Source organism: Streptomyces sp. NPDC053750 (assembly GCF_044544295.1).
In the GTDB taxonomy this organism is placed as follows: domain Bacteria; phylum Actinomycetota; class Actinomycetes; order Streptomycetales; family Streptomycetaceae; genus Streptomyces.
This window is the reverse complement of record NZ_JBITXB010000001.1, coordinates 281,028-338,191: the sequence shown is the minus strand read 5'-3', so window position 1 is coordinate 338,191 and position 57,164 is coordinate 281,028. Positions and strand designations below refer to the sequence as shown.

The 57,164-nt window shown below is 71.6% G+C and carries 47 protein-coding genes and 1 pseudogene (2 of these 48 cut by a window edge); 28 read left to right on the top strand and 20 right to left on the bottom strand.

Going from position 1 to position 57,164, the window contains the following annotated elements:
- The 3 genes in view from ACIGO6_RS01500 to rbsD are tightly spaced (at most 44 nt apart) and all read left to right on the top strand, a layout consistent with a single transcriptional unit that may run on beyond the window.
- Positions 1-943 carry the 3' end of a substrate-binding domain-containing protein gene (locus ACIGO6_RS01500; RefSeq protein ID WP_399869852.1) on the top strand. It extends 1,013 nt beyond the left edge of the window, so only the last 943 of its 1,956 coding nucleotides appear in the window; the start codon falls outside the window, past its left edge; it ends in the stop codon at positions 941-943.
- Between the two features lie 44 nt (positions 944-987).
- Complete coding sequence (locus tag ACIGO6_RS01495; protein WP_399869850.1) at positions 988-1,977, top strand: ribokinase; 990 nt, start codon at positions 988-990, stop codon at positions 1,975-1,977.
- Entirely contained in the window at positions 1,974-2,372 is a 399-nt protein-coding gene (rbsD, locus tag ACIGO6_RS01490; protein ID WP_399869848.1) for a D-ribose pyranase, read from the top strand. The genes ACIGO6_RS01495 and rbsD overlap by 4 nt, the downstream gene beginning before the upstream one ends.
- Positions 2,373-2,562: 190 nt before the next feature.
- On the opposite strand, the gene ACIGO6_RS01485 is transcribed toward rbsD, so the two are convergent.
- From ACIGO6_RS01485 to ACIGO6_RS01475, 3 genes are read right to left on the bottom strand one after another with little or no spacing between them, the layout of a single operon-like run.
- Positions 2,563-3,414, bottom strand: a complete 852-nt coding sequence (locus tag ACIGO6_RS01485; RefSeq protein ID WP_399869846.1) for a sugar phosphate isomerase/epimerase family protein — start codon at positions 3,412-3,414, stop codon at positions 2,563-2,565.
- Positions 3,411-4,571 (bottom strand): dihydrodipicolinate synthase family protein, encoded by a 1,161-nt coding sequence (locus ACIGO6_RS01480; RefSeq protein ID WP_399869845.1) that lies wholly within the window; start codon positions 4,569-4,571, stop codon positions 3,411-3,413. Before ACIGO6_RS01480 ends, ACIGO6_RS01485 begins: the two co-directional genes overlap by 4 nt.
- Positions 4,568-5,719, bottom strand: a complete 1,152-nt coding sequence (locus ACIGO6_RS01475; RefSeq protein ID WP_399869843.1) for a Gfo/Idh/MocA family protein — start codon at positions 5,717-5,719, stop codon at positions 4,568-4,570. Before ACIGO6_RS01475 ends, ACIGO6_RS01480 begins: the two co-directional genes overlap by 4 nt.
- Before the next feature lie 245 nt (positions 5,720-5,964).
- Between ACIGO6_RS01475 and ACIGO6_RS01470 the strand changes: the two genes are divergently transcribed.
- Both ACIGO6_RS01470 and ACIGO6_RS01465 read left to right on the top strand, forming a co-directional pair.
- Positions 5,965-7,011, top strand: a complete 1,047-nt coding sequence (locus ACIGO6_RS01470) for a LacI family DNA-binding transcriptional regulator (protein WP_399869842.1) — start codon at positions 5,965-5,967, stop codon at positions 7,009-7,011.
- 307 nt (positions 7,012-7,318) lie between these two features.
- Positions 7,319-8,119: a sugar phosphate isomerase/epimerase family protein gene (locus tag ACIGO6_RS01465; protein ID WP_399869841.1), complete on the top strand. Its 801-nt coding sequence runs from the start codon at positions 7,319-7,321 to the stop codon at positions 8,117-8,119.
- Here ACIGO6_RS01465 and ACIGO6_RS01460 read toward each other — a convergent pair.
- Entirely contained in the window at positions 8,103-8,753 is a 651-nt protein-coding gene (locus ACIGO6_RS01460) for a GNAT family N-acetyltransferase (RefSeq protein WP_399869840.1), read from the bottom strand. The two genes, ACIGO6_RS01465 and ACIGO6_RS01460, sit on opposite strands and share 17 nt — an antisense overlap.
- Positions 8,750-9,709: an EamA family transporter gene (locus ACIGO6_RS01455; protein WP_399869839.1), complete on the bottom strand. Its 960-nt coding sequence runs from the start codon at positions 9,707-9,709 to the stop codon at positions 8,750-8,752. Before ACIGO6_RS01455 ends, ACIGO6_RS01460 begins: the two co-directional genes overlap by 4 nt.
- Positions 9,710-9,820: 111 nt before the next feature.
- Here ACIGO6_RS01455 and ACIGO6_RS01450 point away from each other — a divergent pair, with 111 nt between their 5' ends.
- The 3 genes from ACIGO6_RS01450 (at position 9,821) to ACIGO6_RS01440 (ending at position 13,785) form a co-directional block, all read left to right on the top strand.
- A complete protein-coding gene (locus ACIGO6_RS01450; RefSeq protein WP_399869838.1) occupies positions 9,821-10,753 on the top strand; it encodes a LysR family transcriptional regulator in 933 nt (310 codons plus the stop codon).
- A 397-nt stretch (positions 10,754-11,150) separates the two neighbouring features.
- A complete protein-coding gene (locus ACIGO6_RS01445; RefSeq protein ID WP_399869836.1) occupies positions 11,151-12,998 on the top strand; it encodes a glycoside hydrolase family 3 protein in 1,848 nt (615 codons plus the stop codon).
- Between the two features lie 124 nt (positions 12,999-13,122).
- Complete coding sequence (locus ACIGO6_RS01440; RefSeq protein WP_399869834.1) at positions 13,123-13,785, top strand: hypothetical protein; 663 nt, start codon at positions 13,123-13,125, stop codon at positions 13,783-13,785.
- A gap of 33 nt (positions 13,786-13,818) precedes the next feature.
- Here the strand turns inward: ACIGO6_RS01440 and ACIGO6_RS01435 are convergent, their stop codons facing one another.
- From ACIGO6_RS01435 to ACIGO6_RS01420, 4 genes are all read right to left on the bottom strand, one after another.
- A complete protein-coding gene (locus ACIGO6_RS01435; protein ID WP_399869833.1) occupies positions 13,819-15,243 on the bottom strand; it encodes a S28 family serine protease in 1,425 nt (474 codons plus the stop codon).
- A 104-nt stretch (positions 15,244-15,347) separates the two neighbouring features.
- Positions 15,348-15,740 carry a hypothetical protein gene (locus ACIGO6_RS01430; protein WP_399869831.1) on the bottom strand — a complete coding sequence of 131 codons (393 nt, stop codon included), beginning with the start codon at positions 15,738-15,740 and terminating at the stop codon, positions 15,348-15,350.
- 86 nt (positions 15,741-15,826) lie between these two features.
- The gene (locus tag ACIGO6_RS01425) at positions 15,827-19,558 is read right to left on the bottom strand and encodes an ABC transporter ATP-binding protein (RefSeq protein ID WP_399869830.1); all 3,732 of its coding nucleotides are present in this window, start codon (positions 19,556-19,558) and stop codon (positions 15,827-15,829) included.
- A 117-nt stretch (positions 19,559-19,675) separates the two neighbouring features.
- Positions 19,676-20,665, bottom strand: a complete 990-nt coding sequence (locus ACIGO6_RS01420) for an esterase-like activity of phytase family protein (RefSeq protein WP_399869828.1) — start codon at positions 20,663-20,665, stop codon at positions 19,676-19,678.
- A gap of 90 nt (positions 20,666-20,755) precedes the next feature.
- Between ACIGO6_RS01420 and ACIGO6_RS01415 the strand changes: the two genes are divergently transcribed.
- From ACIGO6_RS01415 to ACIGO6_RS01405, 3 genes are all read left to right on the top strand, one after another.
- Positions 20,756-21,124 (top strand): hypothetical protein, encoded by a 369-nt coding sequence (locus tag ACIGO6_RS01415; RefSeq protein ID WP_399869826.1) that lies wholly within the window; start codon positions 20,756-20,758, stop codon positions 21,122-21,124.
- A 91-nt stretch (positions 21,125-21,215) separates the two neighbouring features.
- Complete coding sequence (locus ACIGO6_RS01410) at positions 21,216-23,456, top strand: glycosyltransferase family 39 protein (RefSeq protein ID WP_399871549.1); 2,241 nt, start codon at positions 21,216-21,218, stop codon at positions 23,454-23,456.
- 149 nt (positions 23,457-23,605) lie between these two features.
- On the top strand, positions 23,606-24,430 hold the full coding sequence (locus ACIGO6_RS01405) for an endonuclease I family protein (protein ID WP_399869824.1): 825 nt from the start codon (positions 23,606-23,608) through the stop codon (positions 24,428-24,430).
- 12 nt (positions 24,431-24,442) lie between these two features.
- Here the strand turns inward: ACIGO6_RS01405 and ACIGO6_RS01400 are convergent, their stop codons facing one another.
- Genes ACIGO6_RS01400 through ACIGO6_RS01390 form a run of 3 tightly spaced genes read right to left on the bottom strand, consistent with a single transcriptional unit; the run spans position 24,443 to position 28,618 of the window.
- Complete coding sequence (locus ACIGO6_RS01400) at positions 24,443-26,128, bottom strand: thiamine pyrophosphate-binding protein (protein ID WP_399869822.1); 1,686 nt, start codon at positions 26,126-26,128, stop codon at positions 24,443-24,445.
- A complete protein-coding gene (gene speB / locus ACIGO6_RS01395; RefSeq protein ID WP_212730231.1) occupies positions 26,125-27,096 on the bottom strand; it encodes an agmatinase in 972 nt (323 codons plus the stop codon). The genes ACIGO6_RS01400 and speB overlap by 4 nt, the downstream gene beginning before the upstream one ends.
- A gap of 52 nt (positions 27,097-27,148) precedes the next feature.
- Positions 27,149-28,618, bottom strand: coding sequence for a sodium:solute symporter (locus tag ACIGO6_RS01390; protein WP_399869821.1), 1,470 nt, complete (start codon positions 28,616-28,618; stop codon positions 27,149-27,151).
- Between the two features lie 197 nt (positions 28,619-28,815).
- Between ACIGO6_RS01390 and ACIGO6_RS01385 the strand changes: the two genes are divergently transcribed.
- The gene (locus tag ACIGO6_RS01385) at positions 28,816-30,570 is read left to right on the top strand and encodes a helix-turn-helix domain-containing protein (RefSeq protein ID WP_399869819.1); all 1,755 of its coding nucleotides are present in this window, start codon (positions 28,816-28,818) and stop codon (positions 30,568-30,570) included.
- Between the two features lie 61 nt (positions 30,571-30,631).
- Positions 30,632-31,432 carry a phosphatase gene (locus ACIGO6_RS01380; RefSeq protein WP_399869817.1) on the top strand — a complete coding sequence of 267 codons (801 nt, stop codon included), beginning with the start codon at positions 30,632-30,634 and terminating at the stop codon, positions 31,430-31,432.
- Between the two features lie 77 nt (positions 31,433-31,509).
- On the opposite strand, the gene ACIGO6_RS01375 is transcribed toward ACIGO6_RS01380, so the two are convergent.
- From ACIGO6_RS01375 to ACIGO6_RS01360, 4 genes are all read right to left on the bottom strand, one after another.
- Positions 31,510-31,929, bottom strand: a complete 420-nt coding sequence (locus ACIGO6_RS01375) for a hypothetical protein (RefSeq protein WP_399869815.1) — start codon at positions 31,927-31,929, stop codon at positions 31,510-31,512.
- A 311-nt stretch (positions 31,930-32,240) separates the two neighbouring features.
- On the bottom strand, positions 32,241-33,107 hold the full coding sequence (locus ACIGO6_RS01370) for an acyl-CoA thioesterase (protein WP_399869813.1): 867 nt from the start codon (positions 33,105-33,107) through the stop codon (positions 32,241-32,243).
- A gap of 10 nt (positions 33,108-33,117) precedes the next feature.
- Positions 33,118-34,275, bottom strand: coding sequence for an acyl-CoA dehydrogenase family protein (locus tag ACIGO6_RS01365; RefSeq protein ID WP_399869812.1), 1,158 nt, complete (start codon positions 34,273-34,275; stop codon positions 33,118-33,120).
- 170 nt (positions 34,276-34,445) lie between these two features.
- Positions 34,446-35,057 (bottom strand): TetR/AcrR family transcriptional regulator, encoded by a 612-nt coding sequence (locus tag ACIGO6_RS01360; RefSeq protein WP_399869811.1) that lies wholly within the window; start codon positions 35,055-35,057, stop codon positions 34,446-34,448.
- A gap of 96 nt (positions 35,058-35,153) precedes the next feature.
- On the opposite strand from ACIGO6_RS01360, the gene ACIGO6_RS01355 reads away from it, so the two are divergent.
- The 8 genes from ACIGO6_RS01355 to ACIGO6_RS01320 all read left to right on the top strand — a co-directional run bounded on the left by ACIGO6_RS01355 (position 35,154) and on the right by ACIGO6_RS01320 (position 45,839).
- Positions 35,154-36,770, top strand: a complete 1,617-nt coding sequence (locus tag ACIGO6_RS01355; protein WP_399869809.1) for a carboxyl transferase domain-containing protein — start codon at positions 35,154-35,156, stop codon at positions 36,768-36,770.
- A 25-nt stretch (positions 36,771-36,795) separates the two neighbouring features.
- Positions 36,796-38,736, top strand: a complete 1,941-nt coding sequence (locus ACIGO6_RS01350) for an acetyl/propionyl/methylcrotonyl-CoA carboxylase subunit alpha (protein WP_399871547.1) — start codon at positions 36,796-36,798, stop codon at positions 38,734-38,736.
- The gene (locus ACIGO6_RS01345) at positions 38,733-39,698 is read left to right on the top strand and encodes a hydroxymethylglutaryl-CoA lyase (protein WP_399869807.1); all 966 of its coding nucleotides are present in this window, start codon (positions 38,733-38,735) and stop codon (positions 39,696-39,698) included. Before ACIGO6_RS01350 ends, ACIGO6_RS01345 begins: the two co-directional genes overlap by 4 nt.
- Positions 39,699-39,702: 4 nt before the next feature.
- The gene (locus tag ACIGO6_RS01340; protein WP_399869806.1) at positions 39,703-40,863 is read left to right on the top strand and encodes an acyl-CoA dehydrogenase family protein; all 1,161 of its coding nucleotides are present in this window, start codon (positions 39,703-39,705) and stop codon (positions 40,861-40,863) included.
- A gap of 120 nt (positions 40,864-40,983) precedes the next feature.
- A complete protein-coding gene (locus ACIGO6_RS01335) occupies positions 40,984-42,030 on the top strand; it encodes an ABC transporter substrate-binding protein (protein WP_399869804.1) in 1,047 nt (348 codons plus the stop codon).
- A 35-nt stretch (positions 42,031-42,065) separates the two neighbouring features.
- Positions 42,066-42,926 carry a siderophore-interacting protein gene (locus tag ACIGO6_RS01330; RefSeq protein ID WP_399869802.1) on the top strand — a complete coding sequence of 287 codons (861 nt, stop codon included), beginning with the start codon at positions 42,066-42,068 and terminating at the stop codon, positions 42,924-42,926.
- Between the two features lie 203 nt (positions 42,927-43,129).
- Positions 43,130-44,572, top strand: coding sequence for a lysine decarboxylase DesA (gene desA, locus ACIGO6_RS01325; RefSeq protein WP_399869801.1), 1,443 nt, complete (start codon positions 43,130-43,132; stop codon positions 44,570-44,572).
- A 7-nt stretch (positions 44,573-44,579) separates the two neighbouring features.
- Entirely contained in the window at positions 44,580-45,839 is a 1,260-nt protein-coding gene (locus ACIGO6_RS01320; RefSeq protein WP_399871545.1) for a lysine N(6)-hydroxylase/L-ornithine N(5)-oxygenase family protein, read from the top strand.
- Here the strand turns inward: ACIGO6_RS01320 and ACIGO6_RS01315 are convergent.
- A pseudogene (locus ACIGO6_RS01315) lies at positions 45,766-46,983 on the bottom strand (RNA-guided endonuclease InsQ/TnpB family protein); the annotation flags it as partial. The gene ACIGO6_RS01320 and the pseudogene ACIGO6_RS01315 overlap by 74 nt on opposite strands.
- Positions 46,984-47,095: 112 nt before the next feature.
- Between ACIGO6_RS01315 and ACIGO6_RS01310 the strand changes: the two are divergent.
- Both ACIGO6_RS01310 and ACIGO6_RS01305 read left to right on the top strand, forming a co-directional pair.
- On the top strand, positions 47,096-47,647 hold the full coding sequence (locus ACIGO6_RS01310; RefSeq protein WP_399869799.1) for a GNAT family N-acetyltransferase: 552 nt from the start codon (positions 47,096-47,098) through the stop codon (positions 47,645-47,647).
- On the top strand, positions 47,644-49,419 hold the full coding sequence (locus tag ACIGO6_RS01305) for an IucA/IucC family protein (protein WP_399869797.1): 1,776 nt from the start codon (positions 47,644-47,646) through the stop codon (positions 49,417-49,419). The genes ACIGO6_RS01310 and ACIGO6_RS01305 overlap by 4 nt, the downstream gene beginning before the upstream one ends.
- 71 nt (positions 49,420-49,490) lie before the next feature.
- On the opposite strand, the gene ACIGO6_RS01300 is transcribed toward ACIGO6_RS01305, so the two are convergent.
- The gene (locus ACIGO6_RS01300; protein WP_399869795.1) at positions 49,491-51,095 is read right to left on the bottom strand and encodes a beta-N-acetylhexosaminidase; all 1,605 of its coding nucleotides are present in this window, start codon (positions 51,093-51,095) and stop codon (positions 49,491-49,493) included.
- A gap of 124 nt (positions 51,096-51,219) precedes the next feature.
- Between ACIGO6_RS01300 and ACIGO6_RS01295 the strand changes: the two genes are divergently transcribed.
- The 3 genes from ACIGO6_RS01295 (at position 51,220) to glmS (ending at position 54,319) form a co-directional block, all read left to right on the top strand.
- Positions 51,220-52,110 (top strand): DUF4429 domain-containing protein, encoded by an 891-nt coding sequence (locus tag ACIGO6_RS01295; RefSeq protein WP_399869794.1) that lies wholly within the window; start codon positions 51,220-51,222, stop codon positions 52,108-52,110.
- 100 nt (positions 52,111-52,210) lie between these two features.
- Positions 52,211-52,468: a hypothetical protein gene (locus ACIGO6_RS01290; protein WP_073723312.1), complete on the top strand. Its 258-nt coding sequence runs from the start codon at positions 52,211-52,213 to the stop codon at positions 52,466-52,468.
- A 33-nt stretch (positions 52,469-52,501) separates the two neighbouring features.
- Positions 52,502-54,319, top strand: a complete 1,818-nt coding sequence (gene glmS / locus ACIGO6_RS01285) for a glutamine--fructose-6-phosphate transaminase (isomerizing) (RefSeq protein WP_399869793.1) — start codon at positions 52,502-52,504, stop codon at positions 54,317-54,319.
- A gap of 94 nt (positions 54,320-54,413) precedes the next feature.
- Here the strand turns inward: glmS and ACIGO6_RS01280 are convergent, their stop codons facing one another.
- Both ACIGO6_RS01280 and ACIGO6_RS01275 read right to left on the bottom strand, forming a co-directional pair.
- Positions 54,414-54,971, bottom strand: coding sequence for a GPR1/FUN34/YaaH family transporter (locus ACIGO6_RS01280; RefSeq protein WP_399869791.1), 558 nt, complete (start codon positions 54,969-54,971; stop codon positions 54,414-54,416).
- Between the two features lie 130 nt (positions 54,972-55,101).
- A complete protein-coding gene (locus tag ACIGO6_RS01275; RefSeq protein WP_399869790.1) occupies positions 55,102-55,629 on the bottom strand; it encodes a universal stress protein in 528 nt (175 codons plus the stop codon).
- 295 nt (positions 55,630-55,924) lie between these two features.
- Between ACIGO6_RS01275 and ACIGO6_RS01270 the strand changes: the two genes are divergently transcribed.
- Together ACIGO6_RS01270 and ACIGO6_RS01265 are read left to right on the top strand one after the other, a co-directional pair.
- Entirely contained in the window at positions 55,925-56,221 is a 297-nt protein-coding gene (locus ACIGO6_RS01270) for a hypothetical protein (RefSeq protein ID WP_399869788.1), read from the top strand.
- 386 nt (positions 56,222-56,607) lie between these two features.
- On the top strand, positions 56,608-57,164 hold the start of the coding sequence (locus tag ACIGO6_RS01265; protein ID WP_399869787.1) for a helix-turn-helix domain-containing protein. The gene runs 637 nt beyond the window's last position; only the first 557 of its 1,194 coding nucleotides appear in the window; the start codon lies at positions 56,608-56,610; its stop codon lies off the right edge, out of view.

The window sequence follows — 57,164 nt, the reverse complement described above, 5'->3', positions numbered from 1 at the left end:
CGGCAAGGGCAAGCAGGCGTTGACGTACGTGATCGCGGCGGTCGTCGCGGTGGCCGTCGTCGGCGCGACCTCGCTGCTGCACAACGGCTCCTCGGACGGGAAGACCCAGAAGATCGGTCTGTCGCTGTCCACGCTCAACAACCCGTTCTTCGTGCAGATCCGGGCGGGTGCCGAGGAGGAGGCGAAGAAGCTGGGCGTGGACCTGACGGTCACGGACGCGCAGAACGACGCCTCGCAGCAGGCCAACCAACTGCAGAACTTCGTCAGCGGCGGCCTCTCCTCGGTCGTCGTCAACCCGGTGGACTCCGACGCGGCGGGCCCCTCCGTCCGCTCGGCGAACAAGGCCGGCATCCCCGTCATCGCGGTGGACCGCGGCGTCAACAAGGCGGACACGGACGCGCTGGTCGCCTCCGACAACGTCGAGGGCGGCGAGCTCGGCGCCAAGGCGCTCGCCGAGAAGCTCGGCGGCAAGGGCACGATCGTCATCCTCCAGGGCCAGGCCGGCACCTCCGCCAGCCGGGAGCGCGGGGCGGGCTTCGCGGCCGGGCTCAAGGCCTACCCGGGCATCGAGGTCGTCGCCAAGCAGCCCGCGGACTTCGACCGCACCAAGGGCCTGGACGTGATGACCAACCTGCTCCAGGCACACCCCGGCATCGACGGCGTCTTCGCGGAGAACGACGAGATGGCGCTCGGCGCGGTCAAGGCGCTGGGTTCCAAGGCCGGCACGTCGGTCCAGGTCGTCGGCTTCGACGGCACTCCGGACGGGCTGAAGGCCGTGCAGACGGGCACGTTGTACGCGTCCGTTGCGCAGCAGCCGAGCGAACTGGGCAGGATCGCCGTACAGAACGCGCTGCGGGCGGCCGAGGACAAGAAGGTGGAGAAGACGGTGAAGGTGCCGGTGAAGGTGGTCACCAAGGAGAACGTGGCCGGCTTCACGGGCTGACACGGGCACACGGGTATTGGTGATCGGGAATCGGAGAACGGTTCATGTACGACTACGACCTCCTGGTCGTGGGGTCGGCCAACGCCGACCTCGTGATCGGCGTCGAACGGCGGCCGGGGGCCGGCGAGACGGTGCTCGGCTCCGACCTGGCCGTCCACCCGGGCGGCAAGGGCGCGAACCAGGCGGTGGCCGCCGCCCGGCTCGGCGCGCGTACGGCGCTGCTGGCCCGGGTCGGCGACGACGGCCACGGCCGGCTGCTGCTGGACTCGCAGCGGGCGGCCGGTGTCGACACGGTCGGCGTGCTGGTGGGCGGGGCGCCGACCGGCGTCGCGCTGATCACCGTCGATCCGTCCGGGGACAACAGCATCGTGGTCTCGCCGGGCGCGAACGGCCGCCTGGCACCGGGCGACATCCGCGCCGCCGCGAGCCTCTTCCACGCCTCCCGCGTGGTCTCCACGCAGCTGGAGATCCCGCTGGAGACGGTGGTGGAGGTGGTCCGGAGCCTGGCGCCGGACAGCCGCTTCGTGCTCAACCCCTCGCCGCCGCGCCCGCTCCCCCCGGAGGTGCTGGCGGCCTGCGACCCGCTGATCGTCAACGAGCACGAGGCGAAGGTGATCCTCGGCGAGGCCTGCGTCGGCGAGCGCCCCGAGGACTGGGCTCGCATCCTGCTGGCCAAGGGGCCGCGCTCGGTCGTCGTGACCCTGGGCGCCGAGGGCGCGCTGGTGGCGTCGGGCGAAGGGGTCCGTCGCGTCCCGTCCGTGAAGGTGGACGCCGTGGACACGACCGGCGCGGGCGACGCGTTCACCGCTGCGCTGGCCTGGCGGCTCGGCACCGGGGAGTCGCTCGCCGAGGCGGCGGCGTACGCGGCCCGGGTGGGCGCGGCGGCCGTCACGAAGGCGGGAGCGCAGGCGTCGTACCCGACGGCGGCGGAGGCCGAGTCCCTGTGCTGTGCCGACCCGGGGGACAACCCCCGGACCCCCGGCCGGGCCTCCGGCAGCCCCCGTGACACGACGATGCGGGGTGAGTCCGCGTGAAGCGGGCCGGGATACTCAACCGGCATCTCGCGGGTGCCCTGGCCGAACTCGGGCACGGGGACGGGGTTCTGGTGTGCGACGTCGGCATGCCGATCCCCGGCGGACCGCACGGTCCGCGCGTCGTCGACCTGGCCTTCCGCGCCGGGGTGCCCTCCTTCGCCCAGGTCGTCGACGGTCTGCTCGCCGAGCTGGTCGTCGAGGGCGCGACGGCGGCGACGGAGGTCCGGGAGGCCAACACGGAGGCCGCCGCACTGCTCGACGGGCACTTCCCCGCCCTGGACCTGGTCCCGCACGAACGCCTCAAGGAGCTGTCCGCGGGGGCGCGGCTGGTGGTCCGCACCGGCGAGGCCCGGCCGTACGCGAACGTACTGCTGCGCTGCGGCGTCTTCTTCTGACCTGCTTCGGCCGGCGGTCGCCGGAAAAGCATCGAAGGGATCCGGTCGTCGACCGGATCCCTTCGGGCTTCCCTCCCCTTTTCCCCTCCCCGTCAGAACCCCCGCGATCCCCCCGGATCCCCCCACCGGGGTGTTCTGATGCCATGTACGACCCGTGGAGCCGCGGAACGGTTGCACGGATCGCCGGGATTTATTTCTCCGTGCCCGCGTCACCCGCGTGCGCGACGAACCGTGCCGCCGTCTCGGCCAGCACCTCACGCCCGTCCCGCGCCCACAACGCCTCGTTGAACAGCTCGACCTCGATGGCGCCCGTGTAGCCGGCGTCCTCCACGTACCCCTTCCACTCCCGCATGTCGATCGCGCCGTCGCCGATCTGGCCGCGGCCGTTGAGTACGCCCTCGGGCAGCGGGGTGATCCAGTCGGCGAGCTGGAAGGTGTGGATGCGACCGCCCGCCCCGGCCCGGGCGATCTGCTCCGGCGCCCGGTCGTCCCACCAGATGTGGTACGTGTCCACCGTGACGCCGACCTGGTCCGCCGGGAAGCGTTCGGCGAGGTCCAGGGCCTGGGTGAGGGTGGAGACCACGCAGCGGTCGGAGGCGAACATGGGGTGCAGCGGCTCGATGGCGAGCCGGACACCGCGCTCGGCCGCGTAGGGGCCGAGGACGGCGAGGGCGTCCGCGATGCGCTCCCGGGCCCCGTGCAGGTCCTTGCTGTCGAAGGGGAGTCCGCCGGAGACCAGCACCAGCGTGTCCGTGCCGAGCGTGGCGGCCTCGTCGATCGCGGCGTGGTTGTCGCCCATCGCCTCGGCCCGCTCGACGGGGTCGATCGCCGTGAGGAAGCCGCCCCGGCACAGGGTGGTGACGGTCAGGCCCGCGTCCCGCACGAGCTTGGCGGCGGCCTCCACGCCGTACTTCTGCACCGGTTCACGCCACAGGCCGACGCCTGAGACGCCCAGCTCCTGGCAGGCGTCGACCAGTTCCGGCAGTGACAGCTGCTTCACGGTCATCTGGTTGATGGAGAAGCGGGACAGCTGGTCGTTCATCGGTTCACCCCGTACAGCGAGAGCAGGTTCCGCATCCGTTCCTCGGCCAGCTTCGGGTCCGGGAACAGGCCGAGGCCGTCGGCGAGTTCGTAGGCCCGCGCGAAGTGCGGCAGGGAGCGGGCCGACTGGAGGCCGCCGACCATGGTGAAGTGGGACTGGTGGCCGGCGAGCCAGGCCAGGAAGACCACGCCCGTCTTGTAGAAGCGGGTGGGGGCCTGGAAGAGGTGGCGGGAGAGTTCGACGGTGGGGTCGAGGAGAGCGCGGAAACCCTCCGTGTTCCCCGTGTCGAGCACACGGACCGCCTCGGCGGCCAGCGGGCCCAGCGGGTCGAAGATGCCGAGCAGGGCGTGGCTGAAGCCCTGGTCGTCGCCGGCGATCAGCTCGGGGTAGTTGAAGTCGTCGCCGGTGTAGCAGCGCACGCCCTGCGGGAGGCGGCGGCGCAGGTCGATCTCGCGCTGGGCGTCGAGGAGGGAGACCTTGATGCCGTCGACCTTGTCGGGGTGGGCGGCGATGACCTCCAGGAAGGTGTCCGTGGCCGCGTCGAGGTCGGACGAGCCCCAGTAGCCCTCCAGGGCCGGGTCGAACATCGGGCCGAGCCAGTGCAGGATCACCGGTTCGGTGGCCTGGCGGAGCAGGTGGCCGTAGACCTCCAGGTAGTCCTCGGGGCTCTTGGCCGTCGCGGCCAGGGCGCGGGAGGCCATGAGGATGGCCTGGGCGCCCGACTCCTCCACGACGGCGAGCTGTTCCTCGTAGGCCGCCCGGACCTCGGCGAGGGTGCCGCCGGTGAGCTGGTCCGTGCCGACGCCGCAGGCGATGCGGCCGCCGGCCGCCTTCGCCTCGGCGGCGGAGCGGCGGATCAGCTCGGCCGCGCCGGCCCAGTCCAGGCCCATGCCGCGCTGAGCCGTGTCCATCGCCTCGGCGACGCCGAGACCGTGGGACCACAGGTGGCGGCGGAAGGCGAGGGTGGCGTCCCAGTCGACGGCGGCGGGGCCGTCGGGCGTGGTGTCCGCGTACGGGTCGGCGACGACGTGCGCGGCCGAGAAGACCGTACGGGACGTGAAAGCGCTTCCTGGGGATTCCCGGGTGACGGCCAGGGGTTCGGTGCGCGGCTCGTAGGCGCGCAGGGTGCCGTTGGCGTCGGGCAGGTGGAGGGTCACAGCGCGATCTCCGGTACGTCGAGGCGGCGGCCCTCGGCGGAGGACTTCAGGCCCAGCTCGGCGAGCTGGACGCCGCGGGCGCCGGCCAGCAGGTCCCAGTGGTAGGGGGCGTCCGCGTAGACGTGCTTGAGGAACAGCTCCCACTGGGCCTTGAAGCCGTTGTCGAAGTCCTGGTTGTCGGGGACTTCCTGCCACTGGTCGCGGAAGACCTCCGTGGCGGGGATGTCCGGGTTCCAGACCGGCTTGGGGGTGGCGCTGCGGTGCTGGACGCGGCAGTTGCGCAGGCCGGCGACGGCGGAGCCCTCGGTGCCGTCGACCTGGAACTCGACGAGTTCGTCGCGGTTGACGCGGACCGCCCAGGAGGAGTTGATCTGGGCGATCGCGCCGCCGTCGAGCTCGAAGACGCCGTACGCGGCGTCGTCGGCGGTGGCGTCGTAGGGCTTGCCGTTCTCGTCCCAGCGCTGCGGGATGTGGGTGGCGGTGAGGGCCTGGACGGACTTCACGCGGCCGAACAGCTCGTGGAGCACGTACTCCCAGTGCGGGAACATGTCGACGACGATGCCGCCGCCGTCCTCGGCGCGGTAGTTCCACGACGGGCGCTGGGCGTCCTGCCAGTCGCCCTCGAAGACCCAGTAGCCGAACTCGCCGCGCACGGACAGGATGCGGCCGAAGAAGCCGCCGTCGATGAGGCGCTTGAGCTTGAGCAGGCCGGGGAGGAAGAGCTTGTCCTGGACGACGCCGTGCTTGATGCCCGCCTCCTGGGCGAGGCGGGCGAGCTGCAGGGCGCCGTCGAGGCCGGTGGCGGTGGGCTTCTCGGTGTAGATGTGCTTGCCCGCGGCGATCGCCTTCTTGATCGCCTCCTCGCGGGCGGAGGTGACCTGGGCGTCGAAGTAGATCTCGACGCTGTCGTCGGCGAGGACCGCGTCCACGTCCGTCGAGACGTGCTCCAGGCCGTGCCGCTCGGCGAGCGCCCTGAGCGCGTGCTCGCGGCGGCCGACCAGGACCGGCTCCGGCCACAGCACGGTGCCGTCGCCGAGATCGAGGCCGCCCTGCTCGCGGATGGCCAGGATGGAGCGGACCAGGTGCTGGCGGTAGCCCATGCGCCCGGTCACACCGTTCATGGCGATACGCACCGTCTTGCGTGTCACGTCATTCCCTTCGTACGAGCGATGCGGCGCGTGTGGCGGCCGTCACTGCGGCCCTCACTGCGACCGTCGCTGCGACAATCAGAACAGCAAGCGCTTTCTATACGGATCGAAGCTAGCCTGTGGACGGTGGTCTGGACAAGACCGCGGTTCGGGTGAGTTGTTCGAGGGGGCGAACGACGGCGGGTGGTGGCCGTAGGGTCACCCGGGACGGCGTTCGGCACACGCGCGATGCGGAGGACGAGGACATGACGGTGACACTTGCGGACGTGGCGGCCCGCGCCCAGGTCTCCCCCGCGACGGTGTCGCGCGTGCTGAACGGGAACTACCCCGTGGCCGCCTCCACCCGGGACCGGGTGCTGAAGGCCGTCGACGAGCTGGACTACGTGCTCAACGGCCCCGCGAGCGCGTTGGCGGCCGCGACGTCCGACCTGGTGGGCATCCTGGTCAACGACATCGCCGACCCCTTCTTCGGCATCATGGCCGGCGCCGTCCAGTCCGAGATCGGCGGTCCGGGCGGCAGAGCGGGCGGCGAGAGACTCGCCGTGGTCTGCAACACCGGCGGCACCCCGGAGCGCGAGCTGACCTACCTCACGCTGCTGCAACGGCAGCGGGCGGCGGCCGTCGTGCTGACCGGCGGCGCGATGGAGTACGGGGCGCACCAGGCGGCCGTGGCGTCGAAGCTGCGCAAGCTGGCGGAGGCCGGGACGCGGGTCGTGCTGTGCGGGCGCCCGCCGGCGCCGGACACCGGGGCGATCGCGCTGACCTTCGACAACCGCGGGGGCGGCCGGGAACTGACCGAGCACCTGATCGGGCTCGGTCACCGGCGGCTCGGCTACATCGCGGGCCCCGAGGAGCGCACGACCACCCGCCACCGCCTGGAGGGCCACCGCGCCGCGCTCGCCGCGCACGGCATCGAGGAGGACCCCCGCTGGACGGTCCACGGCCGCTACGACCGGCAGTCCGGCTACGACGCCACGCTCGAGCTGCTGCGCCGGGACCCGGGCCTGACGGCGGTCGTCGCCGCGAACGACTCCGTCGCGCTGGGGGCGTGCGCGGCGCTGCGCGACTCCGGGCTGCGGATTCCGGACGACGTGTCGGTGGCCGGCTTCGACGACCTGCCGTTCAGCATCGACGCGGTGCCCGCGCTGACGACCGTCCGGCTGCCGCTCGCGGAGGCGGCGGCGCGGGCGGGGCGCATCGCGATGGGGCGGGAGGAGGCGCCGCCCGGGGGGATCGCGACGGTGCGGGGGGAACTGATGGTACGGGGGTCCTCCGGACGGCCGCGGGGGTAGGTGCCGGCGGATTGGGGTGCCGTTGGTTTCGCGGTGCCGTTGGTTACGCGGTGCCCCGCGTGGGTGTGGGCCTCGCCGGGGGCTGCCGCCCCCGGGCCCCCGCTTCGGCCTGAACGGCCTCGTCCTCAAACGCCGGACGGGCTGGGTTGGCCCGCCCGGCCTGCGTCGGGGGGTGGGGCCGGACGGGGTCGGTGGGCGCGCCGCCCGGTGTCGGGGGGGTGGGGCCGGAGGGGCTGGGAGTGCCGGCCTGCGACACCTGGTCGCGGGGAGGAATGCGGGGCGGTGGGGGCGGGTACGCTCCGGGGTCATGAAGCTGGCGTTCTCCACCCTCGGTGTTCCCGGCCTGCCCCTGAGCGACGTCCTGGGGCTCGCCACCGCGCACGGCTACCACGGTGTCGAGCTGCGCGCCCACCCCGAAGAACCGGTGCATCCGGGGCTGACCCCGGACGAACGGGCCGCAGCGGCCGCCGGGTTCAAGTCGGCGGGCGTCGAGCTGCTGGGCCTGGCGGGGTACGCGCGGGTCGCCGCGCCGGGGGACGACGAAGCCGTCGTCACCGAGATCCGTACCCTGCTCGACCTGGCGCGCGACCTCGGCGCCCCGTACATCCGGGTCTTCCCCGGCGGCGGCACCGGGCAGAGCCCCGAGGAGGCCGACGAGACGGCCGCCCGGCGGCTGGGCACGGCCGCCGAGTACGCCGCCGACCTCGGCGTACGCATCCTCCTGGAGACCCACGACTCGCACCGCACCGGCGCCGACGCGATGCGCGTCCTCGGCCTGGTCGGGCACCCCCGGGTCGGCGCCCTGTGGGACGTGATGCACACCTGGCTGGGCGGCGAGCAGCCCGCGGAGAGCTACCTGGCCCTCGCCCCGCACCTCGGCTACGTCCAGGTCAAGGACATCGCCTCCGCCGAGGACACCACCCCGCTGCCGCTGGGCGCCGGGGTGCTGCCGCTCACCGAGGTGGTGGACGTCCTCTCCCGCCACGGCTGGGACGGCTGGCTGTGCTGGGAGTACGAGAAGCGGTGGTACGAGTCCGCCGCCCCGCTGCCGGATCTGCTGGACGCGGGGCGCGAGCACCTCACCCGGCTGCTCAGCGAGGCGGCGTGAGCGTGGGCTCCGCGGGCCGCACCCGGGCCACCCGGCGCTCCAGCCGCTCCCGGCACTGCGGCCACTCCGCCGCCGTGATCGAGTAGATCGCGGAGTCGCGCAGCCGGCCGTCCTCGCCCGGCGCCCAGGAACGGGACCAGTTGCGCAGGACGCCCTCGAAGCGGGCGCCGGCCGACTCGATCGCGGCGCGGGAACGGTCGTTGCGGGCGTCGGTCTTGAGGTCGACCCGGGACACGTGCCAGTCCTCGAAGGCGTGGCGGAACAGGAGCAGCTTGGCCTCGGCGTTGATGCCCGTGCCCTGCGCCGACCGGGCCAGCCAGGTGAAGCCGACCTCGATCGCGTCGAGGGCGTCGTCCGTCAGCCAGGAGCGGGGTTCCCAGTACGAGGTGGCGCCGACCGCCCGTCCGGTGGCGAGGGACACCTGCGCGTAGGGCGCCAGCCGCCCCGTGGTCGCCCGCGCCAACTGGGCGTCGATGTAGGCGCCGACCTCGTCGGCCCTCGGCACCCACGTGAACGCGTACGTCCCGCGGTCCTCCTCAGCCGCCGTCGCCAGGTCGGCCGCGTGCCGGTGGTCCAGCGGCTCCAGTCGTACGCGCGTGCCTTCGAGGACCGGTGCCTTGAGAGTGAAAGTCACCGGGCGGATTCTTCCGCCGGTACGGGAGGTCGTCCAACGAATTCCGGCCGGGACGGGGAGCCGTCCGCCGTCGGCCGGGCCTGCCCGGCCGGACGTCCGCGCCGCGCGGGTGAGAGTGTCGTCAGGGCCACCCCGCCCACCAGTAGCGCCGCCGCGCACCATCGCAGTCCGGTCACCGACTCGCCGAGGAAGAGGGCCGCCGACGACATGCCGAAGACCGGGACCAGGAGGGAGAACGGCGCGACCGTGGACGCGGGGTGACGGTGCAGCAGCCAGCCCCAGGCGCCGAAGCCGAAGACGGTCGAGACCCAGGCGACGAAGAGGATCGTGCCGGTGCCCTGCCAGTCCAGGCCGCGCAGGGCCGCCAGGTCCTCGGCCGGGCCCTCCGTCAGCAGGGAGAGGGCCAGCAGCGGCAGCACCGGGACGGTGGACACCCAGACCATGAAGTTCAGCGCGTCGGGCGGGGACGCCTTGCGGGTCAGCACGTTGGACAGACCCCACGCGGCCGCCGCCCCGACGACCATCACGAAGGCGCCCAGTGGGCCGGAGGTGCCCTCGTCGTAAGCCGCCACGCCGATGCCGGACAGCGCCACCAGCATGCCCAGCACCCGCACTCCGGTGGGGCGTTCGCCCAGTACCGCCGCCGCGATCACCGCCGTGAACACCGCCTGGACCTGGAGGACCAGGGACGACAGGCCGGCCGGCATGCCCGCGTCCATGCCCTGGAAGACCAGGCCGAACTTCGCGACCCCCAGCACCAGTCCCACCGCCACGATCCACTTCCAGGCCACCTTCGGACGGCCCACGAAGAAGACGGCGGGCAGGGCGGCCGCGAGGAAGCGCAGGGCGGAGAAGAGCAGCGGCGGGAAGTGGTCGAGGCCGATCTCGATGACGGTGAAGTTCACGCCCCAGACGGCGGCGACGAGCACGGCGAGGAAGAGGTGGGAGGGTCGCATGCGTCGAGGATCACCTCCCTCGACCGTGAAGCACCAGCGATGATTGCTGCACGGTTGGATGAAGCACTGCTAACTGGATACGCCTGACTGTTCACGCCCGGGAGCCGCGTCATGCTCGATCTTCAGCGTCTGCGTGCCCTGCACGCCGTCTCCGTGCACGGCACCGTCGGCGCGGCCGCCGCCGCGCTCGGCTTCACGCCGTCCGCCGTCTCCCAGCAGATCGCCAAGCTGGAGCGGGAGACCAGGACCGTCCTGCTGGAGCGGGAGGGGCGCGGGGTGCGGCTCACCGACGAGGCGTGGCAGCTGGCCGCCACCGCGCGGGAGTTGCTGGGCATCGTGGAGCGGGCGGAGACGCAGCTGGAGGAGCGGCGCGGGGTGCCGGCGGGACGGCTGACCGTGGCCGCGTTCGCCTCGGCGGCGCGGGGTCTCATGCCGTCCGTGCTGGCCGACCTGGCGGCCCGGCACCCCGCGCTCGACGCCCGGCTCACCGAGGTCGACCCGCATCTGTCCGTGGACCTGGTCGCGAAGGGCGCCGTCGACCTGGTGGTGGCGCACGACTGGGACATCGCCCCGCTGCCCGCGCCGGCCGGGGTGGAGCAGGCGTGGATCGGGGAGGACCTGTGCGATCTGCTGGTGCCCGAGGGGCATCGTTTCGCGGGGCGGACCGGCGTACGGCGTACGGAGCTGGGCGGGGAGCGGTGGATCTGCCAGCCGCCCGGGCGGGTGTGCCACGACTGGCTGCTGCGGACCCTGCGGGGCGCGGGGCACGAGCCGGACATCGTCCACCAGGCCGACGAGAACCCGACGCTCGTCGCGCTGGTCGCGGCCGGGCTCGGCATCGCCCTGATCCCCCGGCTCGGGCGGGGGCCGCTGCCCGCCGGGGTGGTGGAGGTGCCGCTCGACCCGATGCCCGTACGGCGGCTGTACGCGCTGTGGCGTGCGGGTGCGGCGCGCCGCCCGGCGATCGCGGAGACCGTGCGCACCCTGCGCGAGCACTGGCCGACCGTGTCGGCCCACGCCGACCCGCCTCTTGCGTCGCACTGAGCCCGCGCGCACCGACTTGGGGATTCCCGGGGTCGAGCGGGAACCCCGTCCGTGCCGCGTCCGTCCAACCCGCGCTGCCGGATGAGTCTGCGCGGTGCGGTGTCGGCCTTGCTGCTGGCTGCGATCGCCGACCACCCTCTCCGCCGTACCGCGGCCGGCAGCACGCCGCCGTCGGCGCGCCCCCCTCCCTAGCGCCGACGGCGGCCCCTCGGGCCTCCCTCCTCACCACGGCTTCGGGCGACTCCTGCGCCTCCCCGACCGCACTCCCTTGCACGCGCTCCCTTGACTGGCAGAAACTTCCCGGATATTGGTGACTCCCTGGAAGTTTCCTTCAGCAGCAGTTTCCTTCAGCAGCTCGCCAGCGATTCCCCCGCGGATCACTCCGGAAGGAGCGCACGTGCACCACAGCAGCACGGCCGGCACGGGAAGCACCGCTCAGCCCTCCAGACGTACCGTCCTCACCGCCACCGCGGTCGTCACCGCGGCCCTCGCGGCCGGCGGCGGCACCGCGTACGCCGACGCCCGCAGGCCCGACGACGACACACTCCGCGCCCTCATCTCCCGCATGACGCTGGAGGAGAAGGTCGGCCAGCTCTTCGTCATGCGGGTCTACGGCCACTCCGCCACCGCCCCCGACCAGGCCGACATCGACGCCAACCTCAAGGAGATCGGCGTCCGCACCGCGGCCGAGCTGGTCGCCAAGTACCGGGTCGGCGGCATCATCTACTTCGCCTGGGCGCACAACACCCGCGACCCGCACCAGATCGCCGACCTGTCCAACGGCATCCAGAAGGCCTCGCTGGAGCTGCCGCGCGGTCTGCCGGTGCTGGTCTCCACCGACCAGGAGTACGGGATAGTCGCTCGCGTGGGTGAGCCGGCGACCCTGTTCCCCGGCGCGATGGCCGTCGGCGCCGGCGGATCGCGGTCCGACGCCCGCACGCTCGGCCGCGTCGCGGGCGCCGAGCTGCACGCGATGGGCATCCGGCAGGACTACTCCCCCGTGGCCGACGTGAACGTCAACCCGGCCAACCCGGTGATCGGCGTCCGTTCCTTCGGCGCCGACCCGGAGGCGGTGGCGGATCTGGTGGCCGCCGAGGTGACGGGCTATCAGCGGTCCGGGGTCGCCGCGTGCGCCAAGCACTTCCCCGGGCACGGGGACACCGCCACCGACAGCCACACCGGCTTCCCGGTGATCACGCACAGCCGCGAGCAGTGGGAGAAGCTGGACGCGCCGCCCTTCCGCGCGGCCGTCGAGGCCGGCATCGACGCCATCATGACCGCCCACCTCATGGTCCCGGCGCTCGACGACTCCGGCGACCCGGCCACCCTCTCCCGCCCCATCCTCACCGGCATCCTCCGCGAGGAGCTGGGCTTCGACGGGGTCGTCGTCACCGACTCCCTCGGCATGCAGGGCGTGCGGACGAAGTACGGCGACGAACGCGTGCCGGTGCTGGCGCTGAAGGCGGGCGTCGACCAGTTGCTCAACCCGCCGGACCTGGACCTCGCCTGGAACGCGGTGCTGACGGCCGTGCGCGAGGGCGAACTCACCGAGGCCCGGCTCGACGAATCGATCCTGCGGGTGCTGCGGCTCAAGGCGAAGCTGGGGCTGTTCCGGGACGCCTACACCAGCCGGCGGGACGTCGACCGCACCGTCGGCACCCGGGCGCACCTCGCCGCGGCCGACCGGATCGCCGAGCGGACCACCACCCTGCTGGTCAACGAGGGGCAGTTGCTGCCGCTGTCGCGGCGGGAGCACCGCCGGGTGCTGGTCGTGGGCGCCGACCCGGCCTCGCCCTCGGGCACGACCGGGCCGCCCACCGGCGTCCTCGCGGACGCGCTCACGGAGCTGGGCTTCACGGCCACCGCCCGGTCCACGGGCACCGCGCCCTCCGCCGCCGTCATCGACGGCGCGGTCGCCGCGGCCGGGGACGCCGACGCGGTGGTGGTCGCCACCTACAACGTCACGGCGTCCAGCAGCCAGCGGACACTCGTCACCCGGCTGCTGGAGACCGGGAAGCCGGTGGTCGCGGTCGCGATCCGCAACCCGTACGACGTGGCCCAACTCCCCGACGTCCCCGCCCACCTGGCCGCCTACTCCTGGACCGACGTCGAGGTGCGGGCCGCCGCCCGGGTGATCGCGGGGCGGGCTCGGCCCCGCGGGAAACTGCCGGTGCCGGTGGTGCGGGCCGACGATCCGGCGACGGTGCTGTTCCCCCTCGGACACGGGCTGTCGTACCGGTCGTAGGACGTAGCGCGCCCTACGCCACGCGCCGGGGGCGCCCCGGTCACCCGAGCGCAATGCACCCCGCGCGTCTGGCGTGTGCCCGCTGCGGCGGGTCACGCTGGACCGGGGATCCGGGGGGATGGCGATGCGTGAGAGACGGGCCGTGGGAGTGCTCTGTGCGTTGTCGGCGCTGTGCGCCGCGGCGCTGCTGACGGGCTGCCGCGGCCCGTCCGGCACGGACGACGGAGGCGGAGGAGGAAACGGGGACGGGCGGCTCGGCGGGCCTTCGGCGTCGGCCTCGGCGCCCGTGCGGCCGTCCGGGTACGGGGCGGTGTTCCTGGCGATCGACGAGTGCAGCTCGTTCGGGACGGTCAGTTTCACCGAGGTGCCGTGCGGCAGCGAGCGGGCGGCGGCGCGGGTCGTGGCCCGGGAGGACGGCCGGGCGGGCAACGGGCCGCCGTGCCCGGCGACCACCGACTTCGTCCTGCACATCAGCGAGCAGCGCCCCTCCGTCGACGAGGACGGCGACGGCGCGGTGGCGCAGGGCTACGCCTGCATGCGCAAGCTCCAGCCTCCGCACCCCGGGGACCCGGGCGGCGGGGGCGGCCCGCGCACCATCGTCGGCGACTGCGTCCACGACACCGGGGACGGCAAGGTCCGCGAGACCGCGTGCGACGGAACGGGCGAGCAAAAACCTGAGTTCAAGGTGGTCGAGGCGGTCACCGCCCGATCGGACTGCCCCGCCGCGACCGGCCTGTACGTCCGCCTCGGCGGCGAACGGCCGGTGGGCTGTGCCCGGCCGCTGTGAGCCTCTCGGCAACGACCGGGCACCGCCGTGGACCTACGGGCGCAGCGCCGGCTCGCGCTCCACGTCGCGCTGGTCCAGCCTGGCGTCGAACGTCGCCAGCGGCTTGGCCGCCGACGGGTTCTCCCGGACCGTGGCGGGGGCGACGCCCGCCCAGTCCAGGATGCGGGCCGTGGCGAGGGCCTTCTGCTCGGGCACCAGGCCGGCCACGTTGGCCCCGTGGTTCATGCCGGGCGCGGTGAGCACGTAGGAGTCCCGTGCGCCGTGGCCGAGGCGGAAGGGCTCGGCGCCCCACGGGTCGTTCTCGCCGTACACGAACAGCATCTGACGGGCGTTGTGCTTCACCCAGCTGTCGACGTCCCGCATCGCCCACGGCTCGAACTTCATCGGGATCGACCGGGGCACGAAGTTGCGCGGCGGCTGGTAGCCGTAGCGGATGTACTTCTTCTCGATGTGCGGGAAGTGGATCGTCGGCGCGCCCAGCTGCGTACCCGCCTGGTAGTAGTACGGCGTGTACGTCTCCAGGCCCTGGTCGGTGTAGGCGGCGAAGCCGGAGATCGAGTCGACGGAGTCCCAGATCACGTCGTCGGTGGCGTTCTTCGCGTCGGCCGGGATGTCCGCGCAGTCGGCGAGGGTGCTGTACTGCCAGAAGCCCCAGACGTAGTCGAGGACGACGGCCTCGTAGGCGCGGTCCAGGCTGCCGATGGTGTCGAAGGTGTAGCCGTTCTCGGCCGCGTACGCCGCGTACTTCTTCTCCAGCGGAGCCCGGCGCACCAGCGCCTCGCGCTGCACGCCGTTCAGCTTGTCGCGGCACTCCTCGGTGCCGACGCGGGCGAAGAAGCGGTCGTAGGCCGAGTCCTCGCGGTTCACCACGTCGTTGGGGGCGACGTAGGCGACGACGCCGTCCATGTCGCGCGGGTAGAAGCGCTCGTAGTAGGTGGCGGTCATGCCGCCCTTGGAGCCGCCGGTGGAGATCCAGTTCTCCGAGTAGAGGGGCTTCAGGGCCTTGAAGATGCGGTGCTGGTCGCTGGCGGCCTGCCAGATGTCCAGCTTCGACCAGTCGGCCGGGGCGGGCCGGGACGGGGTGAAGTAGCGGTACTCCATGGAGACCTGGTTGCCGTCCACGATCTGGGTCGGCTCGCGGCGGCTGGGGTTGGTGGAGACGTTGTAGCCGCCGGTGTAGAAGACCGTCGGGCGGCTCACGTCCTTGTGCAGCACGGTGATCCGCTGCTGGAACGTGCCCTTGGACGGGCGCCGGTGGTCCACCGGCTGGGTGTAGTTGAGGACGAAGAAGCGGTAGCCGGTGTACGGCTTCTCCTCGATCAGGCTCATGCCCGGTATGGACAGCAGCCGGTCCTTGATGTCGACGGCCTTCGGCTCGGCGGCGGTGGCCGCGCCCGCCGTGCCGGCCGTGCCTATGAGCACCACGAACGCCAGCAGCCATCTGAGCGCCTTGCGCATGCACCCTCCCTGTGAAACATATGTGCGCCGGAAGCTATCGGAGCAAGTCGCCCGCACACCAGGGGAGATGAGGAAATGGCCGGTCGGGTCCCGCCCGCGCCGTCTCAGCAGAGGATCCAGCCGGAGCTGACCGAGCGGCCGGACACCGTGCCCTTCACCCGCACGCAGCGCTGTCCGGCGTGCACGGTCACCGGCCCCGCCCGGTAGGAGTACCGCCCCGAGTCCACGACCGGCCGGCCGCCGCGCGCCTGCACGCTGACGGACATCTGCCGCTTGGTGCCGGGCTTCTTGGGGACGGTGACGGCGCAGACGTAGCCGCCGCGTTCGTAGACGAGGACGGACCCGGTGGAGAACGGCAGCGTCCTGGCCTTGCGGCCCGGGCACGCCGCGGCGGCCTGCGCCTCCTGCGGCCCCGCGACGGCGAGCAGCCCGGCCACGGTCAGCACCGCCGTACCGAGCGCCAGCCGCCGGCGTGTTCCAGCACCACCCCTGCCCACCGCGGGTCCCCTCCCTGTCCGCCGTACGGCGCAACCGACGTACGGGTGTACGGACGCGCGGCGCCTGTCGAATGGTTGCGCGAGTCTCAGTACAGCGCGCGGACCGGTTCCTCCGGTTCGGCCGCCCCGATGAAGGTCCGCCACAGTCGTGCGTACCGGCCGTCGAGTGCCAGCAGTTCGTCGTGCGTGCCGTCCTCGGCGACCCGCCCGTGGTCCATGACGACGACGCGGTCCGCGCGGGCGGCCGTGGTCAGCCGGTGGGCGACCACCAGGGTCGTACGGCGGCCGGCGAGGCGGTCGGTGGCCTGGTTGACCTGCGCCTCCGTGGCCAGGTCCAGGGCCGCCGTCGCCTCGTCGAGGAGCAGTACGTCCGGGTCGACCAGCTCGGCACGGGCCAGCGCGATCAGCTGCCGCTGTCCGGCGGAGAGGTTCCGGCCGCGCTCGGCGACCTCGTGGAGGTAGCCGCCCTCCAGCGTCGCGACCATCTCGTGGGCGCCGACCGCTCGCGCCGCCGCCTCCACCTCGGCGTCGGTGGCGTCCGGGCGGCCGTAGGCGATGGCGTCCCGGACGGTGCCGGGGAAGAGGTACGCCTCCTGCGGGACGACGCCCAGGCGGTGCCGGTAGGAGGTGAGGTCGAGGTCGCGCAGGTCCCGCCCGTCGGCCGTGACCCGGCCGCCGGTCGGATCGTAGAAGCGGGCCACCAGCTTGACCAGCGTCGACTTGCCCGCGCCGGTCTCGCCGACGAACGCGACGGTCTGTCCGGCCGGGATGCGCAGGTCGATGCCGCTGAGGGCCTCTTCATCGTCCCCGTACTTGAACCGCACGTCCTCGAAGGCGATCTCCCCGCGCAGGGACGTGACGTCCAGCGGCTTCTCGGCGGCCCGGGTGGAGGTCGGCTCCCGCAGCAGCTCCTGGATGCGGCCGAGGGAGACGGACGCCTGCTGGTAGCCGTCGAAGACCTGGGAGAGCTGCTGCACCGGCGCGAAGAACAGGTCGATGTAGAGCAGGTACGCCACCAGCGCGCCGGTCGTCAGCGTCGCGTCGTCGATCCGCGCACCGCCGACGACCAGCACGGCGGCGGCCGCGGCCGAGGACAGCAGCTGCACGAACGGGAAGTAGACCGAGATCAGCCACTGCCCCTTGATGCGGGCCTGCCGGTAGCTGTCGCTGCGCTCGGCGAACCGCCGCCCGCCGTCGTGCTCGCGCCGGAACGCCTGCACGATCCGCAGTCCGGCCACCGACTCCTGGAGGTCGGCGTTGACCGTGGACACCCGCTCGCGCGCCAGTTCGTACGCCTTCACGCTGGCCCGGCGGAAGAAGAACGTGCCGATGATCAGCGGCGGCAGCGTCGCGAAGACCACGAGCGCGAGCTGCACGTCGATCACCAGCAGCGCGACCAGGATGCCGAGGAAGGTGACGACCGAGACGAAGGCGGTGACGAGTCCGGTCTGCAGGAACGTCGACAGCGCGTCCACGTCCGTCGTCATCCGGGTCATGATCCGGCCGGTCAGCTCGCGCTCGTAGTAGTCGAGGCCGAGCCGCTGGAGCTGGGCGAAGATCTTCAGACGGAGCGAGTAGAGGATCCGCTCCCCGGTCCGGCCGGTCATGCGGATCTCGCCGCTCTGCGCCGTCCACTGGGCGAGCACGGCGAGCAACCCGAGCAGCGAGGCCGCCCACACCGCGCCGAGGGCGAGCCGGGTGACGCCCTCGTCGATGCCGTGCCGGATCAGCACCGGGAGCAGCAGCCCCATGCCGGCGTCGACGGCGACCAGGGCGAGGCTGATCAGCAGCGGCGTGCGGAAACCGCGCAGCAGTCGGCGCAGGCCGTAGGACTCCTCCGGCTGGACCGCCCGTGCCTCGTCGACGTCCGGCGTGCCGTCGGCCGGGGGCAGCGCGTCGACCTGGGCGAGGAGCTCCGGGGTGGCCGGGGTGCCGGCGAGGGCGGTGTCCTTCGGCGTGCGGTCACCGGTCCACAGCCGCGGGGTGACGCCGCGCTCCGCGTCGAACTCGGCGTCCAGCTCGTCGCGTACGGAGGTGTCCTCGGCGGGTGCCGCGGGCCGGGCGTGGCCCGGTGACACCCCGCCCAGCTCGTCGGGGTCGGTCAGCAGGCGCCGGTAGAGCGCGGAACGCTCCTGGAGCTCCTCGTGGGTGCCGAGGTCGGCGAGCCGGCCGCGGTCGAGGACGGCGATCCGGTCGGCGAGGCCCAGGGTGGAGCGGCGGTGGGCGATGAGCAGGGTCGTGCGGCCCCGCATGACCTCCTTCAGCGCCTCGTGGATCTCGTGCTCGACGCGTGCGTCCACGGCGGACGTGGCGTCGTCGAGGACCAGCAGCCTGGGGTCGGTGAGGATCGCGCGGGCGAGCGCGACGCGCTGGCGCTGGCCGCCGGAGAGGGTCAGGCCGTGCTCGCCGACGGTGGTGTCGTAGCCGTCGGGCAGGTCGGTGATGAACCCGTGGGCCTGGGCGGCCCGGGCGGCGGCCTCGATCTCCTCGTCGGTGGCGTCCGGACGGCCGTAGGCGATGTTGGCGCGCACGGTGTCCGAGAAGAGGAAGGAGTCCTCCGGCACGAGACCGATCGCGGCCCGCAGCGAGTCCAGGGTCAGCTCGCGCACGTCGTGGCCGCCGACGAGGACGGCGCCGCGCGTCACGTCGTAGAAGCGCGGCAGCAGCAGCGAGACCGTGGACTTGCCGGAACCGGAGGAACCGACGACGGCGAGGGTCTCGCCGGGACGGATCTCGAACGAGAGCCCGTCGAGGACGGGAGTGCCCTTCCCCGAACCCGAGTCGTATCCGAAGGAGACGTCGTCGAACTCGACGGTCGCGGGCGCGTCGGCCGGGAGGGTCTTCGTGCCGTCCTCGATCGAGGGTTCGGTGTCGATCAGCTCCAGCACGCGTTCGGTGCCCGCGCGGGCCTGCTGGGCGACCGTGAGGACCATGGCGAGCATGCGGACCGGACCGACGAGCTGGGCGAGGTAGGTGGAGAAGGCGACGAAGGTGCCGAGCGTGATGTGTCCGTGTACGGCCAGCCAGCCGCCGAGGGCGAGCATGGCGACCTGGCCGAGCGCGGGGACGGCCTGGAGGGCGGGGGTGTAGGTGGCGTTCAGCCTGATCGTCCGCAGCCGTCCGGCGAAGAGCCTGCGCCCGACCTCCCTGAGCTTCCCGGTCTCCTGCTCCTCCTGCCCGAAGCCCTTCACCACGCGTACGCCGCTCACCGATCCGTCGACCACACCGGCGACGGCGGCGGCCTGCGCCTGCGCGTACCAGGTGGCGGGGTGCAGCCGGGTGCGGCTGCGCCGGGCGATGAACCACAGGGCGGGCGCGACGGCGACCGCGACGAGCGTCAGCGGCGGTGACAGCCACGCCATGATGACCAGGGAGATCAGGAAGAGCAGGACGTTCCCGATGGTCATCGGCAGCATGAACAGCAGGCTCTGGATCAGCTGGAGGTCGCTGGTCGCCCGCCCGACGACCTGCCCCGTGGACAGCTCGTCCTGCCGCCGCCCGTCGAGCCGGGTGATCGTCCCGTACATGTCGGTGCGCAGGTCGTGCTGGACGTCGAGGGCGAGCCGGCCGCCGTAGTAGCGCCGGATGTAGGTCAGGACGTAGACGACGACCGCGGCGCCGATCAGCAGACCGGCCCAGACGGCCATGTCCCTGGTCTTGGCGCCGATCACGTCGTCGATGATCACCTTGGTGATCAGCGGGACGAGAGCCATGACGGCCATGCCGCCGAGCGAGGCGCCGAGGGCGAGGACGACGTCCTTGGGGTGGCGCCAGGCATAGCCCGCCAGTCGTCGTGCCCAGCCCCGTTGCGCGTCCACGCCGTGCCCTCCGGTCGTTCGTCGGTCGTCCTGCTCACCTGATCTACCGGAAGGCACCAACGCGGGCGAGCGGGGATTTCATCCCGCGGCAACAATCACCGGCGCCCGCTCACGCGATCAGACGCGCACCCGGAGCCGGAGGAAGCGGGTCGTCTGTACGGCGTTCTGGTTGTCGTCGCTGACGATCAGCACGTCCAGGCGGCCCCTGCTCCGACCGGTGACGGTCATCCCCTCAAAGTTGTCGAGGAGCGGATTCGGCTGGGGCTGCTCGGCGGTGGCTCCGAGGGAGGGGCAGGCGGCGAGGTCGGCGAGGAGGGTCTTGCCGAGCGTGGTGCCGCGCCGGTCGGCCAGGTAGAGGCGGACGGTGTTGCCGACGCCGGAGGTGAAGCCGCGTTCCAGGACGAGAAGGCGTCCGTCCGGGGTCGCGGTGACCTCGGGGACACCGAGGCCGGAATCGGTCCGGTAGGTGTACTGGGCGCCGAGCCGGAAGTCGCCGCGCCCCGTCCGCTGCCAGGTCTGGAAGCGGACCAGGTCGGCGGGGTCGCCGACGAGCGGGTACTCCATGGAGGCGAGCAGGGTCCGGCCGCCCGGCAGGAGGGTCAGCCCCTCGAAGCTGCCGTTCGCCCGGGCGCGGCCCGCGGGGGCGGTCCGGAGGTCGTCCGGCACGGGGAGGCGGTCGAGGATCTTGCCGGTGCGGGAGTAGCGGCGGATCGACGGCTCGGTCTCGGAGGACACGAGGTACGTGCCGTCCCGGTCGACGACCAGCCCTTCGGCGTCAAGGGCGGCGCCGTTCTCGTCGGCGAGCGGAATCACGCCTCGCGGCTCCAGGGTCCGCGCGTCCAGCCGGAAGAGGGCGGAACGGTCGGACAGGGCGGCCAGGGAGCCGCGGCCGTCGCGGGCGAGGGCGGACAGGTTGCCGACGTAGGTGTCGGCGTACGTCGTCTTGTCGAGGGCGTCGGAGAAGCCGGTGAGGGAGACGGAGGGCGAGCAGTCGTTCCTCGGCGGCCTCTCCTGCGCGGCGGCCGGCCCGACGACGGTCAGGCAGCCGGCCGCCGAGAGGGCCGCGGTGAGGGTGGCGAGGGCGTTACGGAGAGTTCTCGGGCGCATGGGCGGCAGCCTAGGGCGGGGGAATGGCCATGAGTTGGCCGCTTTTCGAAGGGTGGGGTGCGGGGGCGTTCCGACGGCAAGTAATGAGACATGCCAGAGCCGAACGAAAGCGGACAGATGATGGCGGGGCGGCTGTACGCGACGCTGCGGGTGCTGAAGTTCCTCGCGAAGCCGGACAGCCCGAAGCCGACCGCCCAGGACGAATTCGGAGGGAAGGACCGTCCTCGCGACCGGATCCAGGCCCTGAAGTTGGACCCCTTCGAAGACCTGGTCACCGCTGTCCAGCAGGGCCGGAACGCGAAGGCGCTGGGCGAGGTGTTCTGCGCGTTACCCGCCCTGGTGCCGCCCAAGAAGGCCCTCAACGACAACCTCGGAGAACCGGAGCTGGCGGAATTCAACGCCGGATATCGCGCTCAGCTCACCACGCTCAAGGAGGCCCTGCCCAAACTGCTGGAGTGAAGCGCGTGGGTGAATCCCCCTCCGCGGGATTCACAGCTCACCCCCAGTCAGGGCACAGTCCGCGCCCATCGGTGGTGGAGACGGTGGCGTGGTGACATCTGCCACCGCTCCACTGCACGCGGCCGCCGAGCCGCCCGTATCGCCCCCACCGTCCCCCGAACCCGGCGCGCCACGATGGTCGCTGCCGGTCCTGCTGGCGATCCTCGCCCTGGCGGCGGGGCTGTACTCCTGGAACCTGTCCGGCTCCGGCCTGAACAGCTTCTACAGCGCCGCCGTGCTCAGCGGCACCGAGAGCTGGAAGGCGTGGTTCTTCGGCTCGCTGGACGCGGGGAACTTCCTGACCGTCGACAAGCCGCCCCTGGCGCTGATGGTCATGGGGCTGTCCTGCCGCCTCTTCGGATTCGGCACCTGGCAGATGATGCTGCCGCTGATCGTGGCCGCGCTGGCGACGATCTGGATCCTGCACGCCTCGGTGAAGCGGGTGTGGGGCCACGGTGCGGCGGCGATCGCCGCGCTGGTGCTGGCGCTGACCCCGATCACGGTCGCCATCAACCGGGACAACAACCCCGACACGCTGCTGGTGTTCTTGATGGTGAGCGGGGCGGCCCTCGGTCTTCGCGCGGTCCGCGACGGGCGGCTGCTGCCTCTGCTGGGCTCCGCGGCCTGCTTCGGGCTCGCGTTCAACACGAAGATGCTGCAGGGCTACATCGCGTTGCCGGCGGTCTTCGTCGTCTACCTCTGCGCTTCGGACCTCGGCTGGGCGAAGCGCGTCAGGAACCTGGTCCTCGCCGCTGTCGCCCTGGCCGTCTCCAGTTTCTGGTGGGCGGCTGCGGTGTCGCTGGTGCCCGCCTCCGAGCGGCCGTACATCGGCGGTTCGACGGACGGCTCGGCCTGGGACCTGATCATGGGCTACAACGGCCTCGGCCGGATCTTCGGCGGCGACGGCAACATGGGCGGAGGCGGCGGTGGAGGCGGTGGCGGGGGCGGCTTCTCCGGTACCGCGGGCATCGGCCGGATGTTCAACGACGTCCTGGGCGGCCAGATCTCCTGGCTGCTCCCCTTCGCGGGCATCGCGCTCGTCGGCGGCCTGGTGCTGTGCGGCCGGGCGCCCCGCACCGACCTCACACGAGCCGCGTTGGTGCTGTGGGGCGGCTGGACGGCCCTGCACTACCTGACCTTCGCCATGGCCGAGGGCACCATGCACCCGTACTACACGACCGCGCTCGCCCCGGGCATCGCGGCGCTGTGCGGAGGGGGCGGTGTCATGCTGCTGCGGGCTTTCCGGGCCGACCGGCGGTGGGTGTGGGTGCTGCCTCTCGCCCTCGGCGTCACCGGGGTCTGGGCGATCGTGCTGCTGCGCCGCGCCGCCGACTGGAACACCTGGCTGTGGCCGGCGATCGCGGTGGTCATGGCGCTGGCGATCGCGGGGCTGCTGGTCTTCCGTTCGGGGCGCCGGGTGCGGCTGCTGGCGGTGTCCGTGGCCGCGGCCGTCGTCGCCGGGGTGGCGGGTCCGGCGGCGTACGCCTGGTCGGTGCCGTCCGGTTCGGGCGGCGGCATGGGCGGGACCAACCCGACCGCCGGGCCTTCCACGGGCGGCGGCATGGGCGGCCCGGGCGGAGGAGGAGGCGGCGGTCGGGGCGGGTTCCCGGGCGGCGAGGGCGGCGAGGGACCCGGCGGGCAGCCGCAGGGCGGCCAGAACGGCCCGGGAGGTGGCACGTTCCCGGGCGGCGGCGAGCTGCCCGGCGGCGGCGAGAACGGCCAGGCTCCCGGCGCCGCCGGCGAAACGGGCGGCACTCCCCCGAACAGCACAACGCCGGACAACGGCACCACCGCGAACGGCGGCACCGGCGCGGGTGAACGGCCGGGCGGTGCCGGTGGCTTCGGCGGAGGCGGCATGGGCGGCGGTGGCATGGGCGGCGGTGGCATGGGCGGCGCGAGCAGCGAGCTGATCGCCTACCTGAAGAAGCACCAGGACGGCGCCACATGGCTGCTGGCGGTGTCGAGTTCACAGAGCGCCGCGCAGCTGATCCTCAGCAGCGGCGAACCGGTCATCTCCATGTGGGGCTGGTCCGGCAGCGACAACGCCATGACCCTCGCCCGGCTCAAGGAGCTGGTGAAGAACGGTGAGTTGCACTACATCCAGGTCGGCGGCGGAGGCATGGGCGGCGGTATGGGCGGCGGCTCCGGCGTCAGCTCCGAGGTGACCCAGTGGGTCCAGGAGCACGGCACGGCCGTCGAGGCGAGCGAGTACGGCGCCACCTCCACGTCCGACACCACGTCGTCCGAAAGCACCTCGTCCGTCTACCGATTGGACCCGTCGGACGTGAACTGACCTCCGCCACACCCGTCACTGCGGCCCCCGCCCTCACGGTCGGGGGCCGTCGTCACGCAATCGCCACGCCCCGTACACCCCACCTCCTACATGTCCATGCCACGCTCGATCCACCGCTTCATTCCACCCGCGTAGATCGGACACCCCCCATGCTCGCGATCCGCGTACGGCGCCGGAAGGCGGTGGCCCTCGTCACGGCCGCCGTCCTCGCCGGCCTCGCCACCCCCGCCCTGACCGCGGCCCCCGCCACGGCCACGGCGACGGCCACGACCTCCACCACCACGGACTACGACTCGACGTACTACAAGAACGCGATCGGCAGGACGGGGACGAGCCTCAAGTCCTCCCTCCACACGATCATCAGCGACCAGACCAAGCTGTCCTACTCGGCGGTCTGGGACGCGCTCAAGGCCACGGACCAGGACCCGGCCAACAGCGGCAACGTGATCCTGCTCTACTCGGGCATCTCCCGCAGCAAGTCACTGAACGGCGGCGACACCGGCGACTGGAACCGCGAGCACGTGTGGGCCAAGTCCCACGGCGACTTCGGCACCTCGACCGGGCCCGGCACGGACCTGCACCATCTGCGTCCCGAGGACGTCAGGGTCAACAGCATCCGGGGCAACAAGGACTTCGACAACGGTGGCAGCGCCTTCACCGACAACGGCGGCAGCCTCACCGACTCCGACTCCTTCGAACCCCGCGACGCCGTCAAGGGCGACGTGGCCCGCATGATCTTCTACATGGCCGTCCGCTACGAGGGCGGCGACGGCTGGGCCGACCTCGAGGTCAACGGCAGCGTGAACAACGGCAGCAACCCGTACATCGGCAAGCTCGCCGTACTGAAGCAGTGGAACGACGAGGACCCGCCGGACGCCTTCGAGGAGCGCCGCAACCAGGTCATCCACGACTCCTACCAGCACAACCGCAACCCGTTCGTCGACCACCCGGAGTGGGTCGAGGCGATCTGGTAGGCGCCGCGTCCGTCAGTCGAGGTGCGTCGGCGCGAACATCCGCAGGACGGCGGGGAGGACGACCACCGAGGGCCCCGGTGCGGCCAGGGCCTTCGCGAGGTCGGCCTCCAGCGTCTGCGGCGACGTCCGCACGCCCGGCACCCCGAACGACTCGGCCAGGGCCACGTAGTCGGGGCGGGTCAGCTCCGTCGCCGTCGGCTCGCCGAAGGCGTCCGTCATGTACTCGCGCAGGATGCCGTAGCCGCCGTCGTCGACGATCAGCCAGGTGACGTTCAGGTCGTACTGGCGGGCGGTGGCGAGCTCGGCGATGGAGTACAGGGCGCCACCGTCGCCGGAGACCGCCAGGACGGGGTGGGTGGGATCGGCCGCGGCGGCTCCCAGGGCAGCCGGGAAGCCGTAGCCGAGGCCGCCTGCGCCCTGGGCCGAGTGCATGGCGTTCGGGGCCTTGGCGTCGAAGGCCGACCACGCCCAGTAGGCCAGGATGGTCATGTCCCAGAAGGACGGGGCACCGGCCGGGAGGGCCTTGCGGACGGCGGCCAGTACGTCCTGCTCCAGGGTGAGCTCCTGGGACGCGATGCGCTCCCGGACCTTTCCCAGTACGTCCCGCACGCGCTCCGGGGCGGCCGGGTCGGTCCGCTCCCCGACCGTCTCCAGGAGCGCCTGGAGGGCGAGGCGGGCGTCGGCGTGGATGCCGAGCGCCGGGTGGTTGGACTCGAGTTTGCCCAGGTCGGCCTCGATCTGGATCACCCGGCCACGCGGCTTGAACGTGTGGTAGTTCGAGGAGAGTTCGCCGAGGCCGGAGCCGATGACGAGGAGGACGTCGGCATCCTCCAGGAAGTCCGTGGTGTGACGGTCCTCCAGCCAGGACTGGAGGGACAGGGGGTGCGTCCACGGGAACGCGCCCTTGCCGCCGAAGGTCGTGACCACGGGGGCCTGGAGGCGTTCCGCGAGCTGCCGGAGCTTCTTCGACGCGTCCGCCCGGACGACTCCGCCGCCCGCGATGATCGCGGGGCGTTCCGCGCGCGACAGCAGGTCGGCGGCGACCGCCGTCAGTTCGGGGCGCGGGGGCAGTTCCTCGGGGAAGGTGTCGCCGCCGGTCACCACCGGGATCGGCGTCTCGGCCAGGAGGACGTCCTGCGGGATCTCCACCCACACCGGGCCGTGCGGGACGGTCAGCGCCGACGTCCAGGCCTCCGCGATCGCGGACGGGATCTGGGACTGGGTGCGGACCGTGTGCACGGACTTCACCACGCCCCGGAAGGACGCCGACTGGTCGGGGAGTTCGTGCAGGTAGCCGTGGCGGCCCCCGCCCAGGCCCGCCGTGGGGATCTGGCTGCTGATCGCCAGGACGGGCGCGGAGGCCGCCCGCGCCTCCTGGAGCGCGGCCAGCGAGGTGAGCGCACCGGGGCCGGTCGACAGCAGCAGCGGGGCCGCCTCGCCGGTGACGCGGCCGTACGCGTCCGCTGCGAAACCGGCGTTGTTCTCCACCCGCAGGCCGATGTAGCGCAGGTCGGAGCGGCGCAGCGCGTCGAACATGCCGAGGGCGTGCTGGCCGGGCAGGCCGAAGACGGTGGTCGCGCCGAGCCCGGCCAGGGTCTCCACGACCAGGTCTCCGCCGTTGCGGCCGGGGGGAGGATTCAGCGCGGCCTCCGTCTGGGCGGCGGTCGGACGGAGTACCAGGTCGTGGTCGTGGGTCACTTCGCTGCCTTCTCCTGGGCGATCTGGCGGGACATGATCGTGGTCAGTTCGTACGCGGTGTGGGAGGCCGCCACCGACGTGATCTCCGCGTGGTCGTACGCGGGGGCCACCTCGACGACGTCGGCCGACACCAGGTTGCAGGACGCCAGGCCGCGCAGGATCTCCAGCAGTTCGCGGGAGGTCATGCCGCCGGCCTCGGGGGTACCGGTGCCGGGGGCGTGGGCGGGGTCCAGGCAGTCGATGTCGATGGAGATGTAGAGCGGCCGGTCGCCGATGCGCTGGCGGAGCTGGTCGGCGACCTCGTCGGCGCCGCGGCGGTAGACGTCCGCGGAGGTGACGATGCCGAAGCCCATCTTCTCGTCGTCGGTGAGGTCCTGCTTGCCGTACAGCGGGCCGCGGGTGCCGACGTGGGAGAGGGCGGAGGTGTCGAGGATGCCCTCCTCGACGGCGCGGCGGAACGGGGTGCCGTGCGTGTACTCGGCGCCGAAGTACGTGTCCCAGGTGTCCAGGTGGGCGTCGAAGTGGAGCAGGGCGACCGGGCCGTGCTTCTTCGCGACCGAGCGCAGCAGCGGGAGGGCGATGGTGTGGTCGCCGCCCAGGGTCATCAGGCGGGCGCCGGTGCCGAGGAGGTCGTCGGCGGCGGCCTCGACGGTCTCGACGGCCTCGTTGATGTTGAACGGGTTGACGGCGATGTCGCCGCCGTCCGCGACCTGGGCGAGGGCAAAGGGGGAGGCGTCCTGGGCCGGGTTGTAGGGGCGCAGCAGCCGGGAGGCCTCGCGGATGGCGTTGCCGCCGAAGCGGGCGCCCGGCCGGTAGGAGACGCCCGAGTCGAACGGCACGCCCACCACGGCGACGTCGGCGGTGCCGACCTCGTCCAGGCGGGGCAGCCGGGCGAAGGTCGCGGGTCCGGCGTACCGCGGTATGCGGGAGGAGTCGACGGGGCCGCGGGGCGTCTCGTTGCTGCTCATGTACTGCCTTCCTTCTTACGCTTCGTCGCGTATGTACTACTGCCGTACGACTCTACTGGTGAGCCGGGACCGGTGGTTCGGACAGGGTTTCGGGGGCCCGGCCGGCGAGGCGTTCGCGCCAGGCGGTGAGGGTCGCCTCGTCGGTGGGGCGGGTCGCCAGGGAGACGGCGACGTAGGCGGCGAGGGAGGCCAGCAGACCGTAATAGACGGGCTCGTTGGCGAGGATGCCGTAGCCCGCCATCAGGCCGACGACGGCAAGACCGCCGACCGCGACGGCGGCGAGGGCGCCCTGAGCGGTGCCGCGCTTCCACAGCAGTCCGCCGAGGATGGGGACGAGGAGGCCGCCGACGAGGAGGTTGTAGGCGACGGTGAGGGCCTCGACCACGTCGTTGAGGGCGATGGAGATGAGGATCACCGCGACACCCATGGCCAGGATGAAGGCACGGTTGCCCTTCACCTCGTCGTGCCCGTCCTCCCCCTCCGGCCCCCGGACCGCGCCGCGCAGGCGGGACCAGATGTCGTTGTTGGCGACGGTGGCGCAGGCGATGAGCGCACCGGAGGACGTGGACATCACGGCGGCCAGGGCCGCGGCCAGCACCAATCCGCGCACGCCCATGGGCAGCTCGTCCTTGACGATGGTGGCGAAGGCGTCGTCGGGGCTGGCGAGCTTGGGGTAGAGCACCTTGGCGGCCGTGCCGATGACCGCGCCGGCGACGGCGTAGACGAGGCAGTAGGTGCCGGCGACGGTGCCGCCCCACTTGGCGGTGCGGTCGCTGCCCGCGGTGAAGACGCGCTGCCAGATGTCCTGCCCGATGAGCATGCCGAAGGTGTAGATCAGCACGTAGGTGAAGATGGTCTCGCCGCCGATGCCCAGCGGGTCGAAGTACTCGGTGGGCAGCTGGGCCTTCATCTCGCTGAAGCCGCCGGCCTTGACGACCGCGATGGGCAGCAGCAGGAGCAGCACGCCGATGGTCTTCACCACGAACTGCACCATGTCGGTGAGCGTGATGGACCACATGCCGCCGAGCGTGGAGTAGGCCACGACGATCGAACCGCCGAGGACGATCGCCAGGGTGCGGTTCACGTCGAAGAGGACGTCGAAGATCGTGGCGTAGGCGATGGTGGAGGTGACGGCCAGCATCAGGGTGTACGCCCACATGACGACGCCGGAGATCACGCCGGCCTTGCCGCCGTACCGGAGGTCGAGCATCTCGGAGACGGTGTAGACCTTCAGGCGGGCGATGCGCGCGGAGAAGAAGACGGACAGCGCGAGGATGCCGAGGCCGATGGTGACGACCATCCAGGCGCCGGAGAGGCCGTACTGGTAGCCGAGGCCGACGCCGCCGATGGTGGACGCGCCACCGAGGACGATCGCCGCCATGGTGCCGGAGTACATCGCGGGGCCGAGGCGGCGCCCGGCGACGAGGAACTCGCTCTTGGACTTGGCGCGGCGCATGCCCCACCAGCCCATGGCCAGCATGCCGGCGAGATAGACGACGATCACGATGTAGTCGACGGCCATAAGGGGGCCTCCTTCGCGCACTCTCGGTGGCGTGTCGTGCGATGGGGTGTGTCCGGTGGCGCCTCGCGGGGACATCCGCCCGTACCCGCGGCTGCCGGTGTGGATTCCGGTTCGGGTTGACATTAGGTGGCTGAGAAGCGGCTGCGAAGTGTACGTTTCATCCATCGGGGGTCGCCTGAGTGGAGGAATCGTCCATCATGCAGGAAACGTCCGCACCCGTCGCGCCGCCCACTCCCCCGGTCTCCCTGGCGGCCCTGCTGTCCCGCGACGACCTGGGGCTTCGCCGGATCACCGGGCCCTGGGCGGCGGACGTGACGATCCACGGTGCGCACACCTCGGAGATGTCCGACCCCTACCCGTACCTGCTGGGCGGTGAGCTGCTGCTGACGGCGGGCGTGCACATTCCGGAAGCGGCGGGGCCGGGGACCTTCGACTTCGACGGCTACGTCGCCCGGATCGTGGCGGCGGGCGGCGCCGCGCTCGGGTTCGGGGTGGCGCCGGTGCACGACACGGTGCCGGCGGGACTGGTCGCGGCCTGCGAGGCGTACGGGCTGCCGCTGGTGGAGGTGCCGCCGCGGACGACGTTCTCGGGTGTGGCCCGGGCCGTGTGGCAGCTGATGGCGCAGGCCAGGCTCGCCGAGCTGCGCCGGATCACGGAGGCCCAGCAAGGCCTGGCCGCGGCGGCCTCCCGTCCCGATCCGGTGCCGTCGGTGCTGCGCCGGCTGGCCACGGGGCTCGACGGACGGGCGGTGCTGTACGGCCCGGAGGGCGCCCGGATCGCGGCGGCGGGGCGGGAGCCCGGGAGCGAGGTGCGGCGGGCGCTGGCGGAGCTGGCCCGGTTCGTCTCCGGCCACGCCTCCACCACCGCCACGGACACCGTCGCCGGCACCCGTCTCGCCGCGTACGCCCTCGGCACCGGGCGCGGCTTCGTCCTCGCCGTCGCGGCCCCGCACCGGGAGCCGGGGGACCACACCATCGCCTCGGTCGCCGCCGTGCTGCTCACCCTCCTCACCGGCGAGCACCAGAGCGGCACGGGCGCGGCCCGCTCCGCGGCGCTCGTACGGCTGCTGCTGGGCGCCCGGCCCGAGGAGGTCGCGCCGCTGCTCGGCGGCGGGGACGGCAGGGCCGTCACCCACTGGCACGTCGTGCACGCCCGCCCGACCACCGGCTCCCCCGACCCGGTGTCCGCCTCCGCCCTGGCCACGGCCCTGGGCTCCTCCCTGGTCGACCCCACCGGCGACGTCGTACGGGTACTGGTACCGGCCACCCCACGATCCGACCCGGGCGCAAGCCACGGACCCGGTCCCGGCGCGGGGGCGGGGGGTGAGGCCGGCGGGGCTGTCGTCGGCGTCGGGACGGCCGGCTCGGCGGGCACAAGGGTCCTCGCCGGTGCGGAGGAAACGGCGGGGGCCGGTCCGACGGACGCCGCCGAGCCGCGGCCTTCCGCGGCCCCGGCGAGCTCAGCCGACCCGCGGCCTTCCGCCGTACCGGCGAGTTCGCTCGTGCCGGACCGGGCCGTCGGGCCGCAGGCCGCCGGCGATTGCGGGCCCGGCGCACAAGCCGGCTGGACACTGGGCGTCAGTGCCGCCGTCACCCCGGCCGAATGGCCGGCCGCCGACGGGCAGGCGGCGCGTGCGCTGGCCCGGGCCGGGGCCACGCGGGTGCCGGTGGTCCGGCACGGTGCGCGGTCCGCGCTCGCCGACCTGGTGCCGGCCGACGAGGCCGAGGCGCACGCCCGTGCACTGCTCGCGCCGGTCGCGGCCGTCCCGGCGCTCACCGAGACGCTGCGCGCCTGGCTCTCTCTGCACGGCAGTTGGGACCGCACCGCCGTCGCCCTGTCCGTGCACCGCAACACCGTCCGGCAGCGCATCGCCCGTTGCGCGGCCCTGCTGGACGCCGACCTCGACGACCCGGACGTACGGATGGAGTTGTGGTTCGCGTTGCGGAGGTGAGCCACGTCCCAGCGTGTGACATGCCGAAGACGCCGCGTGGCGGCTGCCTCACAATGGAGCCATGCCGATACCCGGGACACCCAGCCGCGCCGAACTCGCCGAACACCTCGTCAGGACCCGTATCGCGGGCGACGTCGCCACGCCCCGCGAGAACAACCTCTCCCATTACCGGAAGCTGGCGAACGGCGACCGCAACTTCTGGCTCGGCCTGGAGCTGGGCGACCGCTGGACCGACGAGCAGGACGTGCTCGCGGTGATGGCGGAGCGGGTCGGTGTCAATGACGACCCGGAGTACCGGTACGGCCAGGACACCATCGACCCCGAGCTGACCGTGGCCGCGCTGGAGCGCATGGCCGGCCGGCTGCGCAAGGCGGCGGACGGCGGGCAGCGGGTGCTGTTCGCGACCGGCCACCCGGGCGGTCTGCTCGACGTGCACCGCGCCACGGCCGCCGCGCTGCGCACCGCCGGCTGCGAGATCGTCGTGATCCCGGAGGGGCTGACGACGGAGGAGGGGTACGTCCAGCAGTTCGCGGACGTGGCCGTGCTGGAGCACGGCGCCTCGCTGTGGCACACGCACTCCGGGGAGCCGATGAAGGCCATCCTGACCGGCCTGGAGCGCGCGGGCCGCCCGCTGCCCGACCTGGTGGTCGCCGACCACGGCTGGGCGGGATACGCCGGTCAGCACGGCGTCGACTCCGTCGGCTACGCCGACTGCAACGACCCGGCCCTCTTCCTCGCCGAGTCCGAGGGCACCCTCCAGGTCGCGGTACCGCTGGACGACCATGTGGTCAGTCCGCGCTACTACGACCCGATGACGGCGTATCTGCTGGCGGAGGCGGGTCTGGAGACGGGCCGGGCGTAACGGCCGCGCGGCCCGAACGCCGCGTGTGCGGCTCCGTTGGGTACGGAGCCGCACACCGCGCTGTTTTCACTGCAGGATCACCGGCCTCCGCCGCGACCGCCGCCGTCGTGGCCGTTGCCACCGCGGCCGTTGTCGTGGCCGTTGCCACCGCGGCCGTTGTCGTGACCGTTGTCGCCGCGGCCGTTGTCGTGACCGTTGCGGTCGTGGTCGTGACCGTAGCGGCCGTTGTCGTAGCGGTCGTGGTCGTAGCCGTAGCGGTCGTGGTCGTGACCGTAGCGGCCGTTGTCGTACCAGTCGTAGCGGTCGTGGTCGTGACCGTAGCGGCCGTTGTCGTCCCAGTCGTAGCGGTGGTCGTCGTCGTAACGGCTGTAACCACCGCGGTCGTGCCACGAATCGTTCGCGGAAGCGGCACCCGCAGTGCCTATCGCGATGCCACCGGCCATGGTCAGCCCGGCGGCCGACACTGCGACAAGACGCTTCGTGCGCTGTGCTCGCATGAGATTTCCCCTTCGTTCCATCGTCTCCCGCGATTCCCTCGGAGGAAGGGCGAGAGTGGATGGGCACTGCCGCACGGGAAGTGTGCGGTGCGCTTGGCGTCACCGCGTCTTCCCACGGGCACGGGTTCGACCGCCGCCGCCTCTGGACCGCCCGGCACAGGGTGCGCAGGCGGGCGCTTCGGCCCTGGTCCAGCGGTACGGAGACCGGATCGGTCGGGTATGCCGTGCCTACGGCCTTTCACTCACTGAGCCTAATCCCGTCTGCGCGTTCCGGCATCCGGACGACCCACGGGGCACAGAGGCCACCGGCATCACCGGGGAACGCGGACCACGCCTTCCTGGATGACGGAGAGTGCGAGCCGCCCGTCCTGGGTGTAGATGCGGGCCTGGCCGAGGCCCCGGCCACCGGACGCGGACGGCGACTGCTGGTCGTACAGCAGCCACTCGTCGGCGCGGAACGGCCGGTGGAACCACATCGCGTGGTCCAGCGAGGCGCCGACGACGTCACCGACGGCCCAGCCACCGCGCCCGTGCGCGAGCAGGACCGAGTCGAGGAGGGTCATGTCGGAGACGTAGGTGGCGAGGACGACGTGCAGCAGGGGGTCGTCGGAGAGTTTGCCGTTGGTGCGGAACCAGACCTGGGAGTGCGGCTCGCGCGGCGTTCCGAAGGCGCCGAACGGCGGGTCGTCGACGTAGCGCAGGTCCACGGCCGCGCGGGCCTCCAGGAACCGCGCCACGGTCTCGGCGGGCAGGTGCGGGTAGCTCCGCAGCCGCTCCTCGCCGGTGGGCAGGGTCTCCGGGTCCGGCGCGGGCGGCATCGGGGCCTGGTGGTCCAGGCCCTCCTCGTACGTCTGGAAGGACGCCGACAGGCCGAAGATCGGTTTGCCGTGCTGGACGGCGACCACCCGGCGGGTGGTGAAGGAGCGGCCGTCGCGCAGGCGGTCGACGTTGTAGACGATGGGGGCGCCGGGGTCGCCGGGACGCAGGAAGTACGCGTGCAGGGAGTGCGCGTGCCGGTCGGCGGGAACCGTGCGCCCGGCGGCGACCAGGGCCTGGGCGGCCACCTGCCCGCCGAAGACCCGGGGGACGACGGCGGAGCGGGAGTGGCCGCGGTAGATGTCCTCCTCGATCCGCTCGAGGTCGAGCAGGTCGAGGAGGGACTGGAGTGCTTCGCTCATGTCCTGTGGTTTACAGGCCCATGTTCTTCGCGATGATCGACTTCATGATCTCGCTGGTGCCGCCGTAGATGCGGTTGACGCGGTTGTCCGCGTAGAGGCGGGCGATCGGGTACTCGTTCATGTAGCCGTAGCCGCCGTGCAGCTGGAGGCAGCGGTCGATGACGCGGTGGGCGACCTCGGTGCAGAACAGCTTGGCGCTGGCCGCCTCGGCGGGGGTGAGCTCGCCGGCGTCCAGGGCCTCGGTGGCGCGGTCGACGACGGCCTCGGCGGCGTCCACCTCGGCCTGGCAGGCGGCCAGCTCGAACTTGGTGTTCTGGAAGTGGGCGACCGGCTTGCCGAAGACGGTGCGCTCCTGCACGTACTGCTTGGCGAACCGGACGGCGGCCTTGGCCTGGGCGTAGGCGCCGAAGGCGATGCCCCAGCGCTCGGAGGCGAGGTTGTGGCCGAGGTAGGAGAAGCCCTTGTTCTCCTCGCCGAGGAGGTCCTCCACGGGGACCTTGACGTCGACGAAGGCCAGCTCGGCGGTGTCGGAGGTGCGCAGGCCGAGCTTGTCCAGCTTGCGGCCGACGGAGTAGCCCTCGGACTTGGTGTCCACGGCGAACAGGGAGATGCCGTGGCGGCGGTCCTCGGCTGTGGGGGCGGCGGTGCGGGCGCAGACGATCACCTTGTCGGCGTGCACGCCGCCGGTGATGAAGGTCTTGGCGCCGTTGAGGACGTAGTGGGTGCCGTCCTCGGAGAGCTTGGCGGTGGACTTCATGCCCGCGAGGTCGGAACCGGTGCCCGGCTCCGTCATCGCGATGGCCCACATCTCCTCGCCGGTGACGAACTTCGGCAGGTAGCGCTTCTTCTGCTCGTCGGTGGCCAGCATGTTGATGTAGGGCAGGGCGAGCAGCACGTGCACGCCGGAGCCGCCGAACTGGACGCCCGCGCGGGCGGTCTCCTCGTAGAGGACGGCCTCGAACTTGTGGCTGTCCATGCCCGCGCCGCCGAACTCCTCGGGCACGTTGATGCCGAAGATGCCCAGCTCGCCGAGCTTGTAGTAGAACTCGCGCGGCGCCTGGCCGGCGGCGAACCACTCGTCGTAGACGGGGACGACCTCGGCCTCGATGAAGGCGCGGAGGGTCTCCCGGAACGCCTCGTGGTCCTCGTTGAACACCGTACGGCGCACCGCGCCACCTCCAGGGTACGAATATCTAAGCGCTTGCTCAGACTTCACCGTACCGGCGGGTAGCCAGAGGCGTCCAGACCGGGACGTGGGTAACCCTCGTCACTCCACGCGTCGCCCGGGGCTCCGCCCCGGACCCCGGCCCCATGCCCACCCACCACCCGACTCGGCCCCTACGCCTCCCCCACCGCCGCGAACGCGCCCCGGGCCATCCGGTGCAGCAGCGCCGCCGTCGCCGCGCGCCCGGGGAGGGAGCCGGGGCGGCCCAGGTGGGGGGTGGAGTTCAGCAGGCCGAAGACCGAGTGGACCGCCGAGCGGGCGCTCGGTTCCGCCACCGCCGGGTAGACCTCGCGGACCACGCCGACCCACAGCTCGACGTACTGCCGCTGGAGCTGCCGCACCATCTTGCGGTCGGCGTCCCGGAGGCGGTCCAGCTCGCGGTCGTGCAGGGTGATGAGCGGGCGGTCGTCGAGCGCGAAGTCGATGTGACCCTCGATGAGCGAGTCGAGGACCGCCTCCGCGCCCGCCCCGGAGCCGGTCACCCCCTCGGCCTCCGCGAGCCGCCGCTTCGCCCCGGTCAGCAGCGAGTCGCTGATCCCGACCAGCAGCTCGGCGAGCATCGCGTCCTTGCCGGCGAAGTGCCGGTAGAGACCGGGGCCGCTGATGCCGACCGCGGCACCTATCTCGTCGACGCCGACCCCGTGGAAACCGCGCTCGGCGAAGAGCCGGGCGGCCTCCTTGAGGATCTGCTCGCGGCGGGTGGGGGCGTCGGTTCTGGTGGCCATGGGAACAATTCTAGACAGGGAGGTTAGCGGTCGTTAACCTGAGGGAAATGCGTTAACGCTCATTAACTGGTCGATCACTGGTGAGGGGACCGCAGGATGCAGGAGGCACCGGAGCTGACGAGCGCGGCCGACCCCGCGTCGGAGGCCTTTCGGGCCAACGAGGAGGCGCACCGCGTCCTCGTTCAGGAGCTGCGCGCCAAGCTCGCCGCGGCCCGGCTCGGCGGCGGCGAGCGGGCCCGGGCCCGGCACACCGCGCGCGGCAAGCTGCTGCCGCGCGACCGCGTGGACAGGCTGCTGGACGCGGGCTCACCGTTCCTGGAGCTGGCGCCGCTCGCGGCCGACGGGCTGTACGACGGGCAGGCCCCGGCCGCCGGCGTGATCGCCGGGATCGGCCGGGTCAGCGGCCGGGAGTGCGTGATCGTCGCCAACGACGCCACGGTCAAGGGCGGCACGTACTACCCGATGACCGTGAAGAAGCACCTGCGGGCCCAGGAGGTGGCGCTGGAGAACCGGCTGCCGTGCCTGTACCTGGTCGACTCCGGCGGCGCCTTCCTGCCGATGCAGGACGAGGTGTTCCCGGACCGCGAGCACTTCGGGCGGATCTTCTACAACCAGGCCCGGATGTCGGGCGCCGGCATCCCGCAGATCGCCGCCGTCCTCGGCTCCTGCACGGCGGGCGGGGCGTACGTCCCGGCGATGAGCGACGAGGCGGTGATCGTCCGCGAGCAGGGCACGATCTTCCTGGGCGGCCCGCCGCTGGTGAAGGCGGCCACCGGCGAGGTCGTCACGGCGGAGGAGCTGGGCGGTGGCGAGGTGCACTCCCGCATCTCGGGCGTGACCGACCACCTCGCCGAGGACGACGCGCACGCCCTGCGCATCGTGCGGAACATCGTCTCCACGCTCCCCGCGCGCGGCTCCCTGCCCTGGCAGGTCGAGCCCGCCGCCGAGCCCAAGGTCGACCCGTACGGGCTGTACGGGGCGGTGCCGGTCGACTCCCGCACCCCCTACGACGTGCGGGAGATCATCGCGCGGATCACCGACGGCTCCCGGTTCGCCGAGTTCAAGTCGGAGTACGGCCAGACCCTGGTCACCGGATTCGCCCGCATCCACGGCCACCCGGTCGGGATCGTCGCCAACAACGGCATCCTGTTCTCCGAGTCCGCGCAGAAGGGCGCCCACTTCATCGAGCTGTGCGACCAGCGCGGCATCCCGCTGGTGTTCCTCCAGAACATCTCGGGGTTCATGGTCGGCAGGGACTACGAGGCGGGCGGCATCGCCAAGCACGGCGCCAAGATGGTGACGGCGGTGGCGTGCACCCGGGTGCCGAAGCTGACGGTGGTGGTCGGCGGGTCGTACGGCGCGGGGAACTACTCGATGTGCGGGCGGGCGTACTCACCGCGCTTCCTGTGGATGTGGCCGAGCGCCAAGATCTCCGTGATGGGCGGCGAGCAGGCCGCGTCCGTGCTGGCCACGGTCAAGCGGGATCAGCTGGAGGCCCGGGGCGAGGTGTGGCCGGCCGAGGAGGAGGAGTCCTTCAAGGCACCGATCCGTGCGCAGTACGAGCACCAGGGAAACGCCTACTACGCGACCGCCCGCCTGTGGGACGACGGGGTGATCGAGCCCGCGGACACCCGGCAGGTGCTGGGTCTGGCCCTGACCGCGTGTGCCAACGCGCCACTGGGCGAGCCCCGGTTCGGCGTCTTCCGGATGTGAGGAGGGGACTTCGATGGGGAGCTTGATGTTCGACACGGTACTGGTGGCCAACCGCGGGGAGATCGCGGTGCGTGTCATCCGGACCCTACGCTCGATGGGCGTGCGCTCGGTGGCGGTCTTCTCCGACGCCGACGCGGACGCCCGGCACGTGCGGGAGGCCGACGAGGCGGTACGGATCGGCCCGGCGCCGGCGGCGGAGAGCTATCTGTCCGTCGAACGGCTGCTGGAGGCGGCGGCGCGGACGGGCGCCCGGGCCGTCCACCCGGGGTACGGCTTCCTCGCGGAGAACGCCGGTTTCGCGCGGGCCTGCGAGGAGGCGGGGCTGGTCTTCATCGGGCCGCCCGCCGACGCCATCGCCCTGATGGGCGACAAGATCCGGGCCAAGGAGACGGTGAAGGCGGCCGGGGTGCCGGTGGTGCCGGGCTCCAGCGGCAGCGGGCTGACGGACGCGCAGCTCGTCGAGGCGGCCCGCGAGATCGGGACGCCGGTGCTGCTGAAGCCGTCGGCCGGCGGGGGCGGCAAGGGCATGCGGCTGGTGCGGGACGAGGCCGTGCTGGCCGACGAGATCGCCGCCGCGCGTCGCGAGGCCCGCGCCTCCTTCGGCGACGACACCCTGCTGGTGGAGCGGTGGATCGACCGCCCCCGGCACATCGAGATCCAGGTCCTGGCCGACGGCCACGGGAACGTGGTGCACCTGGGCGAGCGCGAGTGCTCGCTGCAGCGCCGGCACCAGAAGGTCATCGAGGAGGCGCCGAGCGTCCTCCTCGACGAGGCGACCCGCGCCGCGATGGGCGAGGCGGCCGTGCAGGCGGCCCGCTCCTGCGGCTACCGGGGCGCGGGCACGGTGGAGTTCATCGTGCCGGGCGAGGATCCCTCGCAGTACTACTTCATGGAGATGAACACCCGCCTCCAGGTGGAGCACCCGGTGACCGAGCTGGTCACGGGCCTGGACCTGGTGGAGTGGCAGCTGCGGGTGGCGGCGGGCGAGCCGCTCGGGTTCGTGCAGGAGGACGTCCGGCTGACCGGGCACGCCATCGAGGCCCGCCTGTGCGCGGAAGACCCGGCCCGCGGCTTCCTCCCCTCCGGCGGCACGGTGCTGCGGCTGCACGAGCCCGAGGGCGACGGCGTGCGCACGGACTCCGGGCTCAGCGAGGGCACCGAGGTCGGCAGCCTCTACGACCCGATGCTGTCCAAGGTGATCGCGTACGGCCCCGACCGCGCCACCGCCCTGCGCAAGCTCCGGGCGGCCCTCGCGCGGACGGTGACGCTGGGCGTGCAGACCAACGCCGGGTTCCTGCGCCGGCTGCTCGCCCACCCGGCGGTGGTGGCGGGAGAGCTGGACACGGGGCTGGTGGAGCGGGAGGTCGACGGCCTGGTCCCCACCGACGTACCGGAGGAGGTGTACGAGGCGGCGGCGGCCGTACGGCTGGACGCGCTGCGTCCGCGCGGTGACGGCTGGACGGACCCGTTCTCGGTGCCGAGCGGCTGGCGCATGGGCGGCGACCCGAAGCCGGTCACCTTCCACCTGCGGATCACGGACCCGGTGGAGCACACCCCGCGCGGCACGCACACCGTCACCGGGGACCGGGTGTCGGTGACGCTGGACGGCGTCCGGCACACCTTCCACCGCGCCGCCGACTGGCTGGGCCGGGACGGCGACGCCTGGCACGTGCGCGACCACGACCCGGTCGCCGCGTCCCTCATCCGCACCGCCCACGCGGGCGCCGACTCGCTCACCGCGCCCATGCCGGGCACGGTGACGGTGGTGAAGGTCGCCGTCGGGGACGAGGTGGCCGCAGGGCAGAGCCTGCTGGTCGTGGAGGCGATGAAGATGGAGCACGTCATCTCCGCCCCGCACGCCGGCACCGTCACCGAACTGGACGTCGCGCCGGGCACGACGGTCGCCATGGACCAGGTGCTGGCGGTCCTCGCGCCCCTCGAGGACGGGAAGGAGGAGACGGCATGAACGCCCCCGCTCCGGGCCTGCCCATGACCGTGCCGGCCGAGGGCCTGCCCGCCCGTGTCCGCATCCACGAGGTCGGCGCGCGCGACGGCCTGCAGAACGAGAAGGCGATCGTCCCGGCGGCTGTGAAGGCGGAGTTCGTCCGCCGCCTGGCCGGCACGGGCCTGACCACCATCGAGGCGACGAGCTTCGTGCACCCCAAGTGGGTGCCGCAGCTGGCGGACGCGGAGCAGCTGTTCCCGGAGATCGCCGACCTGCCCGTCGACCTCCCCGTCCTGGTGCCGAACGAACGGGGCCTGGACCGGGCCCTGGCGCTCGGCGCCCGCCGCGTCGCGGTGTTCGCGAGCGCCACGGAGTCCTTCGCCCGGGCCAACCTGAACCGCACGGTGGACGAGGCACTGGCCATGTTCGAGCCGGTGGTGGCGCGGGCCAAGGAGGCCGGCGTCCACGTCCGCGGCTATCTGTCGATGTGCTTCGGCGACCCCTGGGAGGGCGCCGTGCCCGTCCCGCAGGTGGTGAAGGTCTGCCTGGCCCTGCTGGACATGGGCTGCGACGAGCTGAGCCTGGGCGACACGATCGGGGTGGCGACCCCGGGCCATGTGACCGCCCTGCTCACCGCGCTCACCGAGGCCGGCGTCCCCGTGGACACGCTCGGCGTCCACTTCCACGACACCTACGGACAGGCCCTGTCCAACACCCTCACCGCGCTGCGGCACGGCGTGACGACCGTCGACGCCTCCGCCGGCGGGCTCGGCGGCTGCCCCTACGCCAAGTCCGCCACCGGAAACCTCGCCACCGAAGACCTCGTGTGGATGCTGCGCGGCCTCGGCATCGACACCGGGGTCGACCTCGGCCGTCTCGTCGCCACCAGCGTCTGGATGGCCGCCCACCTGGGCCGACCCAGCCCGTCCCGCACCGTGCGAGCCCTCGCGGGCTCGGGCGCCGACTCCGACCAGGAGAAGTGAAGCCATGGACCACAAGCTCTCCCCCGAACTGGAAGAACTCCGCCGTACGGTCGAGGAGTTCGCCCACGACGTCGTGGCGCCCAAGATCGGTGACTTCTACGAGCGGCACGAGTTCCCGTACGAGATCGTCCGGGAGATGGGCCGCATGGGCCTGTTCGGCCTGCCGTTCCCGGAGGAGTACGGCGGCATGGGCGGCGACTACCTGGCGCTCGGCATCGCCCTGGAGGAACTGGCCCGGGTCGACTCGTCGGTGGCCATCACGCTGGAGGCGGGCGTCTCGCTGGGTGCGATGCCCGTCCACCTGTTCGGCACCGAGGAGCAGAAGCGCCAGTGGCTGCCCCGGCTGTGCTCGGGCGAGATCCTGGGCGCGTTCGGCCTGACGGAACCGGACGGCGGCTCCGACGCGGGCGCGACGCGGACGACGGCCCGCCTGGACGAGGCGACGAACGAGTGGGTGATCAACGGCACCAAGTGCTTCATCACCAACTCGGGCACGGACATCACGGGGTTGGTGACGGTCACCGCGGTCACCGGCCGGGGGCCCGACGGCCGGCCCCTGATCTCGGCGATCATCGTCCCGTCCGGCACTCCGGGCTTCACGGTGGCCGCCCCGTACTCGAAGGTCGGCTGGAACGCGTCGGACACCCGCGAGCTGTCCTTCGCCGACGTCCGGGTCCCGGCGGCGAACCTGCTGGGTGAACAGGGCCGCGGCTACGCCCAGTTCCTGCGCATCCTCGACGAGGGGCGCATCGCCATCGCCGCGCTGGGCACCGGGCTCGCGCAGGGCTGCGTCGACGAGTCGGTCAAGTACGCGAAGGAACGTCACGCCTTCGGCAGGCCGATCGGCGCCAACCAGGCCATCCAGTTCAAGATCGCCGACATGGAGATGAAGGCCCACACCTCCCGCCTCGCCTGGCGCGACGCCGCCTCCCGTCTGGTGACGGGCGAGCCCTTCAAGAAGGAGGCGGCGCTGGCGAAGCTGTACTCGTCGACGGTCGCGGTGGACAACGCCCGGGACGCGACGCAGATCCACGGCGGCTACGGCTTCATGAACGAGTACCCCGTGGCCCGCATGTGGCGCGACGCCAAGATCCTGGAGATCGGCGAGGGCACCAGCGAGGTCCAGCGGATGCTGATCGCACGGGAGCTGGGCCTGGTGAGCTGAGGCGCGGGCCGTCCGGGCGGGGTCGATCCAGCCCCGCCCTATGGACAAGATCTGAGGTTAGGCTAACCTACCTTGAACTTGTCCCGCGGATGCTCCGCACCGTCCGAAAGCAGCCACACCATGCCCAACGCCAGAGCTACCCACCTCTCCCGCCGCGGAATCCTCGCCGCGGGCGGCGCACTCGGCCTCGGTGCCGTGCTCACGGCCTGCGGTGACGAGGACGCGAAAAGCGGTGGCTCCGACGACGGGACGGCCGCCGCCAAGTCCGGCCCCTGGTCCTTCAAGGACGACCGCGGCACCACCGTGAAGCTGGACAAGGTGCCGACGAACATCGTCGCCTTCACCGGCGTCGCCGCCGCGCTCTGGGACTACGGCGTCGAGGTCAAGGGCGTGTTCGGCCCCACCACGACCAAGGACGGCAAGCCGGACGTCCAGGCCGGCGACATCGACGTCGACAAGGTCACCGTCCTCGGCAACGAGTGGGGCAAGCTCAACGTCGAGAAGTACGCGAGCCTCGCGCCCGAGGTACTCGTCACCACGACGTTCGACACCGCGGGCACCCTCTGGTCAGTCCCGGAGGACTCCAAGGACAAGATCGCCAAGCTGGCGCCCAGCGTCGCGATCTCCGTCTTCGACCGCCAGCTCACCCAGCCGCTGCAGCGCATGTGGGAGCTGGCCGAGTCGCTCGGCGCCGACATGAAGGCCAAGAAGGTCACCGACGCCAAGGCCGCCTTCGAGAAGGCCGCGGCCCGACTGCGCGCCGCCGCCAAGGCCAAGCCCGAGATCAGGGTGCTGGCCGGCTCCGCGAGCGCCGAGCTGTTCTACGTCTCCGGCACCAACCTCTCCGTCGACCTGGAGTACTTCAAGGCCCTCGGCGTGAACTTCGTCGAGCCCTCGGAGGAGGCGAAGAAGGCGACCGGGGGCTGGTTCGAGTCCCTGAGCTGGGAGAACGTCGACAAGTACCCGGCCGACATCATCATCATGGACGACCGCGCCTCCACCATCCAGCCCGCGGACATCACCGAGGGCACCTGGAAGCAGCTCCCCGCGGTCAAGGCCGGTCAGGTCATCGCCCGCTCCCCCGAGCCGATCCTGTCCTACGACAAGTGCACGCCGCTGCTCGACAACCTGGCCGAGGCGATCGAGAACGCCAAGAAGGTCGGCTGACCTCTCGCCCTCTCCCCTCCTCCCCGGAGCCACTCATGACGACGGCCGTGGCCGCCCCGTTCCGTTTCTTCTCCCTCCAGGTCGTACGGACGAGGCGGCTCGGCCCGTCTCTGACCCGGGTCACCTTCGCCGGGCCCGACCTGCACGCCTTCCACTCCGACGGGCAGGACCAGTCCCTGTCGCTGTTCCTGCCGCACCCGGGACAGTCGGAGCCCGCCGTTCCGATCGAGCTGGGCGACGGCTGGTGGCAGGGGTGGCGCGACCTGCCCGACGACGTACGGGCGGTGATGCGCTCGTACACGCTCCGCGCCCTGCGCCGGGACGCCGACGGCACCACCACCGAGATCGACATCGACTTCATGCTGCACGGCGTCGAGCCGGACGCCGCCGTCCAGGCCGGCCCCGCCTCCCGCTGGGCCGCCGACGCCGCCCCGGGTGACCGGGTCGTGCTGCTCGGCCCGGCGGTCGCCGACAACCGGGCGATCCGCTTCCGTCCGCCCGAGGACACCGACCTGGTGGTGATCTGGGGCGACGAGACCGCCGTACCGGCCGCCACGGCCATCGTCGAGTCGCTCCCGGCCGGCACCCGCGCACGGGTCTGGCTGGAGGTGCCGTACGCCGACGACGTACAGGAGCTGGAGACCGCGGCGGACGCCGAGGTCACCTGGCTGGTCGCGGACGCGGCCGGCGGCCCCGAGGCCACCCTCGCCACCCTCCGCACGGCCGAACTGCCGCCCGCCGCGCACCCGTACGTCTGGATCGCCGGCGAGTCCGGCTGCGTCAAGCAGCTGCGCCGGCACTTCGTGGGCGAGCGCGGCATCGACCGCCGCCGCGTCACCTTCGTCGGCTACTGGCGCCGGGGACTGACGGAGGAACAGCTCCGCGAGCAGGGCTGACGACCGGCGCCCGGCGCGCCCGCCCCGGCGTCCGACGAGACGTCAACTCACCGTCCGTGACGTACGGATGAGGCGAGAGTGACGGCAGTCACGTGCACGCATGCGTTTGACCAGAGTTAATTAGGTTAGGCTTGCCTAAGTCGAAGCCAGGGCCCCGCCCTCTCCCGTCCCCTCTCGGACCGTCCCCACCGGAGGACCCCCACATGCGCTCGCACCTGCTCAACGACACCACCGCGGAGCAGTACCGCCGCTCCGTGACCGAAGGAGTCGAGCGGGTGGCCGCCAAACTCGCCACCACCGACCGCCCGTTCACCGGCGTCACGGTCGACGCCCTCTCTCCCCGCATCGACGCGATCGACCTCGACAAGCCGCTGCACGACACGGCCGCGGTCCTCGACGAGCTGGAGGACGTCTACCTCCGCGACGCGATCTACTTCCACCACCCCCGCTACCTCGCCCACCTCAACTGCCCGGTCGTCATCCCGGCCGTGCTCGGCGAGGCGGTCCTGTCCGCCGTCAACTCCTCCCTGGACACCTGGGACCAGTCGGCCGGCGGCACGCTCATCGAGCGCAAGCTCATCGACTGGACGACCGCCCGCATCGGCCTCGGCCCCGCCGCCGACGGCGTGTTCACCTCGGGCGGCACCCAGTCCAACCTCCAGGCGCTGCTGCTGGCCCGCGAGGAGGCCAAGACCGACTCCTTCGCGAAACTGCGCATCTTCGCCTCCGAGGTCAGCCACTTCAGCGTCAAGAAGTCGGCCAAACTGCTCGGCCTCGGCCAGGACGCCGTCGTGTCGATCCCCGTCGACCGCGACAAGCGCATGCAGACCGTCGCCCTCGCCCGCGAGCTGGAGCGCTGCACGAAGGACGGCCTCGTCCCCATGGCCGTCGTCGCCACCGGCGGCACCACCGACTTCGGCTCCATCGACCCGCTGCCGGAGATCGCCGGGCTGTGCGAGCAGTACGGCGTGTGGATGCACGTGGACGCGGCCTACGGCTGCGGACTGCTCGCCTCCCTCAAGTACCGGGACCGCATCGACGGCATCGAGCGGGCCGACTCGGTCACCGTCGACTACCACAAGTCCTTCTTCCAGCCGGTGAGTTCCTCCGCCGTGCTGGTCCGTGACGCGGCCACCCTGCGCCACGCCACCTACCACGCGGAGTACCTCAACCCGCGCCGCATGGTGCAGGAACGTATCCCCAACCAGGTGGACAAGTCACTCCAGACCACCCGCCGCTTCGACGCGCTCAAGCTCTGGATGACGCTGCGCGTGATGGGCGCCGACGGCATCGGCGAGCTCTTCGACGAGGTGTGCGACCTGGCCGCCGAGGGCTGGAAACTGCTCGCCGCCGACCCGCGCTTCGACGTCGTCGTCGAACCGTCACTCTCGACCCTGGTCTTCCGCTACATCCCGGCGTCCGTCACCGACCCCGCCGAGATCGACCGCGCCAACCTGTACGCCCGCAAGGCCCTGTTCGCCTCCGGCGACGCCGTGGTCGCGGGCACCAAGGTGGCCGGACGCCACTACCTGAAGTTCACCCTGCTCAACCCCGAGACGACCACGGCCGACATCGCCGCCGTCCTCGACCTGATCGCCGGCCACGCCGAGCAGTACCTGGGAGAGTCCCTTGACCGCGCTTCCTGAAGCCACCATGAAGACCTACGACTTCGTGGGGATCGGCCTCGGCCCCTTCAACCTCGGCCTGGCCTGCCTGACCGAGCCCATCGCCGAGCTGAACGGCGTCTTCCTGGAGTCCAAGCCGGACTTCGAGTGGCACGCCGGGATGTTCCTGGACGGCGCCCACCTCCAGACCCCGTTCATGTCGGACCTGGTCACCCTCGCCGACCCGACGTCCCCGTACTCCTTCCTCAACTACCTGAAGGAGAAGGGCCGGCTGTACTCGTTCTACATCCGGGAGAACTTCTACCCGCTGCGCGTCGAGTACGACGACTACTGCCGCTGGGCCGCGAACAAACTGAGCAGCGTCCGCTTCTCCACCACGGTCACCGAGGTGACGTACGACGAGAAGGAGGAGCTGTACGCCGTCGCCACCACCTCCGGCGACACCTACCGCGCCCGCCGCCTCGTCCTCGGCACCGGCACCCCGCCGCACATCCCGGACGCCTGCCGGGGCCTGGCCGGCGACTTCCTCCACAACTCCCGCTACGTGCAGCAGCGGGCGGAGCTGGTGAAGAAGAAGTCGATCACGCTGGTCGGCAGCGGCCAGTCCGCCGCCGAGATCTACTACGACCTGCTCGGCGAGATCGACGTCCACGGCTACCAGCTCAACTGGGTGACCCGCTCCCCGCGCTTCTTCCCCCTCGAATACACCAAGCTCACGCTGGAGATGACCTCCCCGGAGTACGTGGACTACTACCACGCACTCCCGGAGGACACCCGCTACCGCCTCACCGCCGAGCAGAAGGGCCTGTTCAAGGGCATCGACGGCGACCTGATCAACGAGATCTTCGACCTGCTCTACCAGAAGAGACTCGGCGGCCCGGTCCCCACCCGTCTGCTGACCAACTCGGCGCTCACCGGCGCCCGGTACGCGGACGGCACGTACACCCTGGGCTTCCGGCAGGAGGAGCAGGGCAAGGACTTCGAGCTGACCTCGGACGGCCTGATCCTCGCCACCGGCTACAAGTACGCCGAGCCGGAGTTCCTCAAGCCGGTCCGCGACCGCCTCGTGTACGACTCCCACGGCAGCTTCGACGTCGGCCGCAACTACGCCGTCGACGTCACCGGACAGGGCGTCTTCCTCCAGAACGCCGGTGTCCACACCCACAGCATCACCAGCCCCGACCTGGGTATGGGCGCCTACCGCAACAGCTGCATCATCCGGGAGCTGCTCGGCACCGAGTACTACCCGGTCGAGAAGACCATCGCGTTCCAGGAGTTCTCCGTTTGACATCTTCCCGCCTCTCTGGGGCGGGAGCTCTCACGGCTCGCGCCACGAGATTTCCTGCTTCATCGCCCGCAGCCCTTCCGGAGGATTTCCGTTGAGGACTTACGCGGCCTCCACAGGCCGACACCGCCTGCCCGGCGGCCAGGATGTTCTGTGCGGCATTGTGGTCCCGGTCATGCTGCGTGCCGCAGCCCTCGCAGGTCCATGTACGGACGCCGAGGGGCAGCGGGCCACGGATCAACCCGCAAGTCGAGCACGTCTTGCTGGACGGAAAAAACCGGTCCACAGCAACCAGTTCACGTCCATACCATGCACACTTGTACTCCAGCATGGCGCGCAGCTCCGACCACGACGCATCCGAAATTGCCCGCGCCAGACTCCGATTTCCCAACAGGTTACGGACCGGCAGGTCCTCGATTGTGACCAGTTGGTTTTCCTGGACGATTCGAGTGGACAGCTTGTGCAGGAAGTCACGTCTCCTGTCCGCGATCCTGGCGTGAATCCGGGCAAGCCTCTCCCGAGTCTTCGCCTGATTCCTCGACCCCTTCTTCTTGCGAGCCAGTTCCTTCTGAGCCTTCGACAGGCGGGTGCGTTCCCGCTTCTCGAAACCAGGGGCGTCGACCTTCTCCCCGGTGGAGAAGGTCACGAGACTGTTCAGTCCGAGGTCGATCCCGACGGCGGGGTGGACGGCTGGAGGCTTTCGTGCCGGAGGGACCTCGGCGAGCATGGCCACGAACCATCGCCCCGCCGCGTCACGGGACACCGTGACCGTGGAAGGGGCCGCCCCTTCCGGCAACGGCCGCGACCAACGGATGTCAAGCGGCCCGGTCAACTTCGCCAGTGTCAACTGACCATCTCGCCAGGTAAACGCCGACCGCGTGTACTCGGCAGCAGCACGGGACCGCTTTCTCGACTTGAAGCGTGGGTACGCAGAACGCTGGGCGAAGAAGCTCGCGAAGGCGGACTGAAGATGCCTCAACGCTTGTTGGAGCGGAACCGACGACACCTCCGCGAGGTAGGACAACTCCTCGGTTCGTTTCCACTCGGTCAGCATGGCCGAGGTTTGGCCGTAGGAGACCCTGCGACGTTCCTCGGTCCAGGCTCTGCTACGTGCCTCCAAGGCCAGGTTGTAAACGCGCCCAAAGGTACTGACCCTCGGAGAACCGCGGTGCGGCATTCATGAAACTCACACCGAAAGAGATCGGGACATCAGCGTCTCTCACCCCCGATGTCCGAACCATGTGCTCAAGGAGTCACCCATGACCACCGCCCCGCAGGTGGGCACCTTCACGTTCCGCCCCCTCGACCCGCTGAAGGACGCCGAGCTCCTGCACACCTGGGTCACCCACCCCAAGGCCGCCTTCTGGATGATGCAGGACGCGAAACTGGAGGAGGTCGAGCGCGCGTACATGGACATAGCCGCCGACGAGCACCACCACGCCCTGCTGGGCCTGAAGGACGGCGAGCCCGCCTTCCTGATGGAGAAGTACGACCCCGCCCACCGCGAACTGGTCGGCCTGTACGAGCCGCAGCCCGGGGACGTCGGCATGCACTTCCTCACGCCGCCTACGGACAAGCCGGAGCACGGCTTCACCCGCTCCGTGATCACCGCCGTCATGGCGCACCTCTTCGAGGACCCGGCGACCCGGCGGGTGGTCGTCGAACCCGACGTCCACAACAAGGCCGTCCACGCCCTGAACGAGGCCGTCGGCTTCGTGGCGGAGCGCGAGATCCAGAAGCCGGAGAAGAGGGCGCTGCTCAGCTTCTGCACCCGGGAGCAGTTCCTCGCGGCGACGGCGGTGTCCGCATGAGCCTCTCCGACGCCGTGGCCCACCTCTCCCCCGAGCGCTGGGAGCGGGCCAACCGCCTGCTGGTCCGCAAGGCCCTGGCCGAGTTCGCGCACGAGCGGCTGATCACGCCGGAGCGGTCCACGGGTGACGCGTACGTCGTCCGCGGCGACGACGGCCTGACCGAGTACCGCTTCGCCGCCACCGTCCGCGCCCTGGACCACTGGCAGGTGGACGCCGACTCGATCACCCGCCACCGTGACGGCACCGAACTCCCGCTCGCCGCCCTGGACTTCTTCATCGAACTGAAGGAGTCGCTGGGCCTGAGCGACGAGATCCTGCCCGTTTACCTGGAGGAGATCTCCTCCACCCTCTCCGGCACCTGCTACAAGCTCACCAAGCCGCAGCTCACCTCCGCCGAGCTGGCCCACGGCGACGACTTCCAGGCCGTCGAGACCGGAATGACCGAGGGCCACCCCTGCTTCGTCGCCAACAACGGGCGGCTCGGCTTCGGCATCCACGAGTACCTGTCGTACGCCCCGGAGACCGCGAGCCCGGTCCGGCTGGTGTGGCTGGCCGCGCACCGCTCGCGGGCGGCGTTCACGGCCGGCGTGGGCATCGAGTACGAGTCGTTCGTGCGCGACGAGCTGGGCGGGGCGACCGTCGACCGCTTCCACGGCGTCCTGCGCGAGCGGGGCCTGGACCCGGCCGACTACCTCCTCATCCCGGTCCACCCCTGGCAGTGGTGGAACAAGCTCACCGTCACCTTCGCCGCCGAGGTCGCCCGCGGGCACCTGGTCTGCCTCGGCGAGGGCGACGACGAGTACCTGGCCCAGCAGTCCATCCGCACCTTCTTCAACACCTCGCACCCCGAGAAGCACTACGTGAAGACGGCCCTGTCCGTCCTCAACATGGGCTTCATGCGCGGCCTGTCGGCGGCGTACATGGAGGCGACGCCGGCCATCAACGACTGGCTGGCGCAGCTCATCGAGGGCGACCCCGTGCTGAAGTCGACGGGCCTGAGCATCATCCGGGAGCGGGCGGCCGTCGGCTACCGGCACCTGGAGTACGAGAAGGCCACCGACCGCTACTCGCCCTACCGCAAGATGCTGGCGGCGCTGTGGCGCGAGAGCCCGGTCCCGTCCCTCCAGGACGGCGAGACGCTCGCCACCATGGCCTCCCTCGTCCACGTCGACCACGAGGGCGCCTCCTTCGCGGGCGCGCTGATCGAGCGGTCCGGGCTCACGCCCACCGAGTGGCTGCGGCACTACCTGCGGGCCTACTACGTCCCGCTGCTGCACAGCTTCTACGCCTACGACCTGGTCTACATGCCGCACGGCGAGAACGTGATCCTCGTCCTGAAGGACGGGGTCGTGCAGCGCGCGGTCTACAAGGACATCGCCGAGGAGATCGCGGTGATGGACCCGGACGCGGTCCTGCCGCCGGACGTCGCCCGCATCGCGGTCGAGGTCCCCGAGGACAAGAAGCTCCTGTCGATCTTCACGGACGTCTTCGACTGCTTCTTCCGCTTCCTCGCCGCCAACCTCGCCGAGGAGGGGATCGTCGAGGAGGACGCCTTCTGGCGGACGGTCGCGGAGGTCACCCGCGCGTACCAGGAGTCGGTGCCGGAGCTGGCCGACAAGTTCGCCCAGTACGACATGTTCGCGCCCGAGTTCGCGCTGTCCTGTCTCAACCGGCTCCAGCTGCGCAACAACAGGCAGATGGTCGACCTCGCGGACCCGTCCGGCGCCCTCCAGCTGATCGGCACCCTGAAGAACCCCCTCGCGGGCCTGTAGACGAAGGTCCCGCCAACGGGCGGGCACCCCGGAGACGGTCCTCCGGGGTGCCCGTCGGCTTCCTGTACGGGTCAGTCCGTCCAGGGCACCTGGGGCGACCGGTAGTAGTCGATCCCCATCGCCTCCCAGCGCGGTGCCTGCCCGGCGAGCCGCACCTTGTACGTGTCCCAGTCGTGCGTCGCCGCCGGGGACCAGCCCAGCTCGGCGACGCCCGGCAGCCGGGGGAAGGCCATGAACTCGAGCTGCTCGGCCTCGCTGAGGGTCTCCGTCCACATCGGCGCCTCGACGCCGCGGATCGCGGAGGCCGGGGCGCCCGGCAGATAGGCGCCCGGGTCCCAGTCGTAGGACCGCTGCACCTCCACGTAGCCCGCCCAGGACAGTCCCAGCGGGGTGTCCTTGTTGTACTTCATGTCGAGGTACGTCCGGTCGGCCGGGGACAGGATCAGCCCGGTCCCGTTCTGCGCGGCCTTGGCGACCTGGGCCTTCTCCGCGTCGCTGGTGCGGTCCAGGCCCCAGTACTGGGCGAGCGCGCCCTCGGCCGGGGTGGCACTGGTCAGCTGGTGCCAGCCGACGACCGTCTTGCCGTACTTCGCGACGACCGGCTGCACCCGGTCCATGAACGTCACGAAGTCCTCGTGCGGCGTGGAGTGCGCCTCGTCGCCGCCGATGTGGAGGTAGCGGCCCGGGGTGAGCGCGGCGAGTTCGCGCACGACGTCGTCCACGAAGTCGTACGTGATCTCCTTGTCCACGCACAGCGAGCTGAAGCCGACCTCGATGCCGGTGTACAGCGGGGGCGCCACCCCGTCGCAGTTCAGCTCGGCGTAGGAGGCGAGGGCCGCGTTGGTGTGGCCCGGCATGTCGATCTCGGGCACGACCTCCAGGTGGCGGGAGGCGGCGTAGCGGACGATCTCCTTGTAGTCGGCCTTGGTGTAGTGGCCGCCGGGGCCGCCGCCGACCTCCGTGGAGCCGCCGTACGTCGCCAGACGGGGCCAGGAGTCGATGGCGATGCGCCAGCCCTGGTCGTCGCTGAGGTGCAGGTGCAGCTTGTTGTACTTGTAGAGGGCGATGCGGTCGATGTACTCCTTGACGTCGTCGACGGTGAAGAAGTGCCGGGAGACGTCCAGCATGGCGCTGCGCCAGCCGTAGCGCGGGGTGTCCTTGATGGTGCCGCCCGCGACCAGCCAGGGGCCGGGCTGCACGGAGTCCTTCTCGACGGCGGCGGGCAGGAGCTGACGGAGGGTCTGGACGCCGTGGAAGAGGCCGGCGGCCTTGCGGGCGGTGATGGTGACACCGGAGCGGCCGCTGTCGAGGCGGTATCCCTCGTCGCCGTAGGGGCCCTGGGACAGGCGCAGCTGTATGCCGCCGTGGCCGTGGGAGGTGACGGGCAGCCGGTAGCCGGTGGAGGGCCGCAGAACGTCCGCCAGGTAGTCACCGACCTGGCGGGCCTCGCGCGAGTCGTCGACACGGATGTGGGTGCCGCGGGTGATGCGGTACGGGCTGCCGCCCGGGTCGACCGAGGCGGGGGCCGGGATCACCTGGTCCAGCGGGGTCGTGGCCGTCTTCTGGGCCGGGGCCGCGCCGGTGGTGATGGCACAGGCCGCCGTCACCAGCAGCAGCGAGCCCAGGATCCTGGTCAGGCGGGGAGTCGTTCTGGGGTGCCGTCGATGAGGTCTCACGTGCGCTCCCTTCACGATGGTGCGGAGATGCGTGCGGAGTCGGGTGTGACGCTGGGTGTAGAGGTGGACTGGACCACTCTGCCGCACAACTGCCTTCGGCAGAAGCGGATGGAACAATCTCCGCATGGCGGAAATCCTCCAGAAGGACGGAACGTGGGTCTTCGACGGCGACACCCTGCGGCTGACTCCCGGGCGGGACAAGAATGTCAGCCTGCTGCGCAGGGAACTGGGTGAACTGCTCGTCCCGCTGGAGGCGTTGGCGGGCATATCGCTCGAACAGGGGAAGAAGTCCGGCCGGCTGCGGCTGCGCCTGCGGGACGGTGCCGACCCGCTGCTGCACGCGACCGGCGGCCGGCTCGCCGAGCCGCACGACCCGTACCAGCTGATCGTGGAGTCCGACCGGTACGGCGTCGCCGAGTACTTCGCGGACGAGGTGCGCAACGCCCTGCTGCTGGACCAGGTGCCGTCCGACCCGGTGGACGCCTATCTGCTGCCCGGCCCCTCGGTCCCGCTGTCGGTCTCCGCCGGGGACGGCATCGCGAGCTTCGACGGCGAGCGCGTACGCCTGGAGTGGAAGTGGCAGGCGGAGGACTCCAAGTCGGCCGCCGGCCCGCGCACCCTTCCCCTCGCCGACATCGTCGCCGTGGAGTGGCAGCCGTCGGTCGGCCTGGAGAACGGCCACCTCCGCTTCACCGTGCGGGCGGCGCCGACCAAGGTGCCACCCAAGTACGACCCCAATGCGGTGGAATTGTGGGGATTCAAGAAGGATCCGCTGATGGCCCTGGTGGCCGCCGCCGTGCAGGCCCGGCTCCCGCACCCGGCCGCACCGGCCGCCCCCGCCGCCCTGGAGGACGCCCGTCCGGACGAGGGCGCGCCCACCCCGGCCCCCGCCGCCGAGGACGACCACGACGCACTGCTGCGACGCCTGCGCGAGCTGGGCGAGCTGCACCGCTCCGGGGTGCTGACGGACGAGGAGTTCACCCTGGCCAAGCAGGCGGTGCTGAAGCGGATGTAGACGTCCCGGCGGGCACACCGGCGGACACCCTCACCGGCTGCCTGCCCGAAATCGGGCAAGATTCTTGCGAAACCCTCACCGGTACCTCAGGATCTACCGGGTGCACGACGAACTCGTTGATCATCTGACGCGGTCCACCCCCCTCAACCGGGGCGAGGCGCTGCGCGTGATCCAGGACGTGCTCGCCTACTTCGACGAGACGACCGAGGAATTCGTCCGTCGCCGCCACCGCGAGCTCCAGGCCCAGGGCCAGGTGAACGCGACGATCTTCGAGCGGATCGAGGCGGAACTGAAGTACCGCGCGGTGGCACCGCCGGAGCTGTCGCTCCGTCAGCTGCGCCGCATCGTCTACGGCTGAGAAGCCGAAGAGAAACACGAGGTCTACGGATACATGTGCGGAATCGTCGGATACATCGGCAAGCGTGACGTCGCGCCCCTGCTCCTCGAGGGCCTCCAGCGCCTGGAGTACCGCGGCTACGACTCGGCGGGCATCGTCGTCACGTCCCCGAAGGCGGCCGGCCTGAAGATGGTCAAGGCCAAGGGCCGGGTCCGCGACCTGGAGGCCAAGGTCCCGGCGCGCTTCAAGGGCACCACCGGCATCGCCCACACCCGCTGGGCCACCCACGGCGCCCCGTCCGACGCGAACGCCCACCCGCACATGTCGGCCGACCACAAGGTCGCCGTCGTTCACAACGGCATCATCGACAACGCCGCCGACCTGCGCCGCAAGCTGGAGGCGGACGGCGTCGAGTTCCTCTCCGAGACCGACACCGAGGTCCTGGTCCACCTCATCGCCCGCTCCGAGGCGGAGAAGCTCGAGGACAAGGTCCGCGAGACCCTCCGGGTGATCGAGGGCACCTACGGCATCGCCGTGATGCACGCCGACTTCCCCGAGCGCATCGTCGTCGCCCGCAACGGCTCGCCGGTCGTCCTCGGCATCGGCGAGAAGGAGATGTTCGTCGCCTCGGACATCGCCGCGCTGGTCGCCCACACCCGGCAGATAGTCACCCTCGACGACGGCGAGATGGCCACCCTCAAGGCCGACGACTTCCGCACCTACACCACCGAGGGCACCCGGACCACGTCCGAGCCGACCACCGTGGAGTGGGAGGCCGCCTCCTACGACATGGGCGGCCACGACACCTACATGCACAAGGAGATCCACGAGCAGGCCGAGGCCGTGGACCGCGTGCTGCGCGGCCGGATCGACGACCGCTTCTCCACCGTGCACCTCGGCGGCCTCAACCTGGACGCCCGCGACGCGCGCGCCGTGCGCCGCGTGAAGATCCTCGGCTGCGGCACCTCGTACCACGCGGGCCAGATCGGCGCCCAGATGATCGAGGAGCTGGCCCGCATCCCCGCGGACGCCGAGCCCGCCTCCGAGTTCCGCTACCGCAACGCGGTCGTCGACCCCGACACCCTGTACATCGCCGTCTCCCAGTCCGGTGAGACGTACGACGTGCTGGCCGCCGTGCAGGAGCTCAAGCGCAAGGGCGCCCGCGTCCTCGGCATCGTCAACGTCGTCGGCTCGGCGATCGCCCGCGAGGCCGACGGCGGCATGTACGTGCACGCCGGCCCCGAGGTCTGCGTCGTCTCCACCAAGTGCTTCACCAACACCTGCGTCGCCTTCGCGCTGCTCGCCCTGCACCTGGGCCGCACCCGCGACCTCTCGGTGCGCGACGGCAAGCGGATCATCGAGGGCCTGCGCAAGCTGCCCGCGCAGATCGCCGAGATGCTGGAGCAGGAGGAGGACATCAAGAAGCTGGCCGCGCAGTACGCCGACGCCCGCTCGATGCTCTTCATCGGCCGCGTCCGGGGCTACCCGGTCGCCCGCGAGGCCTCCCTCAAGCTCAAGGAGGTCTCCTACATCCACGCCGAGGCGTACCCGGCCTCCGAGCTGAAGCACGGCCCGCTCGCCCTGATCGAGCCCGCCCTGCCGACGGTCGCGATCGTGCCGGACGACGACCTGCTGGAGAAGAACCGCGCCGCGATGGAGGAGATCAAGGCCCGCAGCGGCCAGATCCTCGCCGTCGCCCATCAGGAGCAGGAGAAGGCCGACCACACGATCGTCGTCCCGAAGAACGAGGACGAGCTCGACCCGATCCTGATGGGCATCCCGCTGCAGCTCCTCGCCTACCACACGGCGCTGGCGCTGGGCCGCGACATCGACAAGCCGCGGAACCTCGCCAAGTCGGTGACGGTGGAGTAGTTCGGAACAAACCGGACGGCCCCCCACGTGTGCCACCACACACGCGGGGGGCCGTCCGTTCGCCGGGGGCCGCCCAACCCCCGGCCGGCGGCAGCTAAACCGTCACGCCCCGCCCCGCAGCCCCCCGCCGAAACGCCGTGGGCCACTGGGCCAGAACCGCCGTCGCCGCGTACCAGGCGACCGCCCCCGCCACGACGGCGAACCATCCGCCCGCCTTGCCCAGCGCCCCGCTGTCCGCGAAGGACCCGAGGGCGAGGAGCAGCAGGGACACGGAGAACAGCCCGTACGCGCCCTGCCCGAGCATGTCGCCGGCGGCGAACGTGAGGGAGAGGGTCACGAGGGCGAAGAGGAGCAGGAAGAGCCCCGCCGCGTTGGCGGAGACCTGGTTGTCGGCGGAGACCGCCCAGGTGAACCACAGCGCGCCGAGCACGGCGAAGGCCGTACCGGTGGCGGTGTCCCGGTCGCGGAGGGCCAGCAGGCCGGCGACGAAGAGCGCGACGCCGCCGACGTACTGGGCGATGGTCACGGCGTCCGCCGCCGTCACGCCGTCGATCACGCCGGTGTGGCCGAGGCCGAAGGCCAGCAGGGTGATGCCGAGAGCGAGTCGGCCGACGATCGTGGTGGTGCTTCCCGCAGAGACGTCGTTGTCCACGGCGGGCTCCCTTCATGCCTGTGCGGTTGTGCGGTGAACCGTATATGCCCTTCACAAGGGCACAAACACCTCTACGCGTCGGTAGGTTCACGCTGCATGAGCAGAAGGGGATCCGGGGCCGCCGAAGCCGCTACGGAATGACCACCACGGGTCGCTGCGCCCGCTTGGCGAGCCGTCCGGCGACCGACCCGAAGAGCCGGCCCACCAGGCCGTGGCTGGAGCCGACGACGATCGCGTCCGCCTCGTACTCCCGGCCGACCTCTTCGAGTTCGTGGCAGATGTCGCCGCCGCGCTCGACCAGGATCCAGGGCACCTCGGAGAGGTAGTCCGCGCACGCCAGCTCCAGACCCAGCACCTCGGTGCGGTGGTCCGGCACGTCGACGAAGACGGGGGGTTCGCAGCCCGCCCACACCGTGGTGGGCAGCCGGTTGGCGACATGCACGATGACCAGGCCGGAGCCCAGCCGTGAGGCCATGCCGATCGCGTACGCGAGGGCGCGCTCACTGGAGGTGGAGCCGTCGAAGCCGACGACGACGCCGTGTTTGAAGGCTGGGTCGCACGCTGTGCGTGGCTCTTCCGCCGCCAGGGGCTCGGCCGCCGTAGGTTCGGCGACGGGCCGCTTGCGGTCCGCGGGTTCGAAGAATTCGTGACCGGCCATGACTGTCTCGGCGTTTTTATCCTTTATGGGGGACATCAGTGAGCGGCGGAGCTGTGTGTCCGGGAATCATCTTCCCAAGCCCATACCCCCAAGGGTACGGCTGCACGCCTCCTTCGCCCAGATCCCGCGCAGGGTCCGCCGCGGGTTCCCCGGAGCATGCACGAGGGGGCGCCCGTAACGCAATGGTTGCTGCGCTGTACAGGCGGTTTGCGCAGGATTCAACTGACCGTGACCGGTCGTGACCGACACGCCGGACGCGCGTTGATCTTCATGCCGCCAGCCGGAGGGAGCACGCATGTCCGGACCGCACCAGCCCGCCGAGCCGCCGTCCGACATCCCTGACACCACCGAGACCCCCGAACCGCCGGCGGCGCCCCGGGAGGGTGTGACCGATCCGGTCCGCTGGGCGGCGTTCAGCTGCTTCCTGGTCCCGGTGGTCCTGCTCTGGTGCGGCACCTCCTTCGCCGGCGCCGTCGGCACGGCCCTCGGTCTGGCCGCCGTCACCGGTGTCTGCCGTCTGCTGCTGCGCAGGACGGGGCCGGGGTCGCGCGGGCACGAACACCGAGCCGGGGAAAACACACCGGTCGACTGACCGGTTTCCGCGCACGCTTCCGCTTCTTTTCAGCCAACTTCTGAGGGTGGCGCATACCTGGCCCGAACCACCCCCCAACCCCCGTTCCACCTGCACGAAAAGGGTCTCCGGCACCCTGCGCACCCTACGGGGATTGGCCACTGCGACAAGGCGTACTTCCCTACGGCGTCCCGGAGTGCGACGCTTCGTGATCGACTGCTTCACGCCAAGTTGCCATGTCGACAATGTCCCAAGTGCCGAACCGGCCACTTCGGTGCGACGGGACGCAGTAGATTCGATCTTGACTGTCTACGGCGGGGGACTCGTGCAGGACCGAGGGGAAACGTGTTGGAGCGACAGACCCGAAAGGATCAGGGCGCCGCGACCACCGAGGGGGGCTTAGCAGGATGAGCCACGACTCCACTGCCGCGCCGGAAACCGCGGCCCGGAAGCTCTCCGGGCGACGCCGCAAGGAGATCGTCGCGGTGCTGCTGTTCAGCGGCGGCCCCATCTTCGAGAGTTCCATACCGTTGTCGGTGTTCGGGATCGACCGCCAGGACGCCGGTGTGCCGCGCTACCGACTGCTGGTGTGCGCCGGCGAGGAAGGCCCGCTGCGGACCACAGGGGGCCTCGAACTCACCGCGCCGCAAGGACTGGAGGCGATCTCCCGGGCCGGCACCGTCGTGGTGCCCGCCTGGCGGTCGATCACCTCACCGCCACCGGAGGACGCGCTCGACGCACTGCGCCGGGCGCACGAGGAGGGCGCCCGCATCGTCGGGCTGTGCACCGGCGCCTTCGTCCTGGCGGCGGCCGGCCTGCTGGACGGCCGTCCCGCCACCACCCACTGGATGTACGCGCCGACGCTGGCCAAGCGCTACCCGTCGGTGCACGTCGATCCGCGCGAGCTGTTCGTGGACGACGGCGACGTGCTGACGTCGGCGGGTACGGCGGCCGGTATCGACCT

Bases quoted from the DNA above. Each gene is read 5' to 3' on its own strand.
- ACIGO6_RS01415 (WP_399869826.1), top strand. From the start codon at position 20,756: ATGCCAGAGCCGAACGAAAGCGGACAGATGATGGCGGGGCGGCTGTAC.
- ACIGO6_RS01270 (WP_399869788.1), top strand. From the start codon at position 55,925: ATGTCCGGACCGCACCAGCCCGCCGAGCCGCCGTCCGACATCCCTGAC.
- ACIGO6_RS01275 (WP_399869790.1), bottom strand. From the start codon at position 55,629: ATGGCCGGTCACGAATTCTTCGAACCCGCGGACCGCAAGCGGCCCGTC.
- ACIGO6_RS01350 (WP_399871547.1), top strand. From the start codon at position 36,796: ATGTTCGACACGGTACTGGTGGCCAACCGCGGGGAGATCGCGGTGCGT.
- ACIGO6_RS01345 (WP_399869807.1), top strand. From the start codon at position 38,733: ATGAACGCCCCCGCTCCGGGCCTGCCCATGACCGTGCCGGCCGAGGGC.
- desA (WP_399869801.1), top strand. From the start codon at position 43,130: ATGCGCTCGCACCTGCTCAACGACACCACCGCGGAGCAGTACCGCCGC.
- ACIGO6_RS01370 (WP_399869813.1), bottom strand. From the start codon at position 33,107: ATGAGCGAAGCACTCCAGTCCCTCCTCGACCTGCTCGACCTCGAGCGG.
- ACIGO6_RS01440 (WP_399869834.1), top strand. From the start codon at position 13,123: ATGCGTGAGAGACGGGCCGTGGGAGTGCTCTGTGCGTTGTCGGCGCTG.
- ACIGO6_RS01455 (WP_399869839.1), bottom strand. From the start codon at position 9,709: ATGCGACCCTCCCACCTCTTCCTCGCCGTGCTCGTCGCCGCCGTCTGG.
- ACIGO6_RS01335 (WP_399869804.1), top strand. From the start codon at position 40,984: ATGCCCAACGCCAGAGCTACCCACCTCTCCCGCCGCGGAATCCTCGCC.
- glmS (WP_399869793.1), top strand. From the start codon at position 52,502: ATGTGCGGAATCGTCGGATACATCGGCAAGCGTGACGTCGCGCCCCTG.
- speB (WP_212730231.1), bottom strand. From the start codon at position 27,096: ATGAGCAGCAACGAGACGCCCCGCGGCCCCGTCGACTCCTCCCGCATA.
- ACIGO6_RS01320 (WP_399871545.1), top strand. From the start codon at position 44,580: ATGAAGACCTACGACTTCGTGGGGATCGGCCTCGGCCCCTTCAACCTC.
- ACIGO6_RS01470 (WP_399869842.1), top strand. From the start codon at position 5,965: ATGACGGTGACACTTGCGGACGTGGCGGCCCGCGCCCAGGTCTCCCCC.
- ACIGO6_RS01360 (WP_399869811.1), bottom strand. From the start codon at position 35,057: ATGGCCACCAGAACCGACGCCCCCACCCGCCGCGAGCAGATCCTCAAG.
- ACIGO6_RS01340 (WP_399869806.1), top strand. From the start codon at position 39,703: ATGGACCACAAGCTCTCCCCCGAACTGGAAGAACTCCGCCGTACGGTC.
- ACIGO6_RS01305 (WP_399869797.1), top strand. From the start codon at position 47,644: ATGAGCCTCTCCGACGCCGTGGCCCACCTCTCCCCCGAGCGCTGGGAG.
- ACIGO6_RS01465 (WP_399869841.1), top strand. From the start codon at position 7,319: ATGAAGCTGGCGTTCTCCACCCTCGGTGTTCCCGGCCTGCCCCTGAGC.
- ACIGO6_RS01295 (WP_399869794.1), top strand. From the start codon at position 51,220: ATGGCGGAAATCCTCCAGAAGGACGGAACGTGGGTCTTCGACGGCGAC.
- ACIGO6_RS01485 (WP_399869846.1), bottom strand. From the start codon at position 3,414: ATGAACGACCAGCTGTCCCGCTTCTCCATCAACCAGATGACCGTGAAG.
- ACIGO6_RS01380 (WP_399869817.1), top strand. From the start codon at position 30,632: ATGCCGATACCCGGGACACCCAGCCGCGCCGAACTCGCCGAACACCTC.
- ACIGO6_RS01385 (WP_399869819.1), top strand. From the start codon at position 28,816: ATGCAGGAAACGTCCGCACCCGTCGCGCCGCCCACTCCCCCGGTCTCC.
- ACIGO6_RS01405 (WP_399869824.1), top strand. From the start codon at position 23,606: ATGCTCGCGATCCGCGTACGGCGCCGGAAGGCGGTGGCCCTCGTCACG.
- ACIGO6_RS01375 (WP_399869815.1), bottom strand. From the start codon at position 31,929: ATGCGAGCACAGCGCACGAAGCGTCTTGTCGCAGTGTCGGCCGCCGGG.
- ACIGO6_RS01450 (WP_399869838.1), top strand. From the start codon at position 9,821: ATGCTCGATCTTCAGCGTCTGCGTGCCCTGCACGCCGTCTCCGTGCAC.
- ACIGO6_RS01495 (WP_399869850.1), top strand. From the start codon at position 988: ATGTACGACTACGACCTCCTGGTCGTGGGGTCGGCCAACGCCGACCTC.
- ACIGO6_RS01435 (WP_399869833.1), bottom strand. From the start codon at position 15,243: ATGCGCAAGGCGCTCAGATGGCTGCTGGCGTTCGTGGTGCTCATAGGC.
- ACIGO6_RS01330 (WP_399869802.1), top strand. From the start codon at position 42,066: ATGACGACGGCCGTGGCCGCCCCGTTCCGTTTCTTCTCCCTCCAGGTC.
- ACIGO6_RS01310 (WP_399869799.1), top strand. From the start codon at position 47,096: ATGACCACCGCCCCGCAGGTGGGCACCTTCACGTTCCGCCCCCTCGAC.
- ACIGO6_RS01390 (WP_399869821.1), bottom strand. From the start codon at position 28,618: ATGGCCGTCGACTACATCGTGATCGTCGTCTATCTCGCCGGCATGCTG.
- ACIGO6_RS01420 (WP_399869828.1), bottom strand. From the start codon at position 20,665: ATGCGCCCGAGAACTCTCCGTAACGCCCTCGCCACCCTCACCGCGGCC.
- ACIGO6_RS01355 (WP_399869809.1), top strand. From the start codon at position 35,154: ATGCAGGAGGCACCGGAGCTGACGAGCGCGGCCGACCCCGCGTCGGAG.